The sequence below is a fragment of the Enterobacter cloacae complex sp. S2 genome (genome assembly GCF_015159675.1).
Lineage (GTDB): Bacteria > Pseudomonadota > Gammaproteobacteria > Enterobacterales > Enterobacteriaceae > Enterobacter > Enterobacter intestinihominis.
Genome location: NZ_JADDTS010000012.1, coordinates 11,437 through 67,810 on the forward strand (window position 1 = coordinate 11,437; position 56,374 = coordinate 67,810).

Annotated in this window: 51 protein-coding genes and 2 pseudogenes (1 of these 53 cut by a window edge); 29 read left to right on the forward strand and 24 right to left on the reverse strand. The window is 58.4% G+C overall.

Annotated elements, in window-relative coordinates:
- Window positions 1–37: 37 nt before the first annotated feature.
- The gene (locus IPZ49_RS06690) at window positions 38–2,287 is read right to left on the reverse strand and encodes a TonB-dependent siderophore receptor (RefSeq protein WP_015571183.1); all 2,250 of its coding nucleotides are present in this window, start codon (window positions 2,285–2,287) and stop codon (window positions 38–40) included.
- A gap of 146 nt (window positions 2,288–2,433) precedes the next feature.
- Between IPZ49_RS06690 and fes the strand changes: the two genes are divergently transcribed.
- From fes to entF, 3 genes are read left to right on the forward strand one after another with little or no spacing between them, the layout of a single operon-like run.
- A complete protein-coding gene (gene fes / locus IPZ49_RS06695; RefSeq protein WP_063147008.1) occupies window positions 2,434–3,633 on the forward strand; it encodes an enterochelin esterase in 1,200 nt (399 codons plus the stop codon).
- 10 nt (window positions 3,634–3,643) lie between these two features.
- Window positions 3,644–3,856, forward strand: coding sequence for an MbtH family NRPS accessory protein (locus IPZ49_RS06700; protein WP_032624700.1), 213 nt, complete (start codon window positions 3,644–3,646; stop codon window positions 3,854–3,856).
- On the forward strand, window positions 3,853–7,710 hold the full coding sequence (gene entF, locus IPZ49_RS06705; protein ID WP_063147007.1) for an enterobactin non-ribosomal peptide synthetase EntF: 3,858 nt from the start codon (window positions 3,853–3,855) through the stop codon (window positions 7,708–7,710). Before IPZ49_RS06700 ends, entF begins: the two co-directional genes overlap by 4 nt.
- A gap of 88 nt (window positions 7,711–7,798) precedes the next feature.
- On the opposite strand, the gene fepC is transcribed toward entF, so the two are convergent.
- From fepC to fepD, 3 genes are read right to left on the reverse strand one after another with little or no spacing between them, the layout of a single operon-like run.
- Window positions 7,799–8,599, reverse strand: a complete 801-nt coding sequence (gene fepC, locus IPZ49_RS06710; RefSeq protein WP_023299555.1) for an iron-enterobactin ABC transporter ATP-binding protein — start codon at window positions 8,597–8,599, stop codon at window positions 7,799–7,801.
- Window positions 8,596–9,585: an iron-enterobactin ABC transporter permease gene (gene fepG, locus IPZ49_RS06715; RefSeq protein ID WP_074143152.1), complete on the reverse strand. Its 990-nt coding sequence runs from the start codon at window positions 9,583–9,585 to the stop codon at window positions 8,596–8,598. The genes fepC and fepG overlap by 4 nt, the downstream gene beginning before the upstream one ends.
- Window positions 9,585–10,589: a Fe(3+)-siderophore ABC transporter permease gene (gene fepD / locus IPZ49_RS06720; RefSeq protein WP_022647378.1), complete on the reverse strand. Its 1,005-nt coding sequence runs from the start codon at window positions 10,587–10,589 to the stop codon at window positions 9,585–9,587. Before fepD ends, fepG begins: the two co-directional genes overlap by 1 nt.
- A gap of 108 nt (window positions 10,590–10,697) precedes the next feature.
- Here fepD and entS point away from each other — a divergent pair, with 108 nt between their 5' ends.
- Entirely contained in the window at window positions 10,698–11,924 is a 1,227-nt protein-coding gene (gene entS, locus IPZ49_RS06725; protein WP_023299557.1) for an enterobactin transporter EntS, read from the forward strand.
- A 77-nt stretch (window positions 11,925–12,001) separates the two neighbouring features.
- Here the strand turns inward: entS and fepB are convergent, their stop codons facing one another.
- On the reverse strand, window positions 12,002–12,961 hold the full coding sequence (gene fepB, locus IPZ49_RS06730) for a Fe2+-enterobactin ABC transporter substrate-binding protein (protein WP_023299558.1): 960 nt from the start codon (window positions 12,959–12,961) through the stop codon (window positions 12,002–12,004).
- A gap of 188 nt (window positions 12,962–13,149) precedes the next feature.
- Between fepB and entC the strand changes: the two genes are divergently transcribed.
- The 5 genes from entC to entH are packed head-to-tail and all read left to right on the forward strand — an operon-like array spanning window position 13,150 to window position 17,975.
- Window positions 13,150–14,325 (forward strand): isochorismate synthase EntC, encoded by a 1,176-nt coding sequence (entC, locus tag IPZ49_RS06735; RefSeq protein ID WP_063138052.1) that lies wholly within the window; start codon window positions 13,150–13,152, stop codon window positions 14,323–14,325.
- A gap of 9 nt (window positions 14,326–14,334) precedes the next feature.
- On the forward strand, window positions 14,335–15,945 hold the full coding sequence (gene entE, locus IPZ49_RS06740) for a (2,3-dihydroxybenzoyl)adenylate synthase EntE (protein WP_063147005.1): 1,611 nt from the start codon (window positions 14,335–14,337) through the stop codon (window positions 15,943–15,945).
- A 10-nt stretch (window positions 15,946–15,955) separates the two neighbouring features.
- Entirely contained in the window at window positions 15,956–16,810 is an 855-nt protein-coding gene (locus tag IPZ49_RS06745; RefSeq protein WP_022647383.1) for an isochorismatase, read from the forward strand.
- Window positions 16,810–17,562: a 2,3-dihydro-2,3-dihydroxybenzoate dehydrogenase EntA gene (gene entA, locus IPZ49_RS06750; RefSeq protein ID WP_023305663.1), complete on the forward strand. Its 753-nt coding sequence runs from the start codon at window positions 16,810–16,812 to the stop codon at window positions 17,560–17,562. Before IPZ49_RS06745 ends, entA begins: the two co-directional genes overlap by 1 nt.
- On the forward strand, window positions 17,562–17,975 hold the full coding sequence (gene entH / locus IPZ49_RS06755) for a proofreading thioesterase EntH (RefSeq protein WP_022647384.1): 414 nt from the start codon (window positions 17,562–17,564) through the stop codon (window positions 17,973–17,975). Before entA ends, entH begins: the two co-directional genes overlap by 1 nt.
- A 90-nt stretch (window positions 17,976–18,065) precedes the next feature.
- Here entH and IPZ49_RS06760 read toward each other — a convergent pair whose 3' ends face one another.
- Genes IPZ49_RS06760 through IPZ49_RS06770 form a run of 3 tightly spaced genes read right to left on the reverse strand, consistent with a single transcriptional unit; the run spans window position 18,066 to window position 20,348 of the window.
- Window positions 18,066–19,178 (reverse strand): M20 family metallopeptidase, encoded by a 1,113-nt coding sequence (locus tag IPZ49_RS06760; protein WP_063147004.1) that lies wholly within the window; start codon window positions 19,176–19,178, stop codon window positions 18,066–18,068.
- A 13-nt stretch (window positions 19,179–19,191) separates the two neighbouring features.
- The gene (locus tag IPZ49_RS06765) at window positions 19,192–19,656 is read right to left on the reverse strand and encodes a YjiG family protein (protein ID WP_023305665.1); all 465 of its coding nucleotides are present in this window, start codon (window positions 19,654–19,656) and stop codon (window positions 19,192–19,194) included.
- On the reverse strand, window positions 19,653–20,348 hold the full coding sequence (locus tag IPZ49_RS06770; protein WP_063147003.1) for a nucleoside recognition domain-containing protein: 696 nt from the start codon (window positions 20,346–20,348) through the stop codon (window positions 19,653–19,655). The genes IPZ49_RS06765 and IPZ49_RS06770 overlap by 4 nt, the downstream gene beginning before the upstream one ends.
- Window positions 20,349–20,616: 268 nt before the next feature.
- On the opposite strand from IPZ49_RS06770, the gene cstA reads away from it, so the two are divergent.
- A complete protein-coding gene (cstA, locus tag IPZ49_RS06775) occupies window positions 20,617–22,722 on the forward strand; it encodes a pyruvate/proton symporter CstA (protein ID WP_022647390.1) in 2,106 nt (701 codons plus the stop codon).
- Window positions 22,723–22,826: 104 nt separating this feature from the next.
- Complete coding sequence (locus IPZ49_RS06780) at window positions 22,827–23,024, forward strand: YbdD/YjiX family protein (protein ID WP_006809671.1); 198 nt, start codon at window positions 22,827–22,829, stop codon at window positions 23,022–23,024.
- On the opposite strand, the gene IPZ49_RS06785 is transcribed toward IPZ49_RS06780, so the two are convergent.
- From IPZ49_RS06785 to IPZ49_RS06800, 4 genes are all read right to left on the reverse strand, one after another.
- On the reverse strand, window positions 23,021–23,425 hold the full coding sequence (locus IPZ49_RS06785) for a helix-turn-helix transcriptional regulator (protein WP_038415640.1): 405 nt from the start codon (window positions 23,423–23,425) through the stop codon (window positions 23,021–23,023). The genes IPZ49_RS06780 and IPZ49_RS06785 overlap by 4 nt on opposite strands.
- Window positions 23,400–23,702 (reverse strand): type II toxin-antitoxin system RelE/ParE family toxin, encoded by a 303-nt coding sequence (locus IPZ49_RS06790; RefSeq protein ID WP_032624689.1) that lies wholly within the window; start codon window positions 23,700–23,702, stop codon window positions 23,400–23,402. The genes IPZ49_RS06785 and IPZ49_RS06790 overlap by 26 nt, the downstream gene beginning before the upstream one ends.
- Before the next feature lie 183 nt (window positions 23,703–23,885).
- The gene (locus tag IPZ49_RS06795) at window positions 23,886–24,629 is read right to left on the reverse strand and encodes an SDR family NAD(P)-dependent oxidoreductase (protein ID WP_006809669.1); all 744 of its coding nucleotides are present in this window, start codon (window positions 24,627–24,629) and stop codon (window positions 23,886–23,888) included.
- Window positions 24,630–24,686: 57 nt separating this feature from the next.
- A complete protein-coding gene (locus IPZ49_RS06800; protein ID WP_063147002.1) occupies window positions 24,687–25,775 on the reverse strand; it encodes an oxidoreductase in 1,089 nt (362 codons plus the stop codon).
- A 159-nt stretch (window positions 25,776–25,934) separates the two neighbouring features.
- Between IPZ49_RS06800 and IPZ49_RS06805 the strand changes: the two genes are divergently transcribed.
- From IPZ49_RS06805 to IPZ49_RS06820, 4 genes are all read left to right on the forward strand, one after another.
- Window positions 25,935–27,437, forward strand: a complete 1,503-nt coding sequence (locus IPZ49_RS06805; protein ID WP_046618927.1) for a sugar ABC transporter ATP-binding protein — start codon at window positions 25,935–25,937, stop codon at window positions 27,435–27,437.
- Complete coding sequence (locus IPZ49_RS06810) at window positions 27,434–28,429, forward strand: ABC transporter permease (RefSeq protein WP_022647397.1); 996 nt, start codon at window positions 27,434–27,436, stop codon at window positions 28,427–28,429. Before IPZ49_RS06805 ends, IPZ49_RS06810 begins: the two co-directional genes overlap by 4 nt.
- Window positions 28,430–28,448: 19 nt before the next feature.
- The gene (locus IPZ49_RS06815; protein WP_063147001.1) at window positions 28,449–29,513 is read left to right on the forward strand and encodes a sugar ABC transporter substrate-binding protein; all 1,065 of its coding nucleotides are present in this window, start codon (window positions 28,449–28,451) and stop codon (window positions 29,511–29,513) included.
- An 83-nt stretch (window positions 29,514–29,596) separates the two neighbouring features.
- On the forward strand, window positions 29,597–30,838 hold the full coding sequence (locus tag IPZ49_RS06820) for an LVIVD repeat-containing protein (protein WP_023299569.1): 1,242 nt from the start codon (window positions 29,597–29,599) through the stop codon (window positions 30,836–30,838).
- Window positions 30,839–30,925: 87 nt separating this feature from the next.
- Here the strand turns inward: IPZ49_RS06820 and mtnK are convergent, their stop codons facing one another.
- Window positions 30,926–32,125: an S-methyl-5-thioribose kinase gene (mtnK, locus tag IPZ49_RS06825; RefSeq protein ID WP_048966160.1), complete on the reverse strand. Its 1,200-nt coding sequence runs from the start codon at window positions 32,123–32,125 to the stop codon at window positions 30,926–30,928.
- Between the two features lie 102 nt (window positions 32,126–32,227).
- Between mtnK and mtnA the strand changes: the two genes are divergently transcribed.
- Window positions 32,228–33,244, forward strand: coding sequence for an S-methyl-5-thioribose-1-phosphate isomerase (gene mtnA, locus IPZ49_RS06830; protein ID WP_023299571.1), 1,017 nt, complete (start codon window positions 32,228–32,230; stop codon window positions 33,242–33,244).
- Between the two features lie 43 nt (window positions 33,245–33,287).
- Window positions 33,288–33,758: an SRPBCC family protein gene (locus IPZ49_RS06835; RefSeq protein ID WP_045622238.1), complete on the forward strand. Its 471-nt coding sequence runs from the start codon at window positions 33,288–33,290 to the stop codon at window positions 33,756–33,758.
- 61 nt (window positions 33,759–33,819) lie between these two features.
- Here the strand turns inward: IPZ49_RS06835 and IPZ49_RS06840 are convergent, their stop codons facing one another.
- A complete protein-coding gene (locus IPZ49_RS06840) occupies window positions 33,820–34,092 on the reverse strand; it encodes a helix-turn-helix transcriptional regulator (RefSeq protein ID WP_046618920.1) in 273 nt (90 codons plus the stop codon).
- A gap of 106 nt (window positions 34,093–34,198) precedes the next feature.
- Here IPZ49_RS06840 and IPZ49_RS06845 point away from each other — a divergent pair, with 106 nt between their 5' ends.
- On the forward strand, window positions 34,199–34,423 hold the full coding sequence (locus IPZ49_RS06845; RefSeq protein WP_023299573.1) for a helix-turn-helix transcriptional regulator: 225 nt from the start codon (window positions 34,199–34,201) through the stop codon (window positions 34,421–34,423).
- 139 nt (window positions 34,424–34,562) lie between these two features.
- On the opposite strand, the gene IPZ49_RS06850 is transcribed toward IPZ49_RS06845, so the two are convergent.
- From IPZ49_RS06850 to IPZ49_RS06860, 3 genes are read right to left on the reverse strand one after another with little or no spacing between them, the layout of a single operon-like run.
- A complete protein-coding gene (locus tag IPZ49_RS06850) occupies window positions 34,563–35,105 on the reverse strand; it encodes an acireductone dioxygenase (RefSeq protein ID WP_022647405.1) in 543 nt (180 codons plus the stop codon).
- A complete protein-coding gene (mtnC, locus tag IPZ49_RS06855) occupies window positions 35,102–35,791 on the reverse strand; it encodes an acireductone synthase (RefSeq protein WP_063147000.1) in 690 nt (229 codons plus the stop codon). Before mtnC ends, IPZ49_RS06850 begins: the two co-directional genes overlap by 4 nt.
- The gene (locus IPZ49_RS06860) at window positions 35,788–36,402 is read right to left on the reverse strand and encodes a methylthioribulose 1-phosphate dehydratase (RefSeq protein WP_022647407.1); all 615 of its coding nucleotides are present in this window, start codon (window positions 36,400–36,402) and stop codon (window positions 35,788–35,790) included. Before IPZ49_RS06860 ends, mtnC begins: the two co-directional genes overlap by 4 nt.
- 122 nt (window positions 36,403–36,524) lie before the next feature.
- On the opposite strand from IPZ49_RS06860, the gene IPZ49_RS06865 reads away from it, so the two are divergent.
- Window positions 36,525–37,685, forward strand: coding sequence for a pyridoxal phosphate-dependent aminotransferase (locus IPZ49_RS06865; RefSeq protein ID WP_063146999.1), 1,161 nt, complete (start codon window positions 36,525–36,527; stop codon window positions 37,683–37,685).
- Here the strand turns inward: IPZ49_RS06865 and IPZ49_RS06870 are convergent, their stop codons facing one another.
- The 3 genes from IPZ49_RS06870 to IPZ49_RS06880 form a co-directional block, all read right to left on the reverse strand.
- Window positions 37,686–38,312 (reverse strand): ParB/RepB/Spo0J family partition protein, encoded by a 627-nt coding sequence (locus tag IPZ49_RS06870; RefSeq protein WP_074143151.1) that lies wholly within the window; start codon window positions 38,310–38,312, stop codon window positions 37,686–37,688.
- On the reverse strand, window positions 38,297–39,520 hold the full coding sequence (locus tag IPZ49_RS06875) for a phosphoadenosine phosphosulfate reductase (protein WP_063146997.1): 1,224 nt from the start codon (window positions 39,518–39,520) through the stop codon (window positions 38,297–38,299). Before IPZ49_RS06875 ends, IPZ49_RS06870 begins: the two co-directional genes overlap by 16 nt.
- A 128-nt stretch (window positions 39,521–39,648) precedes the next feature.
- Entirely contained in the window at window positions 39,649–40,569 is a 921-nt protein-coding gene (locus IPZ49_RS06880; protein ID WP_022647411.1) for a LysR family transcriptional regulator, read from the reverse strand.
- 621 nt (window positions 40,570–41,190) lie between these two features.
- Here IPZ49_RS06880 and ahpC point away from each other — a divergent pair.
- Entirely contained in the window at window positions 41,191–41,754 is a 564-nt protein-coding gene (gene ahpC / locus IPZ49_RS06885; RefSeq protein ID WP_014882974.1) for an alkyl hydroperoxide reductase subunit C, read from the forward strand.
- A 241-nt stretch (window positions 41,755–41,995) separates the two neighbouring features.
- On the forward strand, window positions 41,996–43,561 hold the full coding sequence (ahpF, locus tag IPZ49_RS06890) for an alkyl hydroperoxide reductase subunit F (RefSeq protein WP_063146996.1): 1,566 nt from the start codon (window positions 41,996–41,998) through the stop codon (window positions 43,559–43,561).
- Between the two features lie 59 nt (window positions 43,562–43,620).
- Here ahpF and uspG read toward each other — a convergent pair whose 3' ends face one another.
- Window positions 43,621–44,049 (reverse strand): universal stress protein UspG, encoded by a 429-nt coding sequence (gene uspG, locus IPZ49_RS06895; RefSeq protein WP_022647413.1) that lies wholly within the window; start codon window positions 44,047–44,049, stop codon window positions 43,621–43,623.
- A 181-nt stretch (window positions 44,050–44,230) separates the two neighbouring features.
- Between uspG and IPZ49_RS06900 the strand changes: the two genes are divergently transcribed.
- The gene (locus IPZ49_RS06900; protein WP_015571156.1) at window positions 44,231–45,469 is read left to right on the forward strand and encodes a zinc-dependent alcohol dehydrogenase; all 1,239 of its coding nucleotides are present in this window, start codon (window positions 44,231–44,233) and stop codon (window positions 45,467–45,469) included.
- 138 nt (window positions 45,470–45,607) lie between these two features.
- Here the strand turns inward: IPZ49_RS06900 and rnk are convergent, their stop codons facing one another.
- Window positions 45,608–46,018: a nucleoside diphosphate kinase regulator gene (gene rnk / locus IPZ49_RS06905; RefSeq protein WP_022647414.1), complete on the reverse strand. Its 411-nt coding sequence runs from the start codon at window positions 46,016–46,018 to the stop codon at window positions 45,608–45,610.
- Window positions 46,019–46,280: 262 nt separating this feature from the next.
- On the opposite strand from rnk, the gene IPZ49_RS06910 reads away from it, so the two are divergent.
- The gene (locus IPZ49_RS06910) at window positions 46,281–46,907 is read left to right on the forward strand and encodes a flavin reductase family protein (protein WP_063146995.1); all 627 of its coding nucleotides are present in this window, start codon (window positions 46,281–46,283) and stop codon (window positions 46,905–46,907) included.
- Here IPZ49_RS06910 and rna read toward each other — a convergent pair.
- Both rna and dcuC read right to left on the reverse strand, forming a co-directional pair.
- Window positions 46,901–47,710: a ribonuclease I gene (gene rna, locus IPZ49_RS06915; protein WP_023299580.1), complete on the reverse strand. Its 810-nt coding sequence runs from the start codon at window positions 47,708–47,710 to the stop codon at window positions 46,901–46,903. The two genes, IPZ49_RS06910 and rna, sit on opposite strands and share 7 nt — an antisense overlap.
- 94 nt (window positions 47,711–47,804) lie before the next feature.
- Entirely contained in the window at window positions 47,805–49,172 is a 1,368-nt protein-coding gene (gene dcuC, locus IPZ49_RS06920) for an anaerobic C4-dicarboxylate transporter DcuC (protein ID WP_017382481.1), read from the reverse strand.
- Between the two features lie 342 nt (window positions 49,173–49,514).
- Between dcuC and IPZ49_RS06925 the strand changes: the two genes are divergently transcribed.
- From IPZ49_RS06925 to pagP, 6 genes and pseudogenes are all read left to right on the forward strand, one after another.
- Window positions 49,515–49,916: a hypothetical protein gene (locus IPZ49_RS06925; protein WP_023299582.1), complete on the forward strand. Its 402-nt coding sequence runs from the start codon at window positions 49,515–49,517 to the stop codon at window positions 49,914–49,916.
- A gap of 53 nt (window positions 49,917–49,969) precedes the next feature.
- Window positions 49,970–50,263 (forward strand): copper-binding protein, encoded by a 294-nt coding sequence (locus tag IPZ49_RS06930; RefSeq protein ID WP_046618907.1) that lies wholly within the window; start codon window positions 49,970–49,972, stop codon window positions 50,261–50,263.
- Between the two features lie 11 nt (window positions 50,264–50,274).
- A pseudogene (locus tag IPZ49_RS06935) lies at window positions 50,275–51,531 on the forward strand (TolC family protein).
- Window positions 51,528–52,727 (forward strand): efflux RND transporter periplasmic adaptor subunit, encoded by a 1,200-nt coding sequence (locus IPZ49_RS06940; protein ID WP_038415673.1) that lies wholly within the window; start codon window positions 51,528–51,530, stop codon window positions 52,725–52,727. Before IPZ49_RS06935 ends, IPZ49_RS06940 begins: the two are co-directional and overlap by 4 nt.
- Window positions 52,724–55,840 (forward strand): annotated as a pseudogene (locus tag IPZ49_RS06945) (efflux RND transporter permease subunit). Before IPZ49_RS06940 ends, IPZ49_RS06945 begins: the two are co-directional and overlap by 4 nt.
- Window positions 55,841–56,001: 161 nt before the next feature.
- Window positions 56,002–56,374, forward strand: partial view of a lipid IV(A) palmitoyltransferase PagP gene (gene pagP, locus IPZ49_RS06950; protein WP_032621658.1) — the 5' portion only. 203 nt of this gene lie beyond the right edge of the window; the window shows 373 of its 576 coding nt (coding positions 1–373); its start codon is at window positions 56,002–56,004; the stop codon falls past the right edge of the window.

Sequence of the window (56,374 nt, forward strand, 5' to 3'; positions counted from 1 at the left end):
CTCAGCCCACAGGGAGAGGGGGAAGTCACTGCCTGTATCAGAACCTCGTATTCACGCTCATGTACCAGGTGCGACCCGGCTCATTATACGTATACGCACCCGCACCGTACATATACGCACCCGTCGTGGTATTACCCGTGGTCTGGGCGTTACCGGCGCGCCACTGGCGCTTGTCGAAGACGTTGTCCACGCCGCCGGTCAGGCTGACGTTTTTGGTCACGTCCCAGGTCGCGCTCAGGCCAACGATGCTGTACGGGCTGACTTCGTCTTTCTCAGACCCGGTCACCGGCTGACCTTTGTAGTTGTACTTCTTCGGCTGCTGCTTGCCGTACCAGGTGAAGGTCGACTGCAATGAGACATCCTGACGTACCTGCCAGCTTAGGGTAGAGTTCAGCGTATACTCCGGGATGATCGACAGACGATCGCCGGTCTCCTTGTTCTTGCTTTGCAGCATGTAGGTGATGTTGTTGGTCCAGTTGATGGTATCGCTGACCGGCACGTTCAGGGAGCCTTCCAGTCCTTCCACTACCGCCTTCGGTACGTTTTCCCACTGGTAGATATCGGTGGTGACTTTGCCGGTGGACGTCTGGCCAATCGGCGCGTAGCCCGCTTCAATCTTGTTGCGGTAGTCGTTGCGGAACCAGGTCACGCCCGCCAGCCAGCCGTCGCGTTTCCACTCCAGGCCAATCTCTTTGTTGATGCTGGTTTCCGCTTTCAGATCGTCGTTACCCATCATGTAGCAGCCCACGCCGTCGGAGCTGGCGTAGCAGCCCTGGCCTTTACTGTACAGCAGGTAGTTCGGGTTGGTCTGATACAGGCTTGGCGCTTTATAGGCGCGCGCGATGCCCATCTTCAGGGTGAAGTCATCCCCCAGACCTTGCGACAGGTTCAGGGACGGGCTCCAGTTATTGCCGACAATAGTGTGGTGATCGAAGCGCAGGGCAGGGGTCAGCATGGTGCTGTCGGTCAGCTCCATGTTGTTTTCGGCGAACAGGGAGAAGATCTCCGCTGACGTGTAGGGGCTACGGTCTTCGCTCATGCCCGGGATGGTGCCGCCCTGCTGGGTTTGCGTGAAGGAGGTCGAGTCCTTCATGCGCTGCTGGTTCCACTCGGTGCCGAGCGTCAGGTTTTGATTCACAATGAAATCAATCGGCAGGTTGATTTCGCTGTGCAGCATCACGTCGGCCAGGTCGGTATCGGTGAATTTATTGCTGTTGAACAGGCCTTCCAGACCGCCCGCCAGGCCTTCGCCCAGACGCGAGTTGCGGGTGTGCTCGTACTGCGCCCAGTTGCTGGTGGTAATGCCGTTATCCCAGCCGCCGTTCCAGGTCACCGCGAAGTTCTGACGATAGATACGGTTAGTCTCTTTACCGTAGTTCTTCTTCACCAGCCCGCTTGAGCTGTTGTCGTTGTTGGTATTCTGGGTATCGCCCGCGTAAAGGTTGTTCTGGCGGCTGTATCCCGCCTCAAACTCCAGGGACTGCATAGGCGCAAAGTCCCAGCGCACCACGCCGTTGATGTCTTTATTCTCGACCCCTTCACGGCCTGCCGGCAGCGTGTCGGCATATGCGCCGGTACGGTCAGACTGATGGCCCTGGTTAATGTCCCAGGCGTCGGCCTGGGTTTTATCCAGGTTACCGTACATGCGGAAGCTGAAATCCCCGCCCAGCGGGCCGCTCAGGCTGAAGTTAGTGCGTTTGGTGGAACCTTCGTCTTTATGCTCTGGCGCATTCAGGTAGGTGTTCCAGGAGCCGTGCCACTGGTCGTCGAATTTTTTGGTGATGATGTTCACCACGCCGCCCGCCGCGCCGTTACCGTAGCGGGCAGCAGCCGGGCCACGGATCACTTCGATGCGCTCGATCATCTCCGGCGGGACCCAGCCGGTATCGCCGCGGGTATCACGCTCGCCGCGCCAGCCCAGACGGATGGAGTTGCGGCTGGTGACCGGCTTGCCGTCGATCAGGATCAGGGTGTTTTCCGGGCCCATGCCGCGAATGTCAATCTGACGGTTATTCCCGCGCTGGCCGCTGGTGGAGTTGCCGGTCAGGTTAACGCCCGGCATGGTGCGGATGATTTCCGCCACGTCGCGCGCGGGCGGGTTTTTGCGGATCTCATCGGCGGTGATGGTTGACACGCCCGGCGCCTGCAAATTCTGCTCGGCGGCGGTGATCACCATGGTGTCTTCGTGCTGCGCGGAGGCGGTGTTGTCGTCTGCCATGACGGGCAGCGCGACACCATAAATCCCTAAATTGACCAGCAAGGCCAGAGAGTGAATCTTCTTATTCATTGTACGTCCCGCTTTTATGGTTATTTAATGAGCGCGCTTCCCACAGCGCGGGCATTACGCTATTGCAAATGCAAATAGTTATCAATAATATTATCAATAAAATTTGCTCTGAAACAAAAAAGACTGTTAAACATGGGGTTATAAGGGTGACGGCGTTAACAACCGGAAGTGAAGCGTGGTGGCAGGCGAAAGACGGGCCGGAACGGGAACGTCATCAGGAAAACTATCGCGTGACATTCTGGTGGCGGGACCCGGCGGGAACGCAGAAAACGTCGACGATTAAACGCGTCTGGCTCTACGTCACCGGCGTGACCGATCACCATCAAAATGCCCGTCCGCAGTCCCTTGAACGTATCCCGGATACCGACGTCTGGCAGTGGCAGGGCGAGTTCAGCCCCGAATGGCGCGGCAGCTACTGTTTTATCCCCTCCGACAATGAAGATGATTTTGCCAGCGCAGTGTTTGAAGGCGAGCAGCCGGACCGCATGGCGCTGCGCGAAGGCTGGCGCAAACTGCTGCCGCACGCGGTTTCCGATCCGCTGAATGCGCAGAGCTGGCGCGGCGGGCGCGGGCACGCCGTCTCGGCGCTGGAGATGCCGGAGGCGCCCGTACAGCCCGGCTGGAATCATCCCGATACGCCCTATAAAAAGCCTGTCTGCATTGAGTGGCACAGCGCGCGTCTGAAGAACCATCGCCGCGTGTGGATTTTTACCACCGGGGATGAAAGCCCCGAGCGCCCGCTGGCGGTGCTGCTTGACGGGCAGTTCTGGGCCGAAAGCATGCCCGTCTGGCCTGCGCTGGCGTCGCTCACCCATGAAGGCAAACTGCCGCCTGCGGTTTATGTCTTAATCGACGTCATTGACACCGCACACCGCAGCCGCGAGCTGCCGTGCAACCCTGATTTCTGGCTGGCGGTGCAGGACGAACTCCTCCTGCAGGTGAAAAGCATGGCCCCGTTCAGCGACCGCGCCGACCATACCGTGGTGGCGGGCCAAAGCTTCGGCGGGCTCTCTTCCCTCTATGCGGGCCTCAACTGGCCGCAGCGTTTTGGCTGCATCCTCAGCCAGTCCGGATCCTACTGGTGGCCGCACCGCGGCGCGCAGCAGGACGGGCTGCTCATTGAACAACTCAAAGCGGGTGAAAAAACCGCTCGCGGGCTGCGCATCGTCCTTGAGGCCGGGCGCAACGAGCCGCTTATCTTACGCGCAAACCAGGCGATCCTCGCCGAACTACACACTCAGCAACCGGTTTTCTGGCGTCAGGTTGACGGCGGACACGATGCGCTTTGCTGGCGCGGTGGGCTGACACAGGGGCTGATGACCCTCTGGCAGCCGCTTATTCAATAACGGAGTCTGTATGGAATTCAGCAATCCTTTCGATAATCCGCAGGGACAGTTCGCCATTTTGCAAAATGACCAGGGGCAGTACAGCCTGTGGCCGCAGGAGTGCGAGTTGCCCGCGGGCTGGCGCGTGGTGTGCGAACCGCAATCTCAGGAGGCGTGCCAGCAATGGCTGGCGGAACAGTGGCAGACGCTTGAGCCGTCTTATTTTGCGGGGGAGCGCGCATGAACCGTCTCCCTCTTGTCGCCGCCCAGCCGGGGATCTGGATGGCAGAGCAGCTTTCCTCCCTGCCAAACGCCTGGAGCGTGGCGCACTACACCGAACTGAAAGGCGCTATCGACGCGCCGTTGCTGGCAAAAGCCATCGCTGAAGGCATGATGCAGGCCGACACCCTGCGGATGCGTTTCGCTGAGGATAACGGCGAGGTGTGGCAGTGGGTCGATGAGGCCATGATCCTGCCGGAGCCGTCCATTGTGCGCGTTAACTCCCACGACGCCGCCGTGGCGCTGATGGAGGCCGATCTCAACCAGAACCTGCGCGTCGACAGCGGTCAGCCGCTGGCGTTTCACCAGCTGATTCAGGTGGGAGAAAACCACTGGTACTGGTATCAGCGGTATCATCATCTGGTGGTAGATGGCTTCAGTTTCCCGGCCATTACCCGTCAGATCGCCGCCATTTACGCTGCGTGGCAGAAAGGTGAACCTGCGCCCGCCTCCCCGTTTACTCCGTTCGCCGAGGTGGTGGAGGAGTATCAGCGCTATCGCGACAGCGAGGCGTATCAGCGCGACGGTGCTTTCTGGGCCGAACAGCGCAAACAGCTTCCTTCTCCGGTCTCGCTCTCTTCCGCGCCCCTGCCGGGACGTGCCGCCACCACCGACATCCTGCGCCTGAAAATGGCGATGGACGGCCGTGCGTTCAGCCAGCTTGCACAGGCGGCCGGACAAACGCAGCGAACCGATCTGGCGCTTGCGCTGGTGGCGCTGTGGCTGGGCCGCCTGACCGGACGGCTGGACTACGCCGCCGGGTTTATCTTTATGCGCCGTATGGGCTCCGCCGCGCTGACCGCGACCGGACCGGTGCTCAACGTCCTGCCGATGGCGGTGAATATTCGCCCGCACGAGAGCTTGCCAGCGCTGGCGCTGCGCCTGGCGAACCAGCTGAAAAAGATGCGCCGCCATCAGCGCTACGATGCCGAGCAGATCGTGCGCGACAGCGGGCAGGCCGCAGGGGACGAACCCTTGTTTGGTCCGGTGCTGAACGTCAAGGTGTTCGATTATCAGCTGGATATCGACGGCGTGGAGGCCATTACCCACACGCTGGCGACCGGCCCGGTGAACGATCTGGAGCTGGCGCTGTTCCCGGACGAGCAGGGCGGACTAAGCATTGAGATCCTCGCCAACAGGCAGCGTTACGACGAGGCGACGCTGAAGGGGCACGCGGCGCGGCTGAACGCAATGCTGACGCAGTTTGCCGCCAACCCGGACCTGCGCTGTGGCGACGTGGAAACCGTATCAGAGCAGGAATACGCCCGGCTGGCGCGAATCAACGATACCGGGCTGGCGCTGCCGTCCACCACGCTGGCGGACCTTGTCGCGGAGCAGGCGAGCAAAACGCCGGACGCCCCGGCGCTGGCGGATGCCCATACTGAGCTGAACTACCGCCAGATGCGCGAGCAGGTGGTCGCGCTGGCAAATCTGCTGCGCGCGCGCGGCGTGAAGCCGGGCGACAGCGTGGCGGTGGCGCTCCCGCGCTCGGTGTTCCTGACCCTGGCGCTGCACGGGATTGTTGAAGCTGGCGCCGCCTGGCTGCCGCTGGATACCGGTTACCCGGACGACCGTCTGCGGATGATGCTGGAGGACGCGAAGCCGTCGCTGCTCATTACCACCGACGAGCAGCTTCCGCGCTTTAACGATCTGCCGATCGCCACCTTTAGTTACAACACACTATTACCGGCCACCGATGCTGAACCTCTGCGCCTGGCGAAGCCGGAGCAGACCGCGTACATCATCTTTACCTCCGGTTCGACGGGACGACCAAAAGGCGTGATGGTCGGCCATACCGCCATCGTTAACCGCCTGAAGTGGATGCAGGATCATTATCCACTGGCGGCGCATGACGTGGTGGCGCAGAAAACGCCGTGCAGCTTTGACGTGTCGGTGTGGGAGTTCTGGTGGCCGTTTATCGCCGGGGCGAAGCTGGTGATGGCCGAGCCGGACGCGCACCGCGATCCGCAGGCGATGCAGAGCTTCTTCGCACAATATGGCGTAACCACCACCCACTTCGTGCCGTCGATGCTGGCGGCGTTCGTCGCCTCGCTGACGCCGGAAAACGTCGACTGTTGCAGGACGCTGAAGCAGGTGTTCTGTAGCGGCGAGGCGTTGCCGACTGCGCTGTGCCGCGAGTGGGAACAGCTCACCCATGCGCCGCTGCACAACCTCTATGGCCCGACCGAAGCGGCGGTGGACGTCAGCTGGTATCCGGCGTACGGCCCCGAGCTGGCGGCGGTGGAAGGGAACAGCGTGCCGATCGGCTTCCCGGTGTGGAATACGGGGCTGCGCATTCTGGACGCGATGATGCGCCCGGTGCCGTTCGGCGTGGCGGGGGATCTGTATCTCACCGGCATCCAGCTGGCGCAGGGGTATCTGGGACGCCCCGACCTTACCGCCAGCCGCTTTATCGCCGATCCGTTTGCCCCCGGCGAGCGGATGTACCGCACCGGGGACGTTGCTCGCTGGCTGGACAACGGCGCGGTAGAATATCTGGGCCGCAGCGATGACCAGTTAAAAATTCGCGGTCAGCGCATTGAGCTGGGCGAAATCGACCGGGCCATGCTTGCGCTGCCGGATGTGGCCCAGGCCGTGGCGCACGCCTGCGTGTTCAACCTGGCAACTGCCACGGGTGGCGATGCCCGCCAGCTGGTGGGGTACGTTGTCTCCGAATCCGGCTTACCGCTGGATCGCGACGCGCTGCTAGCATCACTCAAAGCCCAGCTGCCGCCACATATGGTGCCGGTGGTGCTGCTGCAAATCAGCGCGCTGCCGTTAAGCGCCAACGGCAAGCTGGATCGCAAGGCGTTGCCGCTGCCGGAGCTGACCAGTAAAACCTCTGGTCGCGCGCCTGAGACACAAACCGAAGTCGCCGTGGCGCAGGCGTTTTCTGCCCTGCTGGGCTGCGCAGTGAACGATATCGAAGCCGATTTCTTTGCCCTCGGCGGCCACTCGCTGCTGGCGATGCGCCTCGCGGCTCAGCTCAGCCGTGCGTTCAGCCGTAAGGTCACGCCGGGCCAGATTATGGTCGCCTCAACGGTGAGTAAGCTTAGCGGCCTGCTGGACTCGCAGATGAGCGACGAGCAGGTGCAGCGTCTGGGGTATGAAACTGTTCTCCCGCTGCGTGAAAGCAACGGCCGCACGCTGTTCTGCTTCCATCCGGCGTCCGGCTTTGCCTGGCAGTTTAGCGTCCTGGCGCGCTACCTCAGCCCGCGCTGGTCAATCGTCGGCATTCAGTCTCCCCGGCCTGAGGGGCCGATGGAGCAGTGTGCAGATCTCGATGCGGTGATCGAACATCATCTGAACACGTTGCGTAAGCAGCAGCCGCAGGGGCCGTATTATCTGTTCGGCTATTCCCTCGGCGGCACGCTGGCGCAGGGCATTGCGGCGCGTCTGCGCGAGCAGGGTGAAGCGGTGGCGTTCCTCGGCCTGCTGGATACCTGGCCGCCGGAAACCCAGAACTGGGCGGAGAAAGAGGCCAATGGCCTCGATCCGGAGGTGCTGGCGGAAATTGAGCGCGAGCGTCAGGCGTTTATCGCCGCCCAGCAGGGGCAAGGTTCCAGCGAGCTGTTTAACGCTATTGAAGGCAACTACGCCGATGCGGTGCGGCTGCTCACCACCGCGCATAGTTCACGGTTCGACGGTAAAGCGACGCTGTTTGTCGCCGAACGCACGCGAACCATGGATCCGCAGGCCGCATGGGCGCCGTGGGTGAGTGCGCTGGAGGTGTACAGCCAGGACTGCGCCCACGTGGATATTATTTCACCGCAGGCGTTTGAAAAGATTGGGCCGGTACTGAAGGAAATTTTAGGATAGTGCAAATGCCCCTCACCCTAACCCTCTCCCACGGGGAGAGGGGATGGTTTGCTCCCTCTCCCTGTGGGAGAGGGCCGGGGTGAGGGCATCAGACCGCACGCTTGCCCAACGGCACCACCAGCGGCGTACCCGCCACCGGATCGTCAATAATCATGCAGCGCATGCCGTAGATCCGCGCGATCAGATCCGGCGTCACAATCTCCTTCGGCGCGCCCTGCGCCACAATCTCGCCGTCGCGCAGCGCAATCAGATGCGTCGCGTAGCGGCACGCCTGATTTAAGTCGTGCAGCACTGCCGCCAGGGTGTACCCCTGCGTGCGGTTCAGTTCGCTCAGCAGCTCCAGCAGATCAATCTGATGGCTGATATCGAGCCAGGTTGTCGGCTCGTCCAGCAGCATAATCGAGGTTTCCTGCGCCAGTACCATTGCAATCCAGGCGCGCTGGCGCTGTCCGCCGGAGAGAGTATCGACGCTTTGCTGGGCCAGATTGGTGATGCCCGTAGCCTGCATCGCGCGCTTCACCGCCTCGTCGTCCTCCTTGCGCCAGCGGGTAAACAGCGGCTGGTGCGGGTAGCGCCCGCGGGAGACCAGCTCCTGCACGGTGATATCCCCCGGCGTGGTGGCGTTTTGCGCCAGCAGGCCAATTCGGCGCGCCACCTCTTTGCTGGCGAAGCGCTGGATCTGCTCCCCGTCGAGGAACACGCTACCCTCAACCGGCGACATCAGGCGGCTCAGCGTGCGCAGCAGGGTCGATTTGCCGCAACCGTTCGGGCCGATAATGGCGGTGAAGTGGCCGTCCGGAATGGACACGGATAAATCCCGGGCAATGATTTTTTTGCCGTAGCCGAGGGTTAAGTTTTCGCCGCGCAAGCGGAATGTTGAATCTGTCATTTCTTGCGTGACTCCTGAACGAGCAAGACGATGAGGTAAATCCCGCCGAGGCTGACGGTCACCACGCCCACCGGCAGTTGATAAGGCATAAACAGCTGCTGAGCGCAGAGATCGGCGGCCAGCAGTAACAATGCGCCGCACAGCGCCGCCTGGGTTAATCCCCAGCGCGCGGTACCGCTAAGACGCCGCGCGATATGCGGGGCTACGAGGGCAATAAACGAGATCGGCCCGGCGATGGCGGTAGACGCTGCGGTCAGCAAGACCGCCACCAGCATCAGCATCAGGCGCGAGCGCTCTACGCTCACGCCCAGCGCGCAGGCGCTGTCGTCGCCCATCTCCAGCAGCCGCATGCGCCTGACCAGCAGCAACGCGCCAATAAACATCAGCAAAATCAGCGGCGCGGCGGGCCAGGTTTTTCCCCACGTCAGACCGTTGAGGGAGCCGGCGTACCACAGCCCGGCGGAGAGCGCGGTTTCCAGCGATGCCTGTAGCAGAAGCCAGGTGTTGAACGCCATCAGCATCGCACGGATGCCGATCCCGATGATGATCAGACGGAAGGTGTCGATGCCGTTGCGCCAGGCCAGGGCCCAGATAAGCAGGGAGGTGAGAATACCGCCCGCCATCGCCGTAAAGGTAATGGCCGTAAGATGCTGCCCGAACAGCACCATCGCCACCAGCACGCCGCTCCACGCGCCGGTATTCAGGCCCATCACGTCCGGGCTCCCGAGGGGGTTACGCATCAGCGACTGGAATATCGCGCCGCTGACGCCAAGCGCCGCGCCCACCAGGATCGCCATCGCCACGCGCGGCAGTCGCCATTCGGTGACCACCATGGTGATGTTACGCGGCGCGCTGCCGCTGAGAGCGTGAAAGACCTGCGCGAAATCAAGCGTTACGGCACCGCTTTGCAGGCTCCAGACCGTCAGCAGCAGACTGGCGACGACCAGCAGGGCGACGCTGGTAAGTAAACGACGGGACGGGGCCATCATGCGCCACCCCCGCGTCTGCGTCGAACCAGGAAGATCAGCACCGGCGCGCCGATAAAGGCGCTGACCACCGAGACGCGCAGTTCACCCGGCACCAGCAGGCGGCCCAGTACGTCAGCAAAGAGCAGCAGGGCAGGGGTCGCCAGCAGCGTGACCGGCAGCGACCAGCGGTGATCCGCCCCCACCAGCCAGCGCGCCATGTGCGGCATCATCAGGCCGATAAAGGCAATCGGCCCGACCACGGCGGTCGCGCTGCCGCAGAGCACGGTAATGGCGAGTAGCCCCGTCAGCTGCGTGCGCGCCACACGGTTGCCGAGGGCGGTCGCGGTATCGCTGCCGAGGCTCAGGCTGTTCAGCGCCCGGCTTAAACAGAGCGCCACGGCGGCAGCGACGATCGTCGGGATCACCACCACCTTTAAGGTTTCAAGGGTACGAATATCCAGCGAACCCGCCTGCCAGAAGCGCAGCTGGTCATACACGTCCGGGTTGAGCAGGGCGATGCCGTTGGACAAGCCTTCCAGTACCGCCGCGAGCGCTACGCCCGCCAGCGTTAAGCGTACCGGGCTGAGCTGGCCGCCGCCCTGGCTGCCGGTAAACGCCACCACCAGCGAGGCCGCCAGCGCGCCGCAAAAAGCCATCATCAGCTGTTCAGAGGGGGACGTAAATCCAAACAGCGCTGCGCCGAGCACGATGGCAAAGCTGGCGCCGGAGTTAACGCCGAGAATGCCGGGGTCCGCCAGCGGGTTGCGGGTGAGGGTTTGCATCAGGGCACCGGCAAGGCCGAGCGCACCGCCAGCCAGCAATCCGGCAAGGGTTCGGGGCAGGCGAGCGTCGAGCACGATGGTGCAGTCGGCACTCTGACAGGTACCGGATAGCGCATCGACAATAACGGACGCGGGCAGCGGTTTTGCGCCGACCAGCAGGCTGAGTGCAATCGCAAGGATTAGCAGTAGCAATAAAACGGGCACGGCAAGGGCGCGCACCGCAGAAGAGGAAAACGACATAGCAACATCCATGATTTGATAATGATAGTGATTATCGTTATCTATCTTATTTGGCTATGTTAGCATGTGCGCCCATGGAATGGGTAGAAATAGACTCAAGGCTTTGTCATGAATCAAAAATCCTGGCTGCTTAACCTCAGCCTGCTCAAAACACACCCGGCGTATCGCGCCGTTTTTATCGCTCGCTTTATCTCCATTTTGTCCCTCGGTCTGCTTGGTGTGGCCGTACCGGTGCAAATCCAGACCATGACTCACTCCAGCTGGCTGGTGGGGTTATCCGTCACCTTAACCGGCGGGGCGATGTTTATCGGCCTGATGGTGGGCGGCGTGCTGGCGGACCGCTACGAGCGTAAAAAGCTGATCCTGCTGGCGCGCGGCACCTGCGGGGTGGGCTTTGTCGGGCTGTGTCTGAACGCCATGCTGCCGGAGCCGTCGCTGGTGGCCATTTACGTGCTGGGATTGTGGGACGGCTTTTTTGCTTCGTTAGGCGTGACGGCGCTGCTGGCGGCCACGCCCGCGCTGGTCGGGCGCGAGAACCTGATGCAGGCGGGGGCGATCACCATGCTCACCGTACGTCTCGGCTCGGTGATTTCGCCGATGGTGGGCGGTCTGTTGCTGGCGACCGGCAACGTGGCGTGGAACTACGGCCTTGCCGCGGCGGGAACGTTTATTACCACTCTGACGCTACTGCGTCTGCCGCTCCTGCCACCCCCGCCGCAGCCGCGCGAGCATCCGCTGAAGTCCCTGATGGCCGCGATTCGTTTCCTGTTCAGCAACCCGTTGATTGGCGGCATTGCGCTGCTCGGCGGCCTGCTGACGATGGCGAGCGCCGTGCGCGTGCTGTATCCGGCGCTGGCGGGTGAGTGGCAGATGAGCGCCTCAGAGATTGGCGTGCTGTACGCCGCCATTCCGCTCGGTGCGGCCTTCGGGGCGCTGACCAGCGGCAACCTGGCGCAGAGCGCGAGACCGGGGTTGATCATGCTGGTGGCGACGCTGGCCTCGTTTATCGCCATTGGTTTCTTTAGCCTGATGCCGGTGTGGGCGTTGGGGGTGATGTGTCTGGTGATTTTCGGCTGGCTGAGCGCGGTCAGCTCTCTTTTACAGTACACCCTGATCCAGACCCAGACGCCGGAAGGGATGCTCGGGCGCATTAACGGCCTGTGGACGGCGCAGAACGTCACGGGCGATGCGATTGGCGCGGCGATCCTCGGCGGGCTGGGGGCGATAATGACCCCGGTGGCGTCGGCGAGCAGCAGCGGGTTTGTGTTAGCCGTTGTTGGCGTGATTTTACTGGCGGTTCTGGTGGAGTTGCGTCGGTTCAGGCAGACCCTGTAGGTCGGGTAAGGCGTAGCCGCCACCCGACAAAACGCCCGGTGGCGCTGCGCTTACCGGGCCTACGGGGAACGTGCCACTTATTTAAAAATTGAATTCAAACGCTGCAACACCAACATCGCGCTGTAATAATCCAGGCGGAACGTCTCGGTTCCTAATGCCCAGACGCGCTTGTTCTTCACCGACGGCAGATGCGCCAGCAGCGGGTTGGCGTAAATCGCGTCCACGTCTTTCTGATCGCCGGCAAACACGAACAGCCCTTCGCCGTTCAGCCCCGTCGCCAGGTTTTCACCCCCTAACTGGATAATGTCGTGGCGTTTGCCCTGACTTTTTGAGGTGTGCAACCCGGCAGGCACGTCGGCCAGCGTAAAGCCCAACTGGTGCAAAAGCTTGCCCTGCGCGGAGTCTGTCGTCCACAGGTTCGCCGTGTGCGCCGCGGCGGTGTAGACGATGGCGTTCACCGGCTGTGGCGGCAGCTTCATCTGCTGTTTCACCTTGGCGAGCTGTTTGTCGAAGGCAGCGATGCGCTCTGCGGCCTGTGTCTCCTGCCCGGTGATCGTCCCCAGTTGGGTCAGCAGTTCCTGCCAGCTTTTGTCGTCGTAGTTAATGATAAGCGTCGGCGCGATGGCGGAAAGCTGATCGTAGAGCGCCAGCGCGGAATCCCCGCCGGTGGCGCTGATCAAAATCAGGTCCGGCATCTGGGCCGCGACGGCTTCGGCGCTCGGCTCGCCGATGTACAGCCGGGCAACCTTACGCTGTTTGGCGATATCGCCCCACTGACGCAGGAAGCCCTGCGCATCCGCCACGCGGTTGTTTGGCGTGGTCGCGCCGCTGGCAATGACCGGCGCGTCAATGGCCAGCAGGGAGCCGGTTAAGGTCACGCTGGTGGAGACAATGCGCGTCGGTTTGCTCTCAAGCGTGTGAACGCCGCGGCTGTCGGTGACCTGGCGCGGCCAGTCGGCGGCGACGGCTGAGGTTAGTCCTAAAACAAAAAGTCCTGTTAAAAGAAGGGCATTGCGGCAAACGGCAGCGATTTTCACAGAGCGGCATCCTGATTTTATTGAAGATAATGCTTCTCATTTTCAGGGCTGTAGGGAAGGGATGCAAGCGTTTGTCGCACAAGTTATTTGCCCGACGGTTGACAGCGGGGCGATGTGGGATTAGGTTAGCCGACGAAAATATAAATGATAATCATTATTGCTTCTTTTATCATTTTAAGGAGGATGATATGGACACGTCCCTGGCTGAGGAAGTTCAGCACACCGCGACAACGCTGCAATCAGACAGCTTTTTCTTTATGTCGCCTTACCGCAGTTTTACCACGTCCGGCTGTTTTGCCCGTTTTTCTGAACCCGCCGTCGGCGGTGACGATCCGGCGGGTCCCTTTCAGCAGAAATTAGCTCAGGCTTTCCGGAATGCGAAAAACAGCGGCATTGCCCATCCGGTGATGGTAGGGGCGATCCCCTTCGATACCCGCAAACCGTCATCGCTGTTTATTCCGCAACGCTGGCAAACCTTCTCCCGCCCGGCGCGTCAGCAGTCCGCACGTTATGCCTCCGGCGCGCAGACGCTGAACGTGAAACAGCGCACCGAGATCCCGTCGCAGCCGGTTTTCGAGGAGATGGTTGCTCGCGCCGCGTCGCTCACCGCTACGCCGCAGGTGAATAAGGTGGTGCTGTCGCGCCTGATTGATATCGCTACCGACAAACAGATCGATAGCAGCGCGCTGATGGAGCGTCTTATCGCCCAGAACCCGGCGAGCTTTAACTTCCACGTACCGCTGGAAGACGGCGGCGTGCTGTTGGGCGCCAGCCCGGAACTGCTGCTGCGCAAAGAGGGCGCGCACTTTAGCTCGCTGCCGCTGGCAGGCTCTGCGCGCCGTCAGCCGGACGATGTGCTGGATCGCGAAGCGGGCACTAAGCTGCTGGCCTCCGAAAAAGACCGCCACGAGCACGATCTGGTCACGCAGGCGATGAAAACCATTCTGGAACCGCGTAGCCATCATCTGAGCATGCCGGCTTCCCCGCAGCTCATCACCACCCCGACGCTGTGGCATCTGGCCACGCCGGTAGAAGGTGAGGCACGTGAAAACGAGAACGCCCTGACGCTGGCCTGCCTGCTGCACCCGACGCCCGCGCTGAGCGGCTTCCCGCATCAGGCGGCAAAAGAGCTGATTGCCGAGCTGGAGCCGTTCGACCGCGAGCTGTTCGGCGGCATCGTCGGCTGGTGCGACAGCGAAGGTAACGGCGAGTGGGTGGTAACTATCCGCTGCGCGCGGCTGCATCAGAATACCGTTCGCCTGTTTGCCGGCGCGGGCATTGTGCCTGCTTCCTCCCCGGTCGGCGAGTGGCGCGAGACGGGCGTGAAGCTCTCCACCATGCTCAACGTGTTTGGTTTGCACTAAGGAATACTCATGACCATCCCTTTTACCCGCTGGCCTGAGGATTTTGCCCGCCGCTACCGTGAAAAAGGCTACTGGCAGGATCTGCCGCTGACCCACATCCTGACGGACCATGCGGACAGCGATACGGTCGCGATAATTGACGGCGAACGCCGCATCACCTACCGCGCGTTTAATCAGGCGGTGACGAATCTGGCGTCCTCCCTTCAGGCGCAGGGGCTGCATCGCGGGGAGACCGCGCTGGTACAGCTTGGCAACGTGGCCGAGTTCTACATCACCTTCTTCGCGCTACTGCAAATCGGCGTCGCGCCGGTCAACGCGCTCTTTAGCCATCAGCGCAGTGAACTCAACGCCTACGCGGAGCAGATCAAACCCGCCGTACTGATTGCCGATCGCGACCACGCGCTGTTCTCAGGCGATGATTTTCTCAACACCTTTGTGGATGCGCATCGCTCGGTACGCGTTGTGCTGCTGCGTGGCGATAAGGGCGAACATGCGCTGGAGGCGGCGATTGCGCGCCCGGCGGACAATTTCATCCCGAACCCGACGCCCGCCGACGAAGTGGCGTTCTTCCAGCTCTCCGGCGGCAGCACCGGCACGCCGAAGCTGATCCCGCGCACGCATAACGATTACGACTACAGCATCCGTCGCAGCAACGAAATCTGCGGTATCACTGCGCACACCCGCTATCTGAACGCCCTTCCCGCGGCGCATAACTACGCCATGAGCTCGCCAGGATCGTTAGGCGTTTTCACGGCGGGTGGCTGCGTGGTGCTGGCGAACGATCCGAGCGCCACGCTCTGCTTCCCGCTGATTGAGCAGCATCAGATAAACGTCACCTCGCTGGTGCCGCCCGCGGTCAGCCTGTGGTTGCAGGCGATTGCCGACGGCGCGGGGAACGCCCAGCTGAAATCCCTCAGGCTGCTCCAGGTGGGCGGCGCACGCCTCTCCGCCACGCTTGCGGCGCGCATTCCGGCGGAAATTGGCTGCCAGCTTCAGCAGGTGTTTGGCATGGCGGAAGGGCTGGTGAACTATACCGCCCTCGACGATGCGCCGGAGCGCATCATCAATACCCAGGGCCGCCCGATGTGCCCGGACGATGAAGTGTGGGTGGCGGACGAGGACGGCAACCCGCTGCCGCGCGGGGAGGTCGGGCGTCTGATGACGCGCGGCCCTTACACCTTCCGCGGCTATTTCAACAGCCCGGACCACAACGCCAGCGCCTTCGATGCCAACGGCTTCTACTGCTCGGGCGATCTGATCGCCATCGATGAGCAGGGTTACATCACCGTGCAGGGGCGCGAGAAAGATCAGATCAACCGCGGTGGCGAGAAGATCGCCGCCGAAGAGATCGAAAACCTGCTGCTGCGCCACGACGCGGTGATCCACGCCGCGCTGGTGAGCATGGAGGACAGCCTGCTGGGCGAAAAAAGCTGCGCGTACCTGGTGGTGAAACAGCCGCTGCGCGCGGTGGAGGTGCGCCGCTTCCTGCGCGAGCAGGGCGTTGCCGAATTTAAGCTGCCGGACCGCGTGGAGAGCGTGGATGCGCTTCCGCTCACGCCGGTCGGCAAAGTTGATAAGAAACAGTTGCGCCTGTGGCTTGCTGAACGCGCCCGGGGCTGAGGAACAGAGATTGGCTATTCCAAAATTAACCGCATATGCGCTGCCAACCGCCGCCGAACTGCCGACCAGTAAAGTAAGCTGGGCGTTTGAACCGGAGCGCGCCGCGCTGCTGATCCACGATATGCAGGAGTACTTCCTGAATTTCTGGGGCGAAAATAGCGACATGATGCAGCAGGTGGTGGCGAACATCGCTAAACTGCGCGCGTACTGCAAAGAGCACAATATTCCGGTGTACTACACCGCGCAGCCGAAAGATCAGAGCGATGAAGACCGCGCCCTGCTGAACGATATGTGGGGGCCGGGTCTGACTCGCTCGCCGGAGCAGCAGCGCATCGTCGCTGAGCTGACCCCGGACGAAGCGGACACCGTGCTGGTGAAGTGGCGCTACAGCGCGTTTCACCGCTCCCCGCTGGAGCAGATGCTGAAAGAGACCGGCCGCAACCAGCTTTTGATCACCGGCGTGTACGCCCACATCGGCTGCATGACCACCGCCACCGACGCCTTTATGCGCGACATCAAACCGTTCTTTATCGCTGACGCGCTGGCGGATTTCACCCGCGACGAGCACCTGATGTCGCTGAAATACGTGGCCGGACGTTCGGGCCGCGTGGTGATGACCGACGAGCTGCTGCCGTCTGTTCCGGCAACGAAGGCCGCGCTGCGTGAGCTGATCCTGCCGCTGCTGGACGAGTCCGACGAGCCGATGGATGACGAAAACCTGATCGACTACGGTCTGGATTCAGTACGGATGATGGCGCTGGCCGCCCGCTGGCGCAAAGTGCACGGCGACATTGATTTCGTGATGCTGGCAAAAAATCCGACCCTCGATGCCTGGTGGGCGCTGCTCTCCCGCGAGGTGAAGTGATGGCTTTTGATTTTACCGGTAAAACCGTCTGGGTGACGGGCGCGGGTAAGGGCATTGGCTATGCGACCGCGCTGGCATTTGTGGAGGCCGGGGCGCAGGTGACCGGGTTCGATCTGGCTTTCCCTCACGGCGAATATCCGTTTGCCACCGAAACGCTGGACGTGGCGGATGCGGCGCAGGCGAGTGATGTCTGCGGGCGTTTGCTCAGCAGCCTTGAGCGGCTCGACGTGCTGGTTAACGCGGCGGGCATTCTGCGTATGGGCGCGACGGATCAGCTTTCGCAGGAGGACTGGCAGCAGACCTTTGCGGTCAACGTCGGCGGCGCGTTCAACCTGTTCCAGCAGACGATGGGCCAGTTCCGTCGTCAGCAGGGCGGGGCGATTGTGACGGTGGCCTCTGACGCGGCGCACACGCCGCGCATCGGCATGAGCGCCTACGGCGCGTCGAAAGCGGCGCTGAAAAGCCTGGCGCTGACCGTCGGGCTGGAGCTGGCGGGCAGCGGCGTACGCTGCAACCTGGTGTCGCCGGGTTCTACGGATACCGACATGCAGCGCACGTTGTGGACCAGCGATGATGCGGAACAGCGGCGCATTCGCGGCTTCGGCGAGCAGTTCAAACTCGGCATTCCGCTCGGTAAAATTGCCCGTCCGCAGGAGATTGCCGCGACCGTGCTGTTCCTGGCATCCGATGCCGCCAGCCATATCACCTTGCAGGATATCGTGGTGGACGGCGGCTCCACGCTGGGGGCGTAATGATCTGGAAACGTCATTTATCCCTCGACGAGCTGAATGCCACTAGCCAGAACACGATGGTGGAACACCTTGGCATCGTCTATACCCGCCTCGGGGACGATACGCTGGAAGCGGAGATGCCGGTGGATGCGCGCACCCACCAGCCGTTTGGCCTGCTGCACGGCGGTGCGTCGGCGGCGCTGGCGGAAACGCTGGGGTCGATGGCCGGTTTTCTGATGACCCGCGACGGGCAGAATGTGGTGGGCACGGAACTGAACGCTACGCACCACCGCGCGGTCTCTCACGGTAAGGTGCGCGGCGTATGTCAGCCGCTGCATCTGGGCCGCTCCAGTCAGAGCTGGGAGATTGTGGTGTTCGACGAGCAGGGGCGGCGGTGCTGTACGTGTCGGTTGAGTACGATGGTGCTGGGTTAGATTGTGCGGCGGGAGTGCCGGGTGGCGGCTTCGCCTTACCCGGCCTACGAAACATGCAGGCCCGGTAAGCAAAGCGCCACCGGGCGGTTGTTACAACATCGATACCACCCGCTTCAACAGCCGAATTCGCGGCGCAATGGACGCTTTATCCAGCCATTCCGCCGGGCTGTGGAACCCGGCGCCAACCGGCCCGAAGCCGTCAAGCGTGGGGATGCCGAGCGCGGCGGTGTGGTTGGCGTCGCTGCCGCCGCCGACTGCCTGCCAGGTAATGTCGATGCCTTCCGCTTTACCCGCCGCTTCAACCTGCTGCATCAGCGCCTGCGTCGCGTCGCTCGCGGCCATCGCCGGTTTGTGATTAACCCGCGTCAGCGTGGTGGTCACGCCGTCTAAAAAGCCTTGTTCACATAACAACTCCAGCGCCTGGTTCACCCGGTCATACTCGTCGTTTTCCCAGAAGCGAACGTCCAGTTCTGCCACAGCGCTGTCCGCGACCACGTTCGCCGCGCTGCCGCCCTGAATCACGCCGACGTTAAGTGTAGTGCCGCGATCCCAGTCCGTCAGCGCATTGATGGCGATAACGCTCTTTGTCAGCGCGGTGATCGCCGAGCGGCCTTTTTCCGGGTCATTGCCCGCGTGTGCCGCCACGCCGCTAAAGGTGAGGTGATAGCCCGCCATCCCTTTACGCGCTTTCACCAGCGAACCGTCGGCGCGGGCGGCTTCGCACACCAGCACGCAGCGGGAACGCTTAGCCAGCTCGCCAATCCACTCATGGGAATGGACAGATCCGGTCTCTTCGTCCGGGTTCATCGCAACGGCAATCGCGAGACGATCGTTGTCTGCGGCGTCAAGCGCGCGCATTGCCCACAAAATATTCAGAAGTCCGCTCTTCATATCCGAGACGCCGGGGCCGTACAGGCGGGTTTCATCCTCGCTCAGCGGACACGCGGCCACGGTGCCGGCGGGAAATACGGTATCCAGATGCCCGACCAGCAGCACGTCGAACCGTTCCGCCTGCGGCTTGTTACTGACGAAGACGCCGGGGCCCACCTTGTCGCCCAGGTTCACCTGCTCCGTATGCCAGCCTTCGCGCTGCCACAGTTGCTGCATGATGCCTGCAACAGCGGCGACGCCGTCAATCGTCTGGGTGCCGCAGTCTACGTTCACCAGGGTTTTCAGCTCTTCGATATAATGGTCAAGGTTCATGTTCACGTCCTGTTCAGAGAATAATGCGCATCAGCAGCATGGCTAAGAAAGCGTTGACCACCGAGAGGGCGATCATCAGCGGAATACGTTTGGCGCGGGTGCCAATCACCCCCAGAATGCGGCCCAGGTACTGCACCTGCGAGCCCATCAGGTAGATGGCGGGCGCCAGGATCGCCAGGTGCTCGCCGGTGAGGATGCCTTTATCAAACAGGCCGATGGCAACGCCGATCCCGCCGCCCATCGACATCCAGCCGCCAATCAGCACGGCGGCCGCTTCGCCCGGCAGGCCAAACAGGCCCATCAGCGGAGAGAAGATCGTGCCCAGCCCTTTCAGCGCGCCGGTAATTTCCAGCGCCTTGATGATGATAAAGGCCATCACCACGTTGGGCAGCGTGCTGCTGGTGGCAATGCTCCAGCCTTTGCGCGCGCCTTCGATAAACACATCGGTAATGACGGGATTGGACTGTGGGGCACTCATGCGGCGTCTCCTTTATGGGTAAACGTCAGGATCAGGCGCAGCAGATTGGCGCCGACAATTTTCATGATAAACATCACCACGATACAGGCCCCGATGGAGGTGGGCACCGCCGCCGTGCCGTCAACGGCGAGCAGCGTGAAGAGGATCGCCCCGGAAGAGAAAAAGTTGGTGATCATCGCCCCGGCGGAGAACTGGAACATGGCGAAAACGTCTTTCTCTTTTTCGCTGATTTGCCCTTCATCAGAGAGATTACGGGTAAGCGACGCGCCCACGTCGGTACTTTGCAGGCTGCCAATCAGCGCCAGCCCGGTGGTGCCAGGGATCCCCAATAGCGGGCGCAGCAGAGGAGTTAAGAGTTTGCGCGCGGCACGCAGGGCGCCATAGTGCTCCAGCACGTTGATCATCCCCAGCGCGAACATCACCGCGGGAATTAAACCGAGCGCGAAGAGAAACCCGTCCATCGCGCCGCTGCCGCCGGTGCCGCGAAAGGCGCTGCTGGCTGTGGTTAATGTACCGTCATCCAGACTGGCTTTGCTGACCACTTTGCCAAATGCGCCGTTGAGGGTGGTGAAATCAAAGACGCCGTACCACTCTTGTCCGCCTAACAGACCCGAGAAGAAAACGGCTGCAAACGCCAGCGCGAAGTACGCGCCCGGCCCGACCTGACTATCCTGAGGTACTGAACTGTTCATATCCTTTTCCTTGTATGCACGCGATTGCGCAGGATCATTCTGGCGAGGTTATGGCCAAAAAAAATGATACAAATCATTCCGTAAGGCGGTGTCTGGCCGAAAAAGATAAAAGTGTGAACGGTGACGCTACGAAAGTGATCGGCTTAACAATGTGGTGTAAATGTCTGGTTTGACCACGCATTATTGCGTTTCAAAGTTGTTAAATTTTATCCATTGTTCTAGAAACAAAATGTAACATCTCACTATTTCACAACAACGGATAACCATTATGAACAACTCAGGGAAATACCTTATATGGGCAGGGCTCTCCGTTGTGGGAGCCTTTGCCCTGGGCTACATCGCCCTCAACCGGGGGGAGCAGATCAATGCGCTCTGGATCGTGGTCGCCTCCGTCTGCATTTATCTGATCGCATACCGTTTTTATGGCCGTTATATCGCGAAGACGGTACTGGGCGTAGACGGCACGCGCATGACGCCGGCCGTGCGTCATAACGATGGTCTGGACTACGTGCCGACCGATAAAAAAGTGCTGTTCGGTCACCATTTCGCGGCGATTGCCGGGGCAGGCCCGCTGGTGGGGCCGGTACTGGCCGCGCAGATGGGCTACCTGCCGGGGATGATCTGGATCCTCGCGGGGGTGGTGCTGGCGGGCGCGGTGCAGGACTTCATGGTGCTGTTCGTCTCCACCCGTCGCGACGGTCGTTCGCTGGGTGAGCTGGTGAAAGAGGAGATGGGGGCAACTGCCGGGGTGATTGCGCTGGTGGCGACCTTTATGATCATGGTCATCATCCTCGCGGTGCTGGCGATGATCGTGGTGAAAGCCTTGACCCACAGCCCGTGGGGAACCTATACCGTCGCCTTCACCATTCCGCTGGCGCTGTTCATGGGGATCTACATTCGCTATCTGCGTCCGGGACGCATTGGTGAAGTTTCAGTCATTGGCCTGGTGTTCCTGGTGTTTGCTATTATCTCCGGCGGCTGGGTGGCGGAAAGCCCGACCTGGGCACCGTTCTTCGACTTCACCGGCGTGCAGCTGACCTGGATGCTGGTGGGCTACGGCTTCGTGGCGGCGGTGCTGCCGGTATGGCTCCTGCTGGCCCCGCGTGACTACCTCTCTACGTTCCTGAAAATTGGTACCATCGTCGGGCTGGCGATCGGCATTCTGATTATGCGCCCGACCCTGACCATGCCTGCCCTGACCAAATTCATTGACGGCACCGGCCCGGTCTGGACCGGCAATCTGTTCCCGTTCCTGTTTATCACCATCGCCTGTGGGGCAGTGTCTGGCTTCCATGCGCTTATCGCCTCCGGGACCACGCCGAAGATGCTGGCGAATGAAAATCAGGCCTGCCTGATTGGCTATGGCGGCATGCTGATGGAATCCTTCGTGGCGATTATGGCGCTGGTCTCGGCCTGTATTATCGACCCGGGCGTGTACTTCGCGATGAACAGCCCGATGGCGGTACTGGCCCCGGCCGGCACTGTTGACGTGGTCGCCTCTGCTGCGCAGGTGGTGAGCGGCTGGGGCTTTGCGATCACCCCTGATACGTTGACGCATATCGCTAACGAGGTCGGCGAGCAGTCGATTATCTCCCGTGCGGGCGGGGCGCCGACGCTGGCGGTGGGTATGGCCTACATCCTGCACGGTGCGCTGGGCGGGCTGATGGATGTCTCGTTCTGGTATCACTTCGCCATTCTGTTCGAGGCGCTGTTTATCCTGACGGCGGTGGATGCCGGTACGCGCGCGGCGCGCTTTATGTTGCAGGATCTGCTGGGGGTGATCTCCCCGAATCTGAAACGTACCGATTCACTCCCGGCTAACCTGCTGGCGACGGCACTGTGCGTGCTGGCGTGGGGCTACTTCCTGCATCAGGGCGTGGTCGATCCGCTGGGCGGGATTAACACCCTGTGGCCGCTGTTTGGTATCGCCAACCAGATGCTGGCGGGCATGGCGCTGATGCTTTGTGCCGTAGTCCTGTTCAAGATGAAGCGCCAGCGTTACGCATGGGTGGCGCTGGTGCCAACGGCGTGGCTGCTGATCTGTACCCTGACAGCAGGCTGGCAGAAAGCCTTCAGCCCGGACAACAAGGTGGGCTTCCTGGCCATTGCCAACAAGTTCCAGGCGATGATCGACAGCGGCAAGATCCCGGCGCAGTACACCGAATCTCAGCTGTCCCAGCTGGTGTTTAACAACCGTCTGGACGCCGGGCTGACCATCTTCTTTATGGTGGTGGTTGTGGTGCTGGCGTTGTATTCTCTGAAAACCGCGCTGGCGGCGTTGAAAGTCGACACGCCAACGGCGAAAGAGACGCCGTATGAGCCAATGCCTGAGAACCTGGACGAGATTGTCACCCAGGCGAAAGGGGCGCATTAACCCGTGTGCCGGGTGGCGGCTTCGCCTTAACCGGCCTACATTTCTTATCCTCCCTCTCCCTCCGGGAGAGGGCCGGGGTGAGGGAAACAAACGAGAAACTGACTATGTTCGACACCCTTTCCAAAGCAGGTAAATACCTGGGCCAGGCCGCTAAAATGATGATTGGCGTGCCGGATTACGACAACTACGTCGAGCATATGCGCGTCAACCACCCGGATCAGACGCCAATGACCTACGAAGAATTTTTCCGCGACCGCCAGGACGCCCGTTACGGCGGTAAGGGCGGGGCGAAGTGCTGTTAACCCTCTTTCGGTAAATAGAGGCTGATTTGCTCCTGCTTGCAGCCATAAATTGCCGCCAGCTTTTCGCGTGTGCGCTTTTGCGGACGGGAGTCCAGCGCTTCCAGCTGTGATACAGCGGACTGGCTGATGCCGAGTTTTTCCGCCACCTCCTGCTGGGATAGCCCGCGCAGGATACGCCACGCGGCCTGCAGGCTGACGTTCTCGCTATGCATGATGTCGCACACTTCACCCGGTAAACCTACGTTATCGTAGATATCTGATTCGTAAGGGATGTCTTCCCAGTCGTTTTCATCATCGTCATCATACTCAAGCATGGCTAAACGCATGCGAAAATATTCATCGTAGGGAATGACAACATACTGTTTTTTTCCTTCTTCATCCTTGATGAACTGAACAGTCATATTCCGTATGCTCCTCATGAAGGTAGGTGGTGGTTGTCCGGCGTTTTACCGCCACTACGTAGCAGATATCACCCGGCGGATCCCCGAAGGTGTAAATGACCCTGTAATCACCTAATCGCAACCTGTAGTGGTTTTCGGGAGAAGATAATTTCTTGATATCCGCGACAGGTGATGTTTTATCATCCATCTTCTCCAGCCTGAATTTAATGCGGTTCTGATATCGCGTATCGATTTTAGAAAATTGCTTCTCTGCTGTTTTTGACCACACGATCTTCATCCGTACCTCCACTGTACGCCCACACAAAATATAAGGAAATAATAAGACTATTAGATAAATTCCGAATTTCTTATGGGGTACTGTAGAGCGGAAAAAAAGCGCAGGTAAGAGGCAAAACGCAAACCGTCGAGGCGGCTCGAAAAGGCCTCTGCTGGGCGACAGAGGCTTGCAGGAAAATTGCGATCAGGCGTTCAAACCGCCATCCACGTCCAGACCGGTGCCTGAGATCTGCCCGGCTGCCGGGCTGGCAAGGAAGGTGACCGCCGCCGCGACGTCTTCCGGCTGGCCGTAATGGCCCAGGGCAATAAGCTGACGCTGTGAGTCAGCCTGTTCACCGTCCTCCGGGTTCATATCGCTGTTGGTCGGGCCGGGGTGCACCAGGTTAACGGTAATGCCTCGCGGGCCAAGATCGCGGGCCAGACCTCGGGTGAGGGAGTTCAGTGCAGATTTGGTCATTGAGTAGACGGCAATCCCCGGCTGTGCCACGCGGTTCGCCAGACAGCTGCCGATGTTGATGATGCGTCCGCCGTCAGACATATGCACCAGCGCTTCCTGAATGGCGATCACCACGCCGCGGATATTGACGTTGATCAGAGCGTCGATGTCCGCCAGGGTCATGGACTCCAGCGGGCCGCCGCGTGCAATCCCGGCGTTATTGACCAGAATATCCAGCCCGCCGAGGGAGCGCGCCGCCTGCGTGACCGCATCCTGAATCGCCTGCGCGCTGGCGCTGTCGGCCTGAATCGCCTCGCCGTGTCGCCCCAGCGCGTTGATTTCATCGACGACCTGCTGGGCTTTATCGACGGATTTTTCGTAGGTGATAACCACATCGGCACCGGCGCGTGCCAGCGACAGCGCAATCGCCCGACCCAGCCCACGACTGGCGCCGGTGACCAGCGCCTTTTTACCTGTTAAATCGATCTGCATGATGACCTCGTTGTAAGAGTGGAGAGAATCATCATTAGGTATAGCCCGTCGGCGCGATTAACGGCTGAAGGATTCCACCTTCTCAAACGCGGCGCGCAGAACGTCAGGGCTTAACGTAATCGGTAAAAAGTGAATAGACTCCACCGGGCGCAGGGTGTGGGCAATGACCTTGTCCAGCTCGTCGCGGTTATGGATATCGACCTCCAGCGCGCGAAGCGTGGTCGGCAGGTTAAAACGCTGGTATGCCGCCACCAGCTGCGTCAGCACGTCCTCCTGACCGAGCAGGGCGCTCTGCACCAGAATGCCGTAGGCCACCTTCGTGCCGTGGAGGTATTTTTCCGTCTGCGGCAGCACGGTTAAGCCGTTGTGCACCGCATGTGCCGCCGCCACGCGGGTATAGCGTTCGCCCAGACCGCCGACCATACCGCCACCGGCGATAACGGCGTCCACCACGTCCCGAAACGCCTGCGTCTGGTCGCCGCGCTGCTGGTCGGCCAGCGCCTCTTCGCTGCGCTCCAGCAGCACGTCGCGGATCGCCAGCGCACCGTTCAGGCCAAGACGCACGGTCAGCGGCAGGTTTTCCGGTTCAGGGGCGAGTACCGCCGCTTCGTACCACTTCGCCAGCGTATCGCCGATGCCTGCCAACAGGTATTCCGCCGGGGCGTTAAGGATGATTTGCGGCTCCACCAGCACCAGATAGTTGGCGTCGTCAAAAATCTCAAACTGTAGCGCCTGCCCGGCATCGTTGTACCACACGGAGAGCGGGGTCCACGCCGCGCAGGTGGCGGCGATGGTGGGAATGCCCACGAACGGCACGCCCAGACGACGCGCCACGGCCTTGACGGTATCCATTACCGCACCGCCGCCCACGCCAATCACCACGCTGGCTTCACCACCCGACGCGTTCACCAGATGAGTGACGTCACGCTCGCTGCAATGGCCCTTAAACAGCAGATGTTTTGCCCCCGTTGCGTTAAAACTCTGCGGCAGATAAGGGCGTGCGCCCTCGATAGCCCGCTCGCCGTAGATCCACACCGCGCGGGAAAGCTGTTCCGGAGTAAAGAAATCATCCAGGTGCGCAAGGCTTCCCGGATGAGAGAAGTAGTTCGCCGGGCCGGGCACGACGCGGATATCGGTGTTGCTCATGAAGTTGTCCTTTTTTAGCAAGCGCTAACCCGATGTTATGTCTGGACATCCGGATGGCTAATAATATTTCGCTTTATCTTATGCCTTTTCCGTCGTTGTCAGTCAACCGGAGCTGTGAAAAATTCGCTAAATCAGAAGAGTAATGAAGGATTTACGCGGATGGTTTCCAGTCGCCTTGAGATGCGCGGTATCAGCCTGGCCTTTTCCGGCTTTCAGGCCCTGTCGCGCGTGGATTTCACCCTGAATGGCGGGTCGGTGCATGCGCTGACCGGCGCCAACGGCGCGGGAAAATCGACGTTGATGGCGGTGCTGTGCGGCACGCACGATCGTTATGAAGGCGAAATCTGCATTAACAACCAGCCGGTAAGCATCCGCGAGCCGCTGGACGCCAAACGGCTGGGTATCCACCTTGTGCAGCAGGAGGTGGACGTGGCGCTGATCCCCGGGCTGAGCATTGCGGAGAACATTATGCTCGACCAGCTGGCGCAGCCGGGACACCGCTACAGCTGGCGCGCGATTCGTCAGCAGGCGCGGCAGGCGCTGGCGCAGCTGGATGTTTCGCTGGACGTTCGCCGTTCCATCGACAGCTGCACGCTGGCTGAAAAGCAGCAGATTTTGCTGGCGCGGGCGCTCTCGCACCACTGCCGTTTTCTCATTCTCGATGAGCCCACCGCGCCGCTGGACGCGCACGAAAGCGAGCGTCTGTTTGCGGTAGTAAGACGTCTGCAACAGCAGGGCATTGGCGTGGTGTTTATTTCTCACCGCATTCACGAGCTGAAGGCCATCTGCGACACCCTGACGGTGCTGCGCGACGGCAGGCTGATTGAGTCCGGCCCGATGGCGGATCTGAGCGGAGAGGAGATCGTCGAGAAGATGCTCGGCCACGAGCTGAGCGATATCTATCCGCCCCCGCGACCGCCGCACGGTGAAGAGATGCTGCTGCGGGTGGAAGGCCTGCACGACGACGCGCTGCTGAAAGATATCTCCCTGCATCTGCGCAAAGGTGAAATCCTCGGCATTGCCGGGCTGGCGGGGGCGGGGAAAACGGAACTCTGCAAGGCGCTGTTTGGCGCCAGCAAAAGCCGCGTGGCGCGTGGCGAGCTGAACCATCAGGCCTGGAAACCGCGCGATCCGGCAGACTCGGTGCTACGCGGTCTGGCGCTGGTGCCGGAGGAGCGGCGCAAAGAGGGCATTTTTATCGACGAGCCGGTGAGCATGAACCTTGCCGTGTGTGCCGATAACAGCTTCTCGCGCTGGAGCCTGTTTGGTCATCGTCAGGCGTGGCGCTGGGCGGAAGAGGTGATTGCCCGCGTCGGCGTGCGCACGCGCGGGCCGGGGCAGGTGCTGCGTCGGCTTTCCGGCGGTAACCAGCAGAAGGTCGCCATCGGGAAATGGCTGCGCAATGACGCCAGCGTGCTGATATTCGACGAGCCGACCAAAGGCGTGGACGTGAAGGCCAAAACCGATCTGTTTCAGCTGATCGACGGCCTGGCGCGCGAGGGCAAAGGGGTGATTTACGCCTCGGGTGAATTTGCCGAGCTGGTCGGTCTGTGCGACCGCATCTGCGTGCTGTGGGACGGGCGCATCGTGGCGGAAATCGCCGGGGCAGAGGCCCGGGAAGAAACACTACTTTATTATTCAACCGGAGGAACGGCGTCGTGAGCAAGGCCCTTTCAGTGACCACGGCGGCGTCTGGCCGTCAGCAGATTTTCGATTTTCTTTATAAGTGGGGCATGCTGCTGACCGTCGTCGCGCTGGTGGCGGTGTTTGGCCTGGCGTCGGACAGCTTCCTCGACCCGAACAACATCATCAACATTCTGCGCTCGATTGCCATCGTGACGGTGATTGCCGTTGGCGTCTCTATTTCGCTGACCGTCGGCGGGTTCGATCTCTCCGTGGGATCTACCGCGTCGCTGGCGAACGCGCTGGTGATTTCGCTTTTCGTCTGGCACGGCTTTGGCACCACCGAGTCGATTCTGCTGACCCTCGCGCTCTGTACGCTGGTCGGCCTGTTTAACGCCTTTCTGATCGTCATCCTGCGCATTCCGGACATGCTCGCGACCCTTGCCAGCCTGTTTGTCATTCAGGGTGTGGCGATGACCTACAGCTACGGCGGGTCGATTACCGAGAACATGGTACTGCCGAGCGGCGACATGGCGGAAGGGACCATTCCGGCGGCGTTTGGCCTGCTGGGGCAGGTGCCGACCATTGTGATCGTCATGCTGGTGGTGACGATTCTGGCACAGCTGGGCCTGTCGCTGACCACCCATGGACGCCGGATGTACGCCATTGGCGGCAACCCCGAAGCCGCGCGCCTCTCCGGCATTCGCACCACCCGCTACAAAGTGGCAGCCTACGTGATTGCCTCTCTGCTGGCGGGGCTGGGCGGCATTCTGCTGGCCTCGCGTATTGGTTCATCGCAGGTGAATGCGGGCGGCGGCTACCTGATGGACGCGGTGGCGGCGGCGTGGATCGGCTTCTCGCTGGCCGGATCCGGCAAGCCGAACGCGCTGGGTACGCTGGTGGGGGCGGTGATCCTCGGCGTGCTGTCGAACGGGCTGGTGATGCTCTCCGTGCCGTATTACGCCATGGACATTATAAAAGGGCTGGTGCTCGCGGTAGCGCTGGCGATTACCTACATACAAAAACGCTGACAACACAACGGGATAAAAAATGAAAAAGATTGCGCTCTCTTTGGTAGCTATTGGGTTACTCACTTCTCTGCCGGGCCTGGCAGCTACCCCCGCGCCGGTTCCGACCGCCATTGCCAGCCATGACGGTCCCATTCGCATTGCGGTGATCCGCAACCTGGGCTCGGACGACAACACCACGCAGTTTGTTGCCGGGGCGATTCAGGAAGGGAAAAAGCTCGGCTTTAAGGTCAGCACCTTTTTAAGTAACGGGGACGACGCCAAATTCCAGGATTTCGTTAACCAGGCCATCAGCCAGAAATACGACGGGATTATTCTCTCTCAGGGGCGCGATCCGTACTCCACCGCGCTGGTGAAGAAGGCGGTGGATGCCGGGATCAAAGTTTCGGTGTTTGATACCGCTGTGAACGGCGAGATCCCGGGCGTAACCGTTACCCAGCAGGACGATGCCTCCCTGACCAACCTCTCTTTCGGCCAGCTGGCGAAAGATTTCAACGGCAAGGCCAATATCGTCAAGCTATGGGTCGCGGGCTTCCCGCCGATGGAGCGCCGTCAGGCGGCCTACAAAGAACTGCAAAAGCAGTACCCGGAGATTAAAGAGCTGGAGTCCATCGGCGCGGTCTCCTCTGACGTGCAGGGCGACACTGCCAACAAGGTGGGCGCGATCCTCGCGAAATACCCGAAAGGTAAAATCGATGCCATCTGGGGTACCTGGGATGCCTTCAGCCAGGGCGCCTATAAGGCGCTGAAAGAGAACGGCCGAACCGAGATCAAACTCTACAGCATCGACATCTCCAACCAGGATTTACAGCTGATGCGCGAGCCGGGTAGCCCTTGGGCAGTGAGCGTGGCGGTGGATCCGAAGCTGATTGGCGCGACCAACGTACGCCTGATTGCCAATAAGATTGCCGGAGAAGCGACGCCTGCCACTTACGATTTCAAGGCGGCGGCCATTCCGCAGGCGCTGCTGACCGCCCAGCCGGGCGCGGTGAACGTGGCGTCTCTGGGGAAAATCATTCCGGGCTGGGGCCAGACGGAAGATTTTGTTGCGCCGTGGTTTGCGACGCTGGAAGCCAGGTCAAAATAATGCCCGGTGGCGCTTTGCTTACCGGGCCTACGGTGTTGTAGGCCGGATAAGGCGCAGCCGCCATCCGGCGAAAGGACTTATACATGTCTGCATTACCTCAACCCGAATACAGCCGCAATATGCGGCTGATTGGCCATAGCGATCAGGGCGGTCGCCCGGACGGCGTGCAGCTGATGGTGCACCGCGGTTTCGCCTATATCGGCCATATGGTGTCGCAGGGCTTTTCGATAGTGGACGTGCGCGACCCGAAAAAACCAAAAGCCGCAGGATACGTGCCTGCGCCGCCGGGTACCTGGAATGTGCATCTCCAGGCGCATGACGATCTGCTGCTGGTGATCAACGCCCGGGATCTGTTTGCCGATGCGCGTTTTGCCGATGAGAAGGTTTACTACACCCGCCAGGTGGGGGAGACCGTCAGTGACGTGCAGGATAAAGGCTGGAGCGCCGGGCTTCGCGTCTTTGATATCTCCACACCGGACAGGCCACGCGAGATAGGCTTTTTATCGCTGAGCGGCATCGGCATTCACCGCATCTGGTACGTCGGTGGCCGCTGGGCGTATGTCTCAGCGCTGATAGACGGCTTTACCGACTACATCTTTCTGACCATCGATCTGGCGGACCCGCGCAAGCCTGAAGTGGCGGGACGCTGGTGGCTGCCGGGGATGAATCAGGCCGAAGGCGAACAGCCGAACTGGCCGGAAGGCAAACGCTACGCTCTGCACCATGCGATTATTGCAGGCGATACCGCGTACGGCAGCTGGCGCGACGGTGGCCTGACGCTGCTGGACGTGAAGGACCGCACCCGGCCTAAGCTCATTAGCCACCGTAACTGGAGCCCGCCGTTTGGCGGCGGGACGCACACCGCGCTTCCGCTGCCGGATCGCGACCTGCTGGTGGTGCTGGACGAGGCGGTGCTGGATAACCAGCAGGACGGCGAGAAGCTGATCTGGCTGTTTGATATCCGCGAGCCGTCGAACCCGGTGAGCATTTCTACCTTCCCGCAGCCGGATGAAACCGACTACGTGGCGAAAGGGGCGCATTTCGGCCCGCACAACCTGCACGAGAACCGGCCGGGGAGCTTTGTCAGCTCAACGCTGATCTTCGCGACGTACCAGAACGCGGGCGTGCGCGCGTATGACATTTCCAATCCGTATCGCCCGGTAGAAACGGGGGCGCTGGTGCCCGCGGCGCCGGAAAAGATGATGGATACGCGGCCCAATCGCCCGCAGGTGATCCAGTCGTGCGACGTGTTTGTGGATGCGCAGGGGATTATTTACAGCACGGATTATAACGGTGGGATGTCAGTGATTGAGTATCTGGGGTGAGTTTTTGCCGGGTGGCGGCTTCGCCTTACCCGGCCTACATTTTGCACCCGTAGGCCCGGTAAGCGCAGCGCCGCCGGGCAAACGTTCTCAACTGTACTGCCGCACCCGCGCGACCAGCTCTTCCGCGCTGTCGATGCGGTCGGCAATCACAATCAGCGCCTTGCCGAGGGATATCGCGTGGCGCAGGCATTCGTGACGCATCGCTTCATCCTGAATGGTGTCGATATCCGCCACATGGGAAAGCCCGACGCTGCGGCGAATCAGCTCGGTGCCGCAGAATCCGATGGCGTCATGCCAGACCTTTTTCAGGAACGCAGAGGCATAGCCCGGCGCGCTCAGCGCGGCGTCGCGCGTTTTCTCATTCGCCAGCGCCTGGAAGCGCTCCGCGAAGGTGTTCCACAGTTCCTGAATATCGGTCAGGCGCTGCTCGCGCGCGGCGGCGGCATCGCGAATGCCCAGATGCCCCGGCAGGCCGCAGAAGTTCAGCAGCAGGTTGCCGATGGCAGTGCCAACGTCAAAGCCAATCGGGCCAAAGTAGCCGAACTCGGCGTCGATGGCTTTCAGGCTGCCGTCGGCCACAAAAATTGAGCCGCTGTGAATGTCCCCGTGCAGCAGGGCTTCGGCATGCGAAAAGAAGCGGTGCTTCAGGGAGGCCACAGCGATTTTAAGCTGGGCGTCGTCGCGCAGGGCGGCAACATCGTTCTCCAGATCGGCCGGGTAGCTATTGCGCGCGTGGATCTGGTACGGATCGTTGAAGAACAGATCTTCGGTGATCTCGCACATCTCCGGGTTGATGAATTTTGCCACCTGCGCTTTTTTCTCGTGCGGATGCAGATAAAAATCGCTGGTGTGGAACAGGGTGTGAGCCAGATATTCACCCAGCTGCCGCGCCGCCTGCGGGTAGTAAATGTTGTTAATCAGCTCGCCGCGCCAGATGCGATGGCTGGAGAGATCTTCCATCACCATCACCGCCAGTTTCGGGTCAAAGTGGTGGATTTTCACCGTGTGCTCAGGGCTGTGCTTGTAATGCTCGACCAGGGTTTGCGCCTCCAGGCGAGCGCGATCCAGCGTCAGCGGCCAGGACTCGCCGACGCAGCGCACATAGGGCAGCGCCTGCTTAACGACGATGCGGCTCACGCCCGCGCGGTCGAAAACTTTAAAGACCAGGTTGAGGTTACCGTCGCCGATTTCCTGCGCCTCCACCAGCGATGACGGATCGTCAAGTCCGCCAAACTGCCTGGCATACTCCACGGCGTCCTGAGCGGTAAAGGTACGGTATTGCGACATGGCCTGCTCCTCAGTTTTGCTAATTAAGACATGTAGACGTCTATACATCTGGATTTCATCCTGACACAATGTGCTACAACAACGCAACAGGGAATTAACGACATGCAGACATTACAGACGACCAGCCTGCGGGTGGCGAATAATCAGCTCTATATTCTCGACCAGCAGGCGCTTCCGCAGGAGAAACGCTGGCTGGATGCCTCGACGGTGGAGGCGCTGGTTGGGCATATCCACGCTCTGCGCGTGCGTGGCGCGCCGTTAATTGGTCTCTCTGCAAGCCTGCTGCTGGCGCTGTTAGCGGAAAGCGGTAAAAGCCGCGACGAGCTGGCGGCGGCGCTGGAGACCCTGCGTGCCTCCCGCCCGACGGCGGTGAACCTGATGAACAATCTCGACCGCATGAAGATTGCGCTGTGGCAGGAAGCGTTCGTTCCGGCGCTGGTGGCTGAAGCGCTGCGCCTGATTAATGAAGACAAACGGCTTTGCGACGCGATTGCGAAAGCGGGTAGCGCGCTGGTGAAGCCCGGCAGCCGCCTGCTGACCCACTGCAATACCGGCGGGCTGGCAACGGCGGGCGTCGGTACGGCGCTGGGTGTGATTGCCCGCGCGCATCAGGAAGGCAACGTCAGCAACGTCTGGGTGGATGAAACCCGTCCGCTGTTGCAGGGCGGCAGGCTGACCGCATGGGAGCTGGGCGAGCTGGGCGTGCCTTATCAGCTGATTACTGACTCCATGGCCGCCAGCCTGATGGCAAAAGGGCAGGTGGATGCCGTGTGGGTGGGGGCAGACCGCATTGCCGCCAACGGCGACGTGGCGAACAAAATCGGCACCTATTCCCTGGCGGTGCTGGCGAAGTTCCACGGTATTCCGTTCTACGTCGCCGCCCCGCAAACGACCCTCGACCGGGACTGCCCGAACGGTGACGCGATCCCGATTGAGCAGCGCGCGGCCAGCGAAGTGACGGGCGTGGCGGGAAGCTTTGGCGCGGTGCAGTGGGCGCCGCAAGAGGCGCAGGTCTATAACCCGGCGTTTGACGTTACCCCCGCCTCGCTGATTAGCGGCTGGGTGCTGGATACGGGCGTGGTCACCCCTGAAGAGGTAGCGAAAGGGAAATTCGCCTGAGTGGGACTATCCTTGTAAGGGGTTCCCTTTAGAGGACGTTATCGTGACGCTCGATCCTGAAACAGACTTAAAACTGGAACGCGTGGTGGACGCACCGCGCGACCTGCTGTGGCTCTGCTGGACCACACCGGAGCACATCAAAAACTTCTTCATTCCTGCTCCCCATAAGGTGACTGAATGCGACCTCGATCTGCGCGTGGGTGGGCGGTTCAATACCGTGTTTGAGGTGGACGGGCAGCGGATGGATAACCGGGGCGTATTTCTTGAAATCGATCCGGGGAACAAGCTGGTCTTTACCGATGGCTATACTGAGGGCTGGAAGCCGGCTGAAAAGCCGTTTATGACAGCGATCCTGCTGCTGGAAGATGTGGGGGAGGGCAAGACCCGCTACACGGCGATTGCGCGTCACCCAACGAAGGAAATCCGCGAGCAGCATGAACAGATGGGCTTCCACGAAGGGTGGGGCGTGGTGTTGGATCAGCTGGTGGGGTATGTGAAAGGGCTAAAACGGTAGTGCTCTAAGACCCCCTCTCCCTTGAGGGAAAGGGCTGGGGCGAGGGGGGAGAATTCATTGATTATGTTGAAGACAGATTTCTCTTTTTGGTATTCCTCATCTGACGAAATACTCGCTCTCCCTTTTCATCAAAGTATCTTTCCGGCCATATCACATCGGGTGGAATGTCTGGCGCCTGAGCGGTAAGCAGTTCACCTTTGGGCCATGGTCGGGTAAGCGCATTTGCCAGTGTGGATGAGGAAAGGCCAGCCTTTCTGGACAACGCAGCCAGGCTTGTTCCATGTTTCTTTAGTGCAGCGATAATATCGGCCGGGTGCCAGTTCTGATGCTGCATTGTGTCCTCCTTACATGTGTTCGTTACGTGCTCAATTATCCTATTTTGGGATAAGAAGGCAACGGGAGGATATTCGATTTCAGGATATTTGTATGGAATCGGAACAATGGCTTCAGTTTACTCGGATGAATACCAGCGTGTTATCAATGCGTTGAAGAAAGCGCGTAAAGAGAAGGGGATGACTCAGGCGCAGCTTGCGGAGGCACTGGGAAAACCACAATCGTTTATTGCTAAAGTGGAAAACGGTGAGCGTAGGTTGGACGTGGTGGAGTTTGTGCATCTGGCGAGGCTGGTTGGCGCAGATGTGCAGAGGATTATCGCCAGTATTTAATTAATGCCTGAGTATGGAACTGACCCCCTGAGCCGTATGTTCCCCTCACCCTCACCCTCACCCTAACCCTAACCCTCTCCCCAGAGGGGCGAGGGGATAGCACGGTGCTCGCATTACTTTGCGGGGTAGGGAGAAAAGATCAGGCCAGGCGTGGATACGCATCCGCGATTGCATCGCCCGTAAACTGGGCAACCCAGCCTTCCGGATTGTCGAAAATACGAATGGCGGTAAAGTTCGGCTCTGAACCCATGTCAAACCAGTGCGGCGTGCCTGCGGGTACGGAAATCAGGTCGTTTTTCTCGCACAGCACCTGATACACCTCATCGCCGATGTGCAGGCAGAATAGTCCCGCCCCTTCCACGAAAAAGCGCACTTCGTCTTCGCCGTGGGTGTGCTCGTTGAGAAACTTCGCACGCAGCGCCTCTTTCTGCGGATTGTCGGCGCGCAGGCTGATCACATCCCAGCTCTGGTAACCTTTCTCTGCCACCAGCTTGTCGATTGCATGCTGATACGCTTCGATCACGGCTTCGGGCGCAGGATCCTGCCCTAAATCACGGTCTGCCGCCCAGCGTTCAAACCGCACGCCTTTGGCGTTGAGCTGTTGGGCAATCTCGGCGGCGTCGGTGCTGTGCCACAGGTGCTTACTGGCGTCTTTATCGGAATAAATGGTCAATGCGCTCATGAAGGGATCTGCTCCGGGTTAATCTCGTCAAACTGGTGGATCTGATGGTGATGGCTTGCGCCGTCATCTTCACCGCGTATCAGTTGCAGGGTGCGAAAACCCGCCTGTTCAGCCGCGTCCAGCTCCTGATGAATATCCGACAGGAACAGGATCTGCGACGGGGCGATGCCCGTTTGCGCCGCAATATTTTGATAAGACTGCACCTCACGCTTGGCGCCGATGCGAGTATCAAAATAGCCGCTGAACAGATGAGTAATATCACCTTCGTCGCTGTAGCCAAATAACAGTTTCTGCGCGGCGACGGAGCCAGAGGAATAAACATAGAGATCAATCCCTTGTGCCTTCCATTTTTCCAGCGCGGGCAGTACATCAGGGTAGAGATGGCCGGTAAAGTCACCGTTGATGTAACCGTCCTGCCAGATGATGCCTTGCAGGGCTTTGAGCGCCGTCGATTTGCGGTCTTCATCCATAAAGGTAAACAGCACGTTGATAAGAACGCTGACGCTGGCATGCGGAGTGCTGATTTCATCGCGCAGGTTGTCCAGAATCGATTTGACCGGCTCGGCGTACTGCTGCGCGGTCACAAAGGCCGCCAGCCGCTCACGCGCGTAGGGGAACAAAACATCATGGACAAAACGGATATCGCTGGTGGTCCCTTCAATATCCGTCACAATCGCGCGAATCATACTCTCTCCCATTGTCGTAAACGCATTTCGCATTCAAATAAGAATTCTAAACCTTCCAGATGACGGCGGGCTTCGGCCACGTCGCGTCCCCAGCAGGTTAAGCCATGACCGCGCAGAAGAAAACCATAATTAAGCGGGCGTTCCTGCGCGTAATGGGCGATGCGAGAGGCGAGGGCGTCGATGTCCTGGTCATTATCAAACACCGGGATGGCCACCGTATCCCGATGCGTGGTCTGCCCGGTAAGGGATTTTTGCATCTCGAAGCCGGAGATCTTCAGCTCGGTCTCGTTGACCAGCCGCGACAGCACCGTGGCATTGACGGTGTGAACGTGCAGGACGGCGTTAGCCTCGGGGAACAGGCGGTATATGAGGGTATGCAGCCCGGTTTCTGCCGACGGTTTACGGCCAGAAGGCGCACGGTTGGTGGCGATTTCAACCTGTAGAAAATCGGCGGTGGTCAGGCTGCCTTTGTCTTTTCCGGATTCGCTCAGCCAGCACAGATGTTCATCCTGACGCACGGACATATTGCCGCCGGTAGCGGGCGCCCAGCCTTTAGCGCCAATCCAGCGGCAGGCCTCGACCAGGTGTGTGAGTTGCAGGTTGTCTGTCATTTCCTTTTACCCTCTCGGTCAGGAATATTTATATCATTTAGACGTCTAAGCGTCTTGATTGCCAAAGACTAACATCGTGTTATAGTGTCAGCAACATAAGTATTACAGGCAGGCACACTACAATGAGCAATAACCCGTTGATCCCGCAGAGTAAACTTCCGAATCTCGGCACGACGATTTTTACGCAGATGAGCGCCCTGGCGCAGCAGCACAACGCCATTAACCTCTCACAAGGTTTCCCGGATTTTGACGGGCCGAAATATTTGCAGGAGCGTCTGGCGTACCACGTTGGGCAGGGAGCCAACCAGTATGCGCCGATGACCGGCGTGCAGGCGTTGCGTGAAGCCATTGCGGATAAAACGGCGGAGTTATACGGCCATAAGCCTGACGCGAACAGCGATATCACGGTAACCGCAGGGGCGACCGAAGCGCTGTATGCGGCGATAACCGCCCTGGTGCGTACGGGCGATGAGGTGATTTGTTTTGACCCAAGCTACGATAGCTACGCCCCGGCGATTGAACTGGCCGGTGGCGTGGTGAAACGCGTGGCGCTCCAGCCGCCGCATTTTCGTCCGGACTGGCAGGCGTTTGCCGCGCTGCTGAGCGATAAAACCCGGCTGGTGATCCTGAATACGCCACACAACCCATCGGCGACGGTGTGGCAGAAAAGCGATTTTGCCGCCCTGTGGCAGGCCATCGCCGAACGTGAAATCTATGTTCTGAGCGACGAGGTGTATGAGCACATCTGCTTTGCCGAAGAGGGTCATGCCAGCGTGCTGGCGCATCCGCAGCTTCGCGAGCGCGCAATCGCGGTATCATCATTTGGGAAAACCTACCATATGACCGGCTGGAAAGTAGGGTACTGCGTAGCGCCCGCCGCCATCAGCGCTGAGCTGCGTAAAGTGCACCAGTATTTGACGTTTGCCGTAAACACACCCGCCCAGCTGGCGCTGGCGGATATGCTGCGCGCTGAACCTGAACATTACCGGGATCTGCCAGCTTTTTACCGTGCGCGGCGGGATCGGTTTGTGACTGCCTTGAGCGAGAGTCGGCTGGAGATCCTGCCATGCGAAGGCACCTACTTCCTGCTGGCGGACTACAGTGCGATTTCCGATCTGGATGATGTCAGTTTTTGCCAGTGGCTGACGAAAGAGGTGGGCGTGGCGGCCATTCCGCTGTCGGTGTTCTGCGCCGATCCCTTCCCGCATAAACTGATTCGTCTTTGCTTTGCGAAGCAGGAGTCGACGCTGCTGGCAGCGGCTGCGCGCTTAAATTCGCTCTGACTATTTAACCGTCCAGGCTTCTGAAAAACGACGGTCCGCGAAGAGTTCCAGCAGACCGTTGATTTGCTTCAGTCGCAGCACTTCATCGCTGTCCATACCCAACTCCAGGCCAATTTTCTGCTCACTCCAGCCCATAAGCACCAGTTCTCGCACGATTTCTGACATGGCATTGATCTGGTGGCGTCCACGCGCGCGGTTGTGACGAATGGTTGCAGCCATGCGATCGAACTTTTCGTGGCGTGCTTTACGCAGGCAGGTAACAGGGAGGTAACCTTTAAGTTGACGCTTCAGAATAGCCCGATGACTGCCAAGCTCATGGCGATGGAATCCATCGACAATTTCATAGCTCTCAGGCGCATTTTCCGTCACAACGATAGGTTGTGTGAATCCATCCAGCTCCAGTGATTTGCTGAGCAACCGCTTCTCCGCCGGAGCGACATTATTTGGGTTGTAGTCATTGGCGGTGATGTCAGTCTGTTTTATCCACAATACGCAGTCGACGGGTTGATTATGAAAAGGGCTGATTTCGTGTATTGCCTGACGAAAGGCATTAATAGCGCCGATTTTCTCTTCTTCAGAAAGGGCCTGCAGGTACGTCTGCATTTCTCTGATTATTTGCTGCTGCATAAAATCCCCCATTCCTTGCGTTTAGCTTTCACTCTTTCGCTGTAGCGTTGATAGTGTTTAGGTTTGTTTGGACTAAATGAGAGAGCCCGGCACCAGTAGTCATTGTTGAGTAAAACCTTGCAAATGCGTCGCCAGGAAGGGATATCTTTTGCGCCAATGTCACCCTCCTGCGTATCGGGAATATCCTCCAGGCCTCGCTTTTGATACCAGTGGAGATAAATTGCGATTTTATTTCGGTAATGTTCCGCCGTATTTTGCGGCATGCTGTCGAGTAGCAGCATGGCGTATTCGCGCCAGCCGAGATGGTCAGGTTTCAGGATCTTCCGGTGGCCATAAAAATGGTTATCGTGCCCGGCATAAATACCTCCACTTCGCACGCCGCAGGCGCGTTCACACATAGCCGCCCAGCGTTCGGGTTCAATGACATGATAGAGCCATAAGCCCTGACGCTGTTCCGGACCAAACGGTTCGCAGATGCGCATATAACGCGGCGGCACCCCCGCCTTGTACATCAGGTCGTATAACGGGTTATAGCAACATTTTGATTTCGCGAACCACGTCCAGATGTCGGCGGTTTTCCAGTCGTACAGTGGGTAGATATACCAGGCGTGCCCACCCGGGGCGACGGTCGTCCAGGGTTTATCGTCAGAAAAGCGCTGCTTACGCGCCGACGCGATAGCCAGAAAGCGGTTGTAAGATTCATCGGCGCGGATCCCCACCATGACTGCGGCAGGACGTCTTTGCGCATACCATTCGGCAAACTCGCGCACGAAGGCTTCAAACGTCATTCCCTGCTGATAAAAATCGAAATAGTGATAATCGGTAATGGCATCTTCTGGTGGCTGGCGAACCCAGTTTGTTCCGGGTTCCCAGCACTGCCATTCAGGTTGAAACTGTGACAGGGCGTTTTGGGTCGTGAGCGGAAGCGCTACCCACCAGAACTGGTGGATAACATCCCGATAGAGCGTTTTCATAGCGTCAACATGCTGAATGGTCGACGAGAATTGCGCTTCCCAGTCCAGAAAGATGACGTCTATTTTTCGCTTTAATTGCCGTGCTTTCTGGGCAACAAGATGCAGCATCACGGTAGAATCTTTTCCACCGGAAAAGGAAACGCATACCCTGGGGAAATTGTTAAGCGTCCAGTGTATGCGTTCCGCAGAAGCGTCTAAAACATTTTCCTGTAAAGGGATTTTATAGTTCGACATGATTAATCGCGTCCTGCGTGTTAAATGTCTGGGGAAAATCAAAACGATATTATGGAATTATTTGTCCTTAATTTCACGGAGTCATTTTTTTCGGTTCGCTTTAATTATATTCACCATGCAAATGTATTTTACGCAGACGGCGGAGAAACGCAGAGCTTATGCATTTTTTCAATGAATGTTGAAAAAACAGAGCTATTCAGTGATGAACGGCCGTAGAGCATATAGATCTTTAATTCAGGCAGCGCAAACGGTGGCTCAAGCCTTTTTAATTTCAAAGATTCTTTAAATGTTTCATAGATCGACACGGGGATATAGCCTAACAAATCAGATGAACTGACCATAGAGATGAGAGAGCTAAGGGAGTCGGTGCGAAAAGCAATATTTCTTTCCGGAAAAGCGTCATTGGCCCGACTCTGGAACTCTTTTACACCCGGATGAGCACTCTGGTAAAAAGTGAATTTCTCCTGGTATAGCGCGTCCACCGTAGCTGTGTCAGCGAGCCTTGGGTGGTCTGCTCTACAGATTAAGGCTATCGGCACCGTAGTGAAGTGGGTGCAGACCACAGAGCGATTGTGGATAGGTGCGATAGAGAAGATGAGATCGGCTTTACGATAGGCCAACAAATCTTCCGCTGATTCGGAGGAAATAAGCATATCTCTTTGTTCTATCTCATAATTCTCCTCAGATATTAAAAGCTTCAACGGTTCCAGCATCGAACCAGGAGACACCATTTGAGTGCAATAGATAACGAACTTTTTCTTGATGTCCGAGTGATGCATCATGTTGATCGTCTGCTCAAGCTGATTGAGATTTTTTTCCAGATGATGATGCAAGTTGGTACCTACCGTGGTGGGCGTAATTCCCTTCCCTGAACGGATAAACAGGGGATCATCAAGCTGACCGCGCAGGCGTTGCAGCGACTGGCTGACGGCGGATGGTGTGATATAAAGCGTCTCGGCAGCCCTACTGATACTGAGATGTTGGTAAATGCATTCGAAGATAACTAACAGATTGAGATCGAATTTTTTTAGGTCGTAGAGGTTTGCCATGTTTCGTCCTGAGTGAGTTGAGTTTGCTGTCGTTATCACACCATGGAGTACGACAGAGTGTAGTTACCCTTTACAATCCGTGTGAATAACTCGCTTAATTTAAAATTTAAGTGATCTTAATATATCACGGCTTTGGATTATTGAAACATATCTTCAAGAGTTATTAAGATAATTTTATCTTTAAAGTGTGATTGAATTATTTGAATGACAAATGGCGTTTATATATAGCGTGAAACCCATAATGAAATTAAATTTATAATGTTTCAATGACCTGTTCGAATCTGCCTATCACAGCCATAGGCAGGACTATCCCTCTTATGCATTGCTCATTGCGCGCAGGGGTGCTGTAATCAAACCGCTGTTACGGCCTTGATACAAGGTATGTAGAGCGCAACGCAACGCCAGCTTCGGCTGGCACTGAATGTACCTGCGGGGAATTCAGGTATCAGGGCCGCCCGTTGAGGCGGCCTTTTTACTTTCAGGCTTTCCTGTAAAAGGTTCACCTTGCTGTCTTGTTGCTGTTGTAAGGTTTGGCTGATTGATTTGATAAAGCATACGCATTAGCCCCGATGAACAAAGTTGGTTACCTTACACCTCAACGAAAACACGGAGGAAGTACAGATGTCCTTGATTAACACCAAAATTAAACCTTTCAAAAACCAGGCGTTCAAAAACGGTGAGTTCATCGAAGTTACTGAGAAAGATACCGAAGGCCGCTGGAGCGTGTTCTTCTTCTATCCGGCTGACTTCACCTTCGTTTGCCCGACCGAACTGGGCGACGTTGCAGACCACTACGAAGAACTGCAAAAGCTGGGCGTAGACGTTTACTCTGTTTCTACCGATACCCACTTCACCCACAAAGCGTGGCACAGCAGCTCTGAAACTATCGCGAAAATCAAATACGCGATGATCGGCGACCCGACTGGCGCCCTGACCCGTAACTTCGACAACATGCGTGAAGATGAAGGCCTGGCTGACCGTGCGACCTTCGTTGTTGACCCGCAGGGCATTATCCAGGCTATCGAAGTTACCGCTGAAGGTATCGGCCGTGATGCATCTGACCTGCTGCGCAAAGTGAAGGCGGCTCAGTACGTTGCTTCTCACCCAGGCGAAGTGTGCCCGGCGAAATGGAAAGAAGGCGAAGCAACGCTGGCGCCATCTCTGGACCTGGTCGGCAAGATCTAAATTTCCGTCGTCTTTCACGCCATAGCTGCGTTGGCGTCGCCTGCTCACCCCGGTCACTTACTTCAGTAAGCTCCCGGGGATTCTCAGGCTAGCCGCCTTGCTCTGACGCGAAATACTCTGGAAATTGTTTCAGTCATGGGCGCACCCGCGCCCATTTCATTCCAGCACCATGATGCAAGTTGCATTCAGGCAGCCCGTATAAGGCGGCTTGCATGATGACGTTTTAAGAGAGGGAAGAATAATGCTCGACACTAACATGAAAACCCAGCTCAAGGCCTACCTTGAGAAACTGACCAAACCTGTTGAGCTGATTGCCACGCTGGACGACAGCGCGAAATCGGCAGAAATCAAAGCGCTGCTGACAGAGATTGCTGAGCTGTCGCCGAAAGTGACCTTCAAAGAAGACAACACGCTGGCAGTCCGTAAGCCTTCTTTCCTGATCGCCAACCCAGGGTCTGACCAGGGGCCGCGTTTCGCGGGTTCTCCGTTGGGGCACGAATTTACGTCCCTGGTGCTGGCGCTGCTGTGGACCGGTGGTCATCCGTCAAAAGAAACGCAGGCGCTGCTGGAGCAGATCCGCGATATCGACGGTGATTTTGAGTTTGAAACCTATTACTCGCTCTCCTGCCACAACTGCCCGGACGTGGTGCAGGCGCTGAACCTGATGTCAGTGCTCAACCCACGCATTAAGCACACGGCGATTGACGGCGGTACGTTCCAGAACGAAATCACCGAGCGCAACGTGATGGGCGTTCCGGCGGTTTACCTGAATGGTCAGGAGTTCGGCCAGGGGCGTATGACGCTGACCGAAATCGTCGCCAAAGTGGATACCGGCGCAGAAAAACGTGCGGCGGAAGAGTTGAACCAACGTGATGCGTACGACGTGCTGATTGTTGGCTCCGGCCCGGCGGGCGCGGCGGCAGCGGTTTACTCCGCACGTAAAGGGATCCGTACCGGTCTGATGGGCGAGCGTTTCGGTGGTCAGGTTCTGGATACCGTAGACATTGAAAACTACATTTCCGTGCCGAAAACCGAAGGCCAGAAGCTGGCCGGGGCGTTGAAAGCGCACGTCAGCGACTACGACGTGGATGTCATTGACAGCCAGAGCGCCAGCAAACTGGTTCCGGCCGCGGTCGAGGGTGGTTTGCACCAGATTGAAACGGCGTCCGGCGCGGTGCTGAAGGCGCGCAGCGTGATCATTGCCACTGGCGCGAAATGGCGCAACATGAACGTGCCGGGCGAAGATCAGTATCGCACCAAAGGCGTGACCTATTGCCCGCACTGTGACGGCCCGCTGTTCAAAGGTAAACGCGTAGCGGTGATCGGCGGCGGTAACTCCGGCGTGGAAGCGGCTATCGACCTGGCGGGGATTGTTGAACACGTTACCCTGCTGGAGTTCGCCCCTGAGATGAAAGCGGACCAGGTGTTACAGGATAAAGTACGTAGCCTGAATAACGTCGACATTGTGCTCAATGCCCAGACGACAGAAGTGAAAGGCGACGGCAGCAAAGTGACCGGTCTGGAATACCGTGACCGCGTGAGTGGCGATATCCACAGCGTAGCGCTGGCAGGGATCTTTGTTCAGATTGGTCTGCTGCCAAACACCACCTGGCTGGAAGGCGCAATTGAGCGCAACCGCATGGGCGAGATCATCATCGATGCGAAATGCGAAACCAGCGTGAAGGGCGTATTTGCGGCGGGCGACTGCACCACCGTGCCGTACAAGCAGATCATCATCGCTACCGGTGAAGGTGCGAAAGCCTCGCTGAGCTCGTTTGATTACCTGATCCGCACCAAAACTGCATAATAAAAGAAAGCAAGACGACACCTGCAATACAAGAGGCCACCAAAAGGTGGCCTCTTTTTTTATCTGACGACCATCACCGGAATGTGGGTGTGGCGGATCACGCTGGAGGCGTTCGACCCCAGCAGGTGCGTGGTAATAGACGGGTTGCGCGAACCAATCACCACCACGTCTGCGTTCAGCTCCGCGGCCAGTTCATTAACGGCGTCACGCACGCTACCGAACCGGACGTGGGTTTTTATGCGGGAAGGATCGATGCTGAAGTGCCCGACCATGGTTTGCAGGCGCGTCTCGGCTTCATGCTGTAAATGCTCTTCAAAACGACGCACATCAGCAGCGAAACGATGCAGGCTCAGGCTGGCAGAGCCCGGTAAAACATGCAGAAGATGAATAACTCCGTCCTGCTGCGCGAGAAATTCCGCGTGACGTACAGCCTTATCACTCAGTTCCATTTCGAAAACATCAACCGGCATAATGATTGTTTGATACATAACCGTTTCTCCTTGTTTATAAACGCTGAAATCATTCAACCACAAAATATAAAAGGTTTCTGTAATCCCGACAGCACTTTTTTATCTCGCCAGGATAAATCTCAAAACAGCCGGATTCCGGGGCAGATCCCGAGAGGTAGCTACCCTTTTATAAGCTTACCCACACCCTTTCGGAGGTTGCATGAAAGCTCTCACCTATCACGGTCCACATCATGTTCGGGTCGATAATGTCCCCGATCCGGGCATCGAACAGCCTGACGATATCATCCTGCGCGTAACAGCCACGGCGATCTGTGGTTCCGATTTGCATCTTTATCGCGGAAAAATTCCCAAGGTCCAGCACGGCGATATCTTTGGTCATGAATTTATGGGCGAGGTGGTGGAGTGCGGGAGCGAAGTGAAAAACGTGCAGAAAGGTGACCGGGTGGTGATCCCGTTTGTGATTGCCTGCGGTGACTGCTTCTTTTGCCAGATGCAACAGTACGCGGCCTGCGAAAACACGAACCGCGGGCAGGGCGCGGCGCTGAACAAAAAGCAAATTCCCGCCCCTGCCGCGCTGTTTGGCTACAGCCATCTTTACGGCGGCGTGCCGGGCGGACAGGCGGAGTATGTGCGCGTCCCGAAAGGCAACGTGGGGCCGTTTAAAGTGCCTCAGCTGCTGTCAGACGACAAAGCGCTTTTCCTGTCAGATATTCTGCCTACCGCCTGGCAGGCGGCGAAAAATGCGCAGATCCAGAAAGGCTCCAGCGTCGCCGTATTCGGGGCCGGGCCGGTGGGGTTGCTGACCATTGCCTGCGCGCGGCTTCTCGGCGCAGAGCAGATTTTTGTGGTTGACCATCATCCCTATCGACTGCGGTTTGCCCAGGAGCGCTACGGCGCGATCCCGATTAACTTTGATGATGATAACGACGCGGCGGAGAAAATCATTGAGCAAACGGCCGGGCAGCGCGGGGTGGATGCGGTGATTGATGCCGTCGGGTTTGAGGCCAAAGGCAGCACGACGGAAACGATCCTCAGTAACCTGAAAATTGAAGGCAGCAGCGGCAAAGCCCTGCGCCAGTGCATTGCTGCGGTGCGACGCGGCGGCGTGGTCAGCGTGCCGGGCGTGTACGCCGGTTTCATCCATGGCTTCCTGTTTGGCGATGCCTTCGATAAAGGGCTGAGCTTTAAGATGGGGCAGACGCACGTCCACGCCTGGCTGGGAGAGCTGCTGCCGCTTATCGAAAAAGGGTTGCTTACACCGGAAGATATTGTGACCCACTATCTTCCGCTGGCTGATGCGGAGCGCGCCTATAAGATCTTCGAAAAACGGGAGGAGGAGTGCCGCAAGGTGATCCTGGTGCCTGGCGCAGACACCCCGGAGGCAGCGCAGCAGAAAGTGAAGGGACTGGTGAATGCCTTCCCCGGCGGCGTTGTGTGAGGTTTCGTCCCCACGGCACTACGACAGAGTAAACATGGATTAAGCGGTTTTTGTCCGATATAAGACAATCGGTGAATTTGCGGAAAGAGGATGCAGGTGCATCCTCTGTGCAAAGCGGGGTCGCTTGTTCAGAAGGGATTAACGCAGGTAATCGCCAGCGGCTTCGGGCTGGTAGAGCAGCTCAAGCACTTCCAGATGGGCTGAGGCGCCGCCCGGGAGTTCCCAGTGAATAGTATCGCCCGTGCGCAGTCCAAGCAGCGCCGCGCCCACGGGTGCCAGCACCGAAAGCTGCATGCTGCTGTCGGTCATCTGCGCCGGATAGACCAGCGTACGGGTGAGTTCCTCCCCGGTGGTCAGGTTGCGGAACTTCACCTGGCTGTTCATGGTGACCACATCATGCGGCATGGTCTCAGGCGTACACATCTGCGCCCGGTCTAGCTCTTCGTTCAGCGCATCGGCTACCGGCAGCGAGGCGAATTCTGGTTTCTCCAACAGTCGGTCAATACGTTCTGCGTCGAGTTCATTGATGATAATCGTAGGTCTGGACATTTTTACTCCATGTCGTTAATGCTGCGTGTAACGCAGAAACCAATCCAAAAGAAAACCCTCGCCGTCTGGCAGCGAGGGTTTAACTTATCTGATGATACTGTCTGAAACCCTAAGTTTGAAGTGATGAAGGTCACATTCGTGCGCCATATGAATTTTTGGCAATAAACCCGGCATCCCGATTCACGCTGAACGGAAATTTCGTTACGCTGGTAAAACTTAAACCGGGCAATGCGCGTTGCAGCCCCAGTGTAGAGAGAGCGATATGTACTTTTACCAACCGTCTCAGGGGCACGGCCTGCCGCACGACCCGCTGAACGCCATTATCGGTCCGCGCCCGATTGGCTGGATTTCATCCTGTGATAAGGCCGGTCAACTGAACCTTGCCCCGTACAGCTTCTTTAACTGCTTTAACTATCGCCCACCGATCATTGGTTTTTCCAGCAACGGCTGGAAGGATAGCGTGCGGAATATTACCGAAACGGAAGAGTTTGTATGGAACCTCGCAACGCGCGATCTGGCTGAGGCGATGAATGAAACCTCCGCCACACTCCCTCATGGCGAGGATGAATTTACCTTTGCCGGCCTGACGCCCGTAGCCAGCCAGCTTGTGCGCTCGCCGCGCGTGGCGGAAAGCCCGGTGAATTTCGAGTGTCGATTGTCACAGTGCATTCAGTTGACCGGCGCGGATGGGACACCGATTGATACCTGGCTGGTGCTCGGCGAAGTGGTGGGCGTCCATATCGCTGAGAGTTTGCTGGAAGAGGGGATTTACCAGACCGCGAAAGCGCAGCCCATTCTGCGTGCGGGTGGACCGTCAGCCTACTACGGCATCAGCGACAGCCATCGCTTCGATCTGGTACGCCCGGATGCGCGCAGGAACAATCAGTAACCGGCTTTATCGATAACAAACTGTTTGCCGCAGTTGCCCGGATGCGGCTGTGGCGCAAAGGTGCTGGCTGAGAGCGAGTTGTTAATGGTGCTGGATTTTAGCGAGATCTGCATCTCGGTCAGATAAGCCGGATTGCCATGGCAGGTAAGCTTGAACGCTTTTACGTTCTGTTTCCCCCAGCTTTTGGCCACGGCTGCATCAAAATCGCTACGGCGGACGGTCTTGCCATAGTTTTCCGCCAGAAATTCCCCAACCGCACTATTTTTCACTTCCTGGTTCATGCGCACCATGGTGCCGAAGTAAGCGTCGGGATCAAAACCAAAGCAGACGCCGTGTTTCGCGTATTCATAACGTTCAAGGCAGGAGTTGCCGCCCGCGCCGGGCATCACGCTGTTCAGCTTCGCCGCGCCCGTTAGCGATAGTCCGGTCTCTGCGGCGTCACATTTGCGGCTGGCTTTTGCTTCCGGCAAATTCGGAACCGGACGAGTGGCACAGCCGAAGCGCATCCAGCGGCGTTCATCCACTCCGCGAGCGGCAATAGATTTCGGCAGCGCTGGCCATAAGCCGTGGACGGTCAGAAAATCGGTTTTGTTGCTGCTCTCTTTTTGCAGGCGACACTCTTCCGGTTCGTCACGGTTGCGTTCGACCATACTCTGGCAAAATCCCGTTTGCCAGGAAAGCGCCAGAACGTAGCGATCGAAATCGCCGTACTGGGTTGGCTTAAGCGGATCTGCCTGAATTGAGAAGACACAGAGTGCAAGCGCTACTGCGCCAGACGGGATAACGATATCCTTCCTGAACATTTGCTTTCCTGATTGGTTGGGCGCGATTAATTTCTGAGGGTTATTAAAGCACAAAAAGCGCCCGCAGGCGCTTTTTGGAAAGCAGGAATTTCGCTTAGGCAGCGCCGGGAACCAGCACTTCGGTGGCGATAATAACGATAATCAGGCCAACCAGCACCGGCACTGACGTGCGTTTTACCACTTCAAACGGAGAGATTTTTGCCATCCCCGCCACCGCAACCACCACGCCCGATACCGGAGAAATGGTACGACCCAGGTTGGAGGCCTGGAGCATCGGAATGGACAGGTAAGCCGGGTTGATGCCGGAGGAGTGTGCCAGCTTAGGGATCATCTCAACAAACGCATAGAACGGCGCGTTACCGGAGCCGGTAGTCATCGCCGCCAGCATGGTCAGTACCACCAGCACCAGCATCAGGATAATGCTGGCCGAGCCGAACGAGGTGGCGATAGAGATCAGGCTCTGGATAAAGCCGATGGTGCTCAGCCCCTGAGCAAACACCCCTGCGGCAACCAGCAGCATCACCACGCCCGCGAAGGCATCCGCCATGCCGCGGAAGGCGACTTCAAGACCCGTGAACACCTTCTGGGTATTAAAGCCACGAACAAATTCCAGGATGGCCGCCAGCAGCATACAGATCACCAGGATAGTGATGATATGCAGCTGAGGGCCCCATTTGCCGTCAAAAATAAGCACGCCAATAATCGGCGTGAAGGGCAGGATGGAATAAAACGCCGGGGCGGTAGTGGTGATTTCACTGACGTCCATCATCTCATGGCTGACGTTCTCTTTCTTATCGAGGTAGCGTTGCCAGAAGAAATGCGCCACGCCCATGCCGAGAATAGCGGTGATGGAGATTGGCAGTGTGGTTTTGAAGGCGAAGTCAATCAGCGACATTTCCGCGGCTTTCGCGGCCAGCACCACGTCACCGGAAGTAGGGGAGAGAATAATCGCCGCCGGAGAGGCGCAAATAGCCGCCGCTGCGCCACGGCTGATCCCGACGTTAACCATTACCGGGAATAACGTCGCCATTAACAGCACGCCAAGGCCCGTTGCTGAGGAAACGGCTAATGACATCAGACAGGCCAGGAAATAAGCCGCGACCATCAGCAGATAGGGGGAGTTAATATATTGCAGCGGTTTAGAAGCCAGCTTCACCACCATATCATTCGCGCCGATATGGGTCATATAGGCAGCAAATCCGCAGAGCATCATGATCATCATGCCCAGGTCGCCGCCGCGGCTCATCAGCAGAATTTTTATATATTCCACAATATCGGTAGCGGTATATCCGGTGCTGGCTTCGCTGGCGGGTAAAACCTGATGACCCATTAGCGCGCTAATGATCAGCAGCGTCAGGCCGCCGACAAATAGCACGCCGGTGGCTGAGTAACCTTTAATGATGTAGCGTGCTACACCGACAATGACCACGACTCCAATGAGGAGTTCGAGAAAAGTAAGCATGATTTCCCCTGTATCTTTGCTGCCCGAGAGACAAATAATCAATAAAAAAGAAGCCTGAAATGTGCCGAATAAATGGCCAGTCCTTGCTGATTAAAATCAAGAAAGAGACTACTAAAGGCAATGATGACGATATTTTTGCTAACCCTGCGTCATTTATATTAAGACGTTATTGACCTGATGAATAGATATTATATGTCATTAAATTGATGGTGAAGTGTTAAGGTTTTGAGTATTACTTGCCGTCAATCGATTTAAAAACGTAAATCTCTTTAAAACTACTTCTCTTTCATTCTTTTGCCTGCTTATACTCGGTTCACTTTTACCCTATCCGACGATCTGAATATGCACGCCAGCTGGACGTATCGCCTGCGCTTTATCAAAAAACATCTGCTGATGTTTTTGCTGGCGTTTGGCTGGCTGTTAATCCAGAGTCAGGTGGCCGTCGCCTCCCATCAATGTTCAATGGATTTGCGCGGTGAGGTGGCCACCATCCAGCATATGGATATGATGGCGGAACCGGGGCTGCATTATGCTGCCGGTGCTTCACCGCTGTGTGAAAAACATTGTGTGCCGGATCAGGTACAAAAAGAACCTGCCCAGCCGCATCTGGTGGCGCTGCCTGCCGCCATGACGCTGACCTTAACGACGCCAGAGTGTTCATCTGCAAGCCATTCTGCGTGGTCTGTTACCCCTCCTGCTGTGGGGCCGCCGGCAACGATCCGCTATTGCCGGTTTCGGGAGTAAAAACCTGTTAATTCGTTGATTTTATTTACTTAACGTTTAACAGGAGTTTTATCATGCGTACCCTATTCCTTTCCGCGCTGGTTGGCGCGTCCATCTCTTTCGCTTCTTATACCGTTCAGGCAAACCAGACCTGGCAGGGCCGCGGGGTGGTTCAGTCGATCTCTGACAATGCCGTCATGCTCCGTCACGAGGCCATACCGGAACTAAAATGGCCAGCGATGACCATGCCGTTTACTTTATCTTCGGGTGCCACGCTGAATGGCGCCAAACCGGGGGATGAGGTGACCTTCACGCTTGAGCGTGCGGGTGACGGTTTCCAGATTATCTCGCTGACGCCAGCGCGCTAAGCGAGGTCACCATGAAACAACACACACTGAGTCTGTGGCTCGGTGGGGTGTTGTTCGGCCTGTTAACCTCCGCCGCGCAGGCGGAGCCGTGGACGCTCGAACACACCCTGACCGAAGCCCAGCGCTACTCGGCAGAACTCTCCGCCAGCCGTAACGAAGCGCAGGCGCTGGATGCGATGGCGGATTCCGCCACGCAATTACCTGATCCAAAACTGAAATTCGGTATTGAAAACGTGCCGGTACAGGGCAGCAACGATCGGCGGCTTACGCGCGAAGGGATGACCATGCAGAAGGTTGGCATCATGCAAAGCTACGTCAGCTCGGAGAAGCGGGAACGTAAAGCACAGACTTTTCAGGCGCAGGCGCGAAGCGTGCTGGCAAAATCCGAGGCCGTACGTGCCGCGCTTCAGCGTGATACCGCCCAGGCCTGGCTGGATCTGGCGCTGGCACAGCAGGCGCTGAAAACGGCCAGAACGCTGGTCCGTGAAACGGAACGCCAGCGGGGCGTGCAGAAGGCGAGCGTCGGGGCGGGAGGCGCAACGCCGGACAGCGTACTGGCCCTGCAAATGATCCTCAGCGCCATGCGCGACAAAGAGACGCTGGCGCAGCGGGATGTGCAGCTGGCGCAAAGCCGTCTGCTGGAGCTAACAGGGCACGCTATTACGGCGGTTCGCGGTCCGCTGCCGCGCTATCAGCGCCTTCCTGCCGATGAAAAAACGTTGCAGGAGGGGATTGCCTGACACCCGGAAGTGGAGGCCGCGCGACGTGAAGCAGAGACCGCGAAAGCGCGTTCAGCGCAATCTGCCGTGGCAGCGATACCCGATGTGGATGTGGAGGTCTATTACGCCCACCGCGCCGAAGGCTATGACGATATGGCTGGCGTGATGTTCAGCGTGGATCTGCCTTTGTTCCAGTCAAAACGTCAGGACAAGGATTACGCCGCCGATGTTTCCCGCTCAATGCAGGCGGTGGATCAACTGACGCTGCTCAAACGCGAACACATTGCCCAGGTGCAAACGCTGGTGGCGCAGTATCAAGCTGCGCAAACGGTGTGGCAGCGTCAGCGGGACGAGGTACTACCGTTGCAGCGACAACGGCTGGCGGTGCTGACGGCGCAATATCGTTCTGGACAGTCGGCGCTTCCGGCCCTGCTGGAGGCGCGTCGTGGCGTACTGGATACGGAACTGGCGGTGAACCAGGCGGAGCGCGAAATGGCGCGAACCTGGGCTGCCGTGAACTGGCTGATCCCGCAGGAGCTGGCGCAATGAAAAAAACAACGTTAATGGCGATTGCCATCACGATAGCTGCCGTTGGCGGCTATTTTGTCGGACAGAAGCAGACGCATCAGCCGGATGCGGCTTCACAACCATCAGAACGCAAGGTGCTTTACTGGTACGACCCCATGGTGCCCGGTCAGCGCTTCGATAAGCCGGGTAAATCCCCTTTTATGGATATGGATCTGGTCCCACGCTACGCCGATGAAGCGCAGGCGGCGTCAGGCGTGGCCATCAGCACTCAACAGCAGCAAAACCTGGGGATGAAAACCGCCAACGTTGAGATGCGCCAGCTGGTTTCGCCGTTCTCGGCCTTTGCCACGGTTGCAACGGATGAACGTAACGTCTCGGTGTTGTCAGCCCCGGCCAATGGCGTGGTGTCAAAATTGTTTGTTAATGCGCCGCAGCAGCAGGTAAAAGCCGGAGAGGCGCTGGCGCAACTGTGGATCCCGCAGTGGACCGCCGCCCAGCAGGAGTATCTCGCGGTTCGTCAGCTTGGCGATGCCGCATTGACCCGCGCCGCACGCGAGCGGCTGGCGTTGCAGTTTATGCCAGAAGAGGTCATTCGTTTGCTGGAGCGTAGCGGTAAGCCGCAGACCACGCTCATTCTGCGCACCGACCGGGCGGGCTATGTGGTGAAGCTGGACGTGCGGGAAGGGGCGCAAATCACCGCAACGGCGCCGCTGTTTGAGATCGCCAGCCTCGATCCGGTCTGGCTGGTGGTCGACTACCCGCAAACGCAGGCGCAGTCTCTGGCGGTGGGCAGCAAGGTGGTAGCAACCTCAGAAAGCTGGCCGGGGGAGCAGTTCCACGGCACGGTCAGCGAATTGCTGCCGCAGATGGAGGCGGCCACGCGAACCCTGAAAGCCCGTATCGTGCTGGAAAATTCCGCACATAAGCTGAAGCCGGGCATGTACCTCTCCGTCAGGCGTGCGCAAGAGCTGAAAGGCCCGCCGGTGCTGGCGGTGCCGGAAGAAGCGGTGATTAACAGCGGAGAGTCTGCGCGTCTGCTGCTGGCTACCGGGGACGGTTATTTCCAGCCTGTGACGGTGAAAACCGGCCTGACGGCGCAGGGCTGGACGGCGATCCTGTCCGGGGTCAAAGAGGGCGATAAGGTGGTGACGTCCGGGCAATTCCTGATTGATTCCGAAGCCAGCCTGCGTAGCGTGATGCCGGAGGTGACGCCATGATTGCCGCTGTGATTCGCGCCTCGTTGCGTAACCGCCTGCTGGTGATCCTGGCCGCGCTGATGATGGCCAGCTGGGGCTGGTGGGCGGTGCAGCGCGCGCCGCTGGACGCGTTGCCCGATCTGTCTGATGTGCAGGTCATTATCAAAGCGAGTTACCCCGGGAAAGCGCCGTAGGTGATTGAAGATCAGGTGACCTGGCCGCTGACAACCTCCATGTTGTCTGTGCCGGGTGCCAAAACCGTGCGCGGTTTTTCAATGTTTGGTGACGCTTATGTGTATGTGCTGTTTGAGGATGGCACCGATCTCTACTGGGCGCGATCCCGGGTGCTGGAATATTTAAGCCAGGTACAGGCGCAGTTTCCGCCGGGCGTGAAGGTGTCGCTGGGGCCGGATGCGACGGGCGTGGGCTGGATCTACGAATATGCGCTGATCGACCGTAGTGGAAAACACAGCCTGGCAGATCTGCGGGCCCTTCAGGACTGGACGCTTAAGTTCGAGCTTAAGACGGTACCGAATGTATCTGAAGTGGCAAGCATTGGCGGAATGGTGCGTCAGTATCAGATCGTGGCGGACCCGGCGAAAATGCGCGCGCTGAATATTACCCACAGCCAGCTATCCGGCGCGGTGCAGGCCGCCAATAAAGAGAGCGGCGGCGCCCTGCTGGAGATGGGCGAAGCGGAGTATACGGTGCGGACAACGGGCTATTTGCGCTCGCTGGAGGATTTTCGCAATGTGGTGATCGCCACCCGCGATGGCGTACCTGTCCTGCTGAAAGATGTCGCCACCATTGGCATTGGCCCGGAGATCCGCCGGGGCGTGGCGGAGCTTAACGGTGAAGGGGAGGTTGCCGGCGGCGTAATCGTGATGCGCTACGGGCAGAACGCGCTGGAAACCCTTCGCGCGTTAAAAGCGAAACTGAGCGAGCTGCAAAAAACGCTGCCGCAGGGCGTCGAGATTGTTCCGGTCTACGATCGCTCAACGCTGATTGAGGAGTCGGTCAAAACGCTGACGCACAAGCTGCTCGAAGAGTTTGCCGTGGTGATACTGGTGTGCGCGCTGTTCCTGTTCCACCTGCGTTCCGCGCTGGTGGCGATGGTTTCTCTGCCGCTGGGGATCCTCGGGGCTTTTGTGGTGATGCACTATCAGGGCATTAACGCGAATATGATGTCGCTCGGCGGGATCGCCATTGCCATCGGAGCGATGGTGGATGCGGCAATTGTCATGATTGAAAACATGCACAAGGTGCTGGAGCAGTGGCGGCATGATAATCCGGGCAAGGAGCCTGCGTCGGGAGAGTACTGGCGTCTGGCGGAAAAGGCGGCGGTTGAAGTGGGACCGGCGCTGTTTTGCAGCCTGTTAATCATCACGCTGTCATTTATACCGGTATTTTCGCTGGAAGCGCAGGAGGGGCGAATGTTCTCGCCGCTGGCGTTCACCAAAACCTGGTCGATGGCCGTGGCCGCCGGGCTTGGGATCACCCTTGTACCGGTGCTAATGGGCTTCTTTATTCGCGGGAAAATCCCGGATGAGAAGGCAAACCCAATAAACCGCCTCCTGATCCGCCTGTATGAGCCGTTGCTTGATAAGGTACTGACCTTCCCGAAAACGACCCTGGCACTGGCATGTCTGCTGCTGATCGCCACGCTCTGGCCGCTGAGCCGCCTGGGGAGTGAGTTTATGCCGCCGCTGGATGAAGGGGATTTACTCTATATGCCCTCCACGCTGCCGGGGATCTCGGCTCGCGAGGCATCGCGGCTGCTTCAGCAGACGGACCGCTTGATCAAAAGCGTACCGGAGGTGGCGAGCGTGTTTGGCAAAGCTGGTCGGGCGGAGTCGGCAACCGATCCCGCGCCATTAACCATGCTGGAAACAACTATCCACTTTAAGCCCCGCGAGCAGTGGCGGCCTGGAATGACGCCGCAAAAGCTGGTGGAGGAGCTCGATAAAACCGTGTCGCTGCCGGGCATTGCCAATGTGTGGGGGCCCCCTGTCCGTAACCGTCTGGACATGCTGGCAACCGGGATCAAAAGCCCGGTCGGCATTAAGGTGAACGGCAATAATATTGCCGACATTGAGCGCGTGGCCCGGCAGATTGAGCAGGTGGTGAAGGACGTTCCTGGCGTCTCCTCGGCGCTGGCGGAGCGACTGGAAGGCGGGCGCTACGTGGATATTCGTATCGACCGGCAAAAAGCCGCGCGCTACGGCGTTTCCGTCGATGAACTGCAAAGCCTGGTCTCCACGCTGGTCGGGGGCGATAACATTGGTGAGGTGATCCAGGGACGCGAGCGGTACCCCATCAACCTGCGTTATCCCCGCGATTTGCGTGATAACGTCGACACGTTGCGGGTGTTGCCGGTAGTAACCGCCAGCGGTAGCCAGGTGGCGCTGGGGGAACTGGCCGATATCGTCGTGACGGAAGGCCCACCGATGCTAAAAAGTGAAAACGCGCGCCTTTCCAGCTGGAGCTACGTGGACTTACGCGGGCGCGATCTGAAGTCCGCCGTAGATGAAATGCAAAAACGGGTGGAGGAGAAGGTGCTATTGCCGCAGGGCGTATCTCTCTCCTGGTCCGGGCAGTTTGAATATCTGGAACGGGCGACCGCGACGCTTAAAATAGTCTTACCTGTCACGCTGATGATTATATTCATCCTTTTATGGTTAACCTTCAGGCGGATATCAAATGTCCTGATAATAATGGGGACATTGCCTTTCGCGCTTATTGGTGGGGTGTGGTTATTATGGCTGCTTGACTATAATTTGTCTGTGGCGGGGGCCGTTGGCTTTATCGCCCTTTCCGGGGTGGCAGCAGAATTCGGCGTAATTATGGTTCTATATTTGAATCATGCGCTTGATAAATATCACAGGCTTGAGCCAGAAGGGGGAAATACGGTGCTATTGCGGGCGATCCACGAAGGTGCCGTGCTGCGCGTGCGTCCGAAGGTGATGACGGTCGCCACTATTATGGCGGGACTGCTGCCCATCATGTGGGGCAATGGGAGTGGCTCGGAGGTGATGCAACGTATTGCTGCACCGATGATTGGTGGCATGGTTACTGCACCGTTATTGTCGATGTTAGTTATTCCCGCACTCTACAAATTGTTACATCAACGTTAAAAATGTCAACTGCATGTGCTTATTCAGGCATGCAGTTTATGTATCGTCAGACTATTCTCAGGAACGGGATGGTAATTAGGAATAACACCCATGCTGTTAAGCGTTCATTCAAGTATTCTGTGCTAAGGTCTGCACCGAATACTAAATATGGTAATGGCATTGTGATTGTACGAATTAAATTCCCCCTGATTTTATTGTTTATTATTGCGCAGTTATCATTTGCGTCTGCTGTTAATGCACAGAGCAATACAGCGGATAAAAGCTGGTTCACCACCTTCACGGATAACGTCGCGCAAACATGGAACGAACCTGAACATTACGATCTCTATATTCCAGCCATTACGTGGCATGCACGTTTTGCCTACGATAAAGAAAAAACAGACCGTTATAACGAGCGTCCGTGGGGGGCTGGTTTCGGTCAGTCTCGCTGGGATGAAAAAGGTAACTGGCATGGCCTGTACCTGATGGCGTTTAAGGACTCCTACAATAAATGGGAGCCTATTGGTGGCTACGGCTGGGAAAAAACCTGGCGTC

Bases quoted from the DNA above. Each gene is read 5' to 3' on its own strand.
- IPZ49_RS06880 (WP_022647411.1), bottom strand. From the start codon at position 40,569: ATGGCAAACCTCTACGACCTAAAAAAATTCGATCTCAATCTGTTAGTT.
- IPZ49_RS06805 (WP_046618927.1), top strand. From the start codon at position 25,935: ATGGTTTCCAGTCGCCTTGAGATGCGCGGTATCAGCCTGGCCTTTTCC.
- uspG (WP_022647413.1), bottom strand. From the start codon at position 44,049: ATGTATCAAACAATCATTATGCCGGTTGATGTTTTCGAAATGGAACTG.
- ahpC (WP_014882974.1), top strand. From the start codon at position 41,191: ATGTCCTTGATTAACACCAAAATTAAACCTTTCAAAAACCAGGCGTTC.
- entS (WP_023299557.1), top strand. From the start codon at position 10,698: ATGAATCAAAAATCCTGGCTGCTTAACCTCAGCCTGCTCAAAACACAC.
- entC (WP_063138052.1), top strand. From the start codon at position 13,150: ATGGACACGTCCCTGGCTGAGGAAGTTCAGCACACCGCGACAACGCTG.
- entE (WP_063147005.1), top strand. From the start codon at position 14,335: ATGACCATCCCTTTTACCCGCTGGCCTGAGGATTTTGCCCGCCGCTAC.
- entF (WP_063147007.1), top strand. From the start codon at position 3,853: ATGAACCGTCTCCCTCTTGTCGCCGCCCAGCCGGGGATCTGGATGGCA.
- IPZ49_RS06795 (WP_006809669.1), bottom strand. From the start codon at position 24,629: ATGCAGATCGATTTAACAGGTAAAAAGGCGCTGGTCACCGGCGCCAGT.
- entH (WP_022647384.1), top strand. From the start codon at position 17,562: ATGATCTGGAAACGTCATTTATCCCTCGACGAGCTGAATGCCACTAGC.
- fepG (WP_074143152.1), bottom strand. From the start codon at position 9,585: ATGGCCCCGTCCCGTCGTTTACTTACCAGCGTCGCCCTGCTGGTCGTC.
- IPZ49_RS06875 (WP_063146997.1), bottom strand. From the start codon at position 39,520: ATGTCGAACTATAAAATCCCTTTACAGGAAAATGTTTTAGACGCTTCT.
- cstA (WP_022647390.1), top strand. From the start codon at position 20,617: ATGAACAACTCAGGGAAATACCTTATATGGGCAGGGCTCTCCGTTGTG.
- entA (WP_023305663.1), top strand. From the start codon at position 16,810: ATGGCTTTTGATTTTACCGGTAAAACCGTCTGGGTGACGGGCGCGGGT.
- fepD (WP_022647378.1), bottom strand. From the start codon at position 10,589: ATGTCGTTTTCCTCTTCTGCGGTGCGCGCCCTTGCCGTGCCCGTTTTA.
- IPZ49_RS06765 (WP_023305665.1), bottom strand. From the start codon at position 19,656: ATGAGTGCCCCACAGTCCAATCCCGTCATTACCGATGTGTTTATCGAA.
- dcuC (WP_017382481.1), bottom strand. From the start codon at position 49,172: ATGCTTACTTTTCTCGAACTCCTCATTGGAGTCGTGGTCATTGTCGGT.
- mtnA (WP_023299571.1), top strand. From the start codon at position 32,228: ATGCAGACATTACAGACGACCAGCCTGCGGGTGGCGAATAATCAGCTC.
- fepC (WP_023299555.1), bottom strand. From the start codon at position 8,599: ATGACAGATTCAACATTCCGCTTGCGCGGCGAAAACTTAACCCTCGGC.
- IPZ49_RS06910 (WP_063146995.1), top strand. From the start codon at position 46,281: ATGTACTTTTACCAACCGTCTCAGGGGCACGGCCTGCCGCACGACCCG.
- IPZ49_RS06900 (WP_015571156.1), top strand. From the start codon at position 44,231: ATGAAAGCTCTCACCTATCACGGTCCACATCATGTTCGGGTCGATAAT.
- IPZ49_RS06800 (WP_063147002.1), bottom strand. From the start codon at position 25,775: ATGAGCAACACCGATATCCGCGTCGTGCCCGGCCCGGCGAACTACTTC.
- IPZ49_RS06840 (WP_046618920.1), bottom strand. From the start codon at position 34,092: ATGCAGCATCAGAACTGGCACCCGGCCGATATTATCGCTGCACTAAAG.
- rnk (WP_022647414.1), bottom strand. From the start codon at position 46,018: ATGTCCAGACCTACGATTATCATCAATGAACTCGACGCAGAACGTATT.
- rna (WP_023299580.1), bottom strand. From the start codon at position 47,710: ATGTTCAGGAAGGATATCGTTATCCCGTCTGGCGCAGTAGCGCTTGCA.
- IPZ49_RS06790 (WP_032624689.1), bottom strand. From the start codon at position 23,702: ATGAAGATCGTGTGGTCAAAAACAGCAGAGAAGCAATTTTCTAAAATC.
- IPZ49_RS06785 (WP_038415640.1), bottom strand. From the start codon at position 23,425: ATGACTGTTCAGTTCATCAAGGATGAAGAAGGAAAAAAACAGTATGTT.
- IPZ49_RS06865 (WP_063146999.1), top strand. From the start codon at position 36,525: ATGAGCAATAACCCGTTGATCCCGCAGAGTAAACTTCCGAATCTCGGC.
- IPZ49_RS06820 (WP_023299569.1), top strand. From the start codon at position 29,597: ATGTCTGCATTACCTCAACCCGAATACAGCCGCAATATGCGGCTGATT.
- IPZ49_RS06700 (WP_032624700.1), top strand. From the start codon at position 3,644: ATGGAATTCAGCAATCCTTTCGATAATCCGCAGGGACAGTTCGCCATT.
- mtnK (WP_048966160.1), bottom strand. From the start codon at position 32,125: ATGTCGCAATACCGTACCTTTACCGCTCAGGACGCCGTGGAGTATGCC.
- IPZ49_RS06860 (WP_022647407.1), bottom strand. From the start codon at position 36,402: ATGACAGACAACCTGCAACTCACACACCTGGTCGAGGCCTGCCGCTGG.
- IPZ49_RS06815 (WP_063147001.1), top strand. From the start codon at position 28,449: ATGAAAAAGATTGCGCTCTCTTTGGTAGCTATTGGGTTACTCACTTCT.
- IPZ49_RS06870 (WP_074143151.1), bottom strand. From the start codon at position 38,312: ATGCAGCAGCAAATAATCAGAGAAATGCAGACGTACCTGCAGGCCCTT.
- IPZ49_RS06780 (WP_006809671.1), top strand. From the start codon at position 22,827: ATGTTCGACACCCTTTCCAAAGCAGGTAAATACCTGGGCCAGGCCGCT.
- IPZ49_RS06925 (WP_023299582.1), top strand. From the start codon at position 49,515: ATGCACGCCAGCTGGACGTATCGCCTGCGCTTTATCAAAAAACATCTG.
- IPZ49_RS06845 (WP_023299573.1), top strand. From the start codon at position 34,199: ATGGCTTCAGTTTACTCGGATGAATACCAGCGTGTTATCAATGCGTTG.
- mtnC (WP_063147000.1), bottom strand. From the start codon at position 35,791: ATGATTCGCGCGATTGTGACGGATATTGAAGGGACCACCAGCGATATC.
- IPZ49_RS06770 (WP_063147003.1), bottom strand. From the start codon at position 20,348: ATGAACAGTTCAGTACCTCAGGATAGTCAGGTCGGGCCGGGCGCGTAC.
- IPZ49_RS06930 (WP_046618907.1), top strand. From the start codon at position 49,970: ATGCGTACCCTATTCCTTTCCGCGCTGGTTGGCGCGTCCATCTCTTTC.
- IPZ49_RS06760 (WP_063147004.1), bottom strand. From the start codon at position 19,178: ATGAACCTTGACCATTATATCGAAGAGCTGAAAACCCTGGTGAACGTA.
- IPZ49_RS06850 (WP_022647405.1), bottom strand. From the start codon at position 35,105: ATGAGCGCATTGACCATTTATTCCGATAAAGACGCCAGTAAGCACCTG.
- IPZ49_RS06690 (WP_015571183.1), bottom strand. From the start codon at position 2,287: ATGAATAAGAAGATTCACTCTCTGGCCTTGCTGGTCAATTTAGGGATT.
- IPZ49_RS06940 (WP_038415673.1), top strand. From the start codon at position 51,528: ATGAAAAAAACAACGTTAATGGCGATTGCCATCACGATAGCTGCCGTT.
- ahpF (WP_063146996.1), top strand. From the start codon at position 41,996: ATGCTCGACACTAACATGAAAACCCAGCTCAAGGCCTACCTTGAGAAA.